53 protein-coding genes and 2 pseudogenes (2 of these 55 cut by a window edge) are annotated in these 57,671 nt (G+C 28.5%); 41 read left to right on the forward strand and 14 right to left on the reverse strand.

Annotated elements, in window-relative coordinates; translation table 11 throughout:
* The 4 genes from secA to BN2087_RS04480 all read left to right on the forward strand — a co-directional run.
* Positions 1 to 1,182, forward strand: the 3' end of a protein-coding gene (gene secA, locus BN2087_RS04465; RefSeq protein WP_049690659.1) for a preprotein translocase subunit SecA. The gene continues 1,533 nt to the left of window position 1, outside the view; only the last 1,182 of its 2,715 coding nucleotides appear in the window; the start codon falls outside the window, past its left edge; the stop codon is at positions 1,180 to 1,182.
* Positions 1,183 to 2,292: a peptide chain release factor 2 gene (gene prfB, locus BN2087_RS04470; RefSeq protein WP_049690660.1), complete on the forward strand. Its 1,110-nt coding sequence runs from the start codon at positions 1,183 to 1,185 to the stop codon at positions 2,290 to 2,292.
* A 33-nt stretch (positions 2,293 to 2,325) separates the two neighbouring features.
* Positions 2,326 to 3,423 (forward strand): tryptophan--tRNA ligase, encoded by a 1,098-nt coding sequence (trpS, locus tag BN2087_RS04475; protein WP_049690661.1) that lies wholly within the window; start codon positions 2,326 to 2,328, stop codon positions 3,421 to 3,423.
* A gap of 136 nt (positions 3,424 to 3,559) precedes the next feature.
* Positions 3,560 to 4,810: a dicarboxylate/amino acid:cation symporter gene (locus tag BN2087_RS04480; protein WP_049690662.1), complete on the forward strand. Its 1,251-nt coding sequence runs from the start codon at positions 3,560 to 3,562 to the stop codon at positions 4,808 to 4,810.
* Positions 4,811 to 4,861: 51 nt separating this feature from the next.
* On the opposite strand, the gene BN2087_RS04485 is transcribed toward BN2087_RS04480, so the two are convergent.
* Complete coding sequence (locus BN2087_RS04485) at positions 4,862 to 5,986, reverse strand: sensor histidine kinase (protein ID WP_049690663.1); 1,125 nt, start codon at positions 5,984 to 5,986, stop codon at positions 4,862 to 4,864.
* Positions 5,983 to 6,657, reverse strand: coding sequence for a response regulator transcription factor (locus BN2087_RS04490; protein ID WP_049690664.1), 675 nt, complete (start codon positions 6,655 to 6,657; stop codon positions 5,983 to 5,985). The genes BN2087_RS04485 and BN2087_RS04490 overlap by 4 nt, the downstream gene beginning before the upstream one ends.
* A 137-nt stretch (positions 6,658 to 6,794) precedes the next feature.
* On the opposite strand from BN2087_RS04490, the gene BN2087_RS09510 reads away from it, so the two are divergent.
* Genes BN2087_RS09510 through BN2087_RS04505 form a run of 3 tightly spaced genes read left to right on the forward strand, consistent with a single transcriptional unit; the run spans position 6,795 to position 8,756 of the window.
* A complete protein-coding gene (locus BN2087_RS09510) occupies positions 6,795 to 6,917 on the forward strand; it encodes a CD1871A family CXXC motif-containing protein (protein ID WP_280641580.1) in 123 nt (40 codons plus the stop codon).
* Complete coding sequence (locus tag BN2087_RS04500) at positions 6,904 to 7,794, forward strand: 4Fe-4S binding protein (protein WP_082144178.1); 891 nt, start codon at positions 6,904 to 6,906, stop codon at positions 7,792 to 7,794. The genes BN2087_RS09510 and BN2087_RS04500 overlap by 14 nt, the downstream gene beginning before the upstream one ends.
* Positions 7,795 to 7,808: 14 nt before the next feature.
* Complete coding sequence (locus BN2087_RS04505) at positions 7,809 to 8,756, forward strand: TlpA family protein disulfide reductase (RefSeq protein ID WP_049690667.1); 948 nt, start codon at positions 7,809 to 7,811, stop codon at positions 8,754 to 8,756.
* A gap of 77 nt (positions 8,757 to 8,833) precedes the next feature.
* On the opposite strand, the gene ppdK is transcribed toward BN2087_RS04505, so the two are convergent.
* Both ppdK and BN2087_RS04515 read right to left on the reverse strand, forming a co-directional pair.
* Complete coding sequence (gene ppdK / locus BN2087_RS04510) at positions 8,834 to 11,464, reverse strand: pyruvate, phosphate dikinase (RefSeq protein ID WP_049690668.1); 2,631 nt, start codon at positions 11,462 to 11,464, stop codon at positions 8,834 to 8,836.
* Entirely contained in the window at positions 11,457 to 12,278 is an 822-nt protein-coding gene (locus BN2087_RS04515) for a pyruvate, water dikinase regulatory protein (protein WP_049690669.1), read from the reverse strand. Before BN2087_RS04515 ends, ppdK begins: the two co-directional genes overlap by 8 nt.
* 440 nt (positions 12,279 to 12,718) lie before the next feature.
* On the opposite strand from BN2087_RS04515, the gene BN2087_RS04520 reads away from it, so the two are divergent.
* The 8 genes from BN2087_RS04520 (at position 12,719) to BN2087_RS04555 (ending at position 22,082) form a co-directional block, all read left to right on the forward strand.
* Positions 12,719 to 15,346, forward strand: coding sequence for a valine--tRNA ligase (locus BN2087_RS04520; protein ID WP_049690670.1), 2,628 nt, complete (start codon positions 12,719 to 12,721; stop codon positions 15,344 to 15,346).
* A complete protein-coding gene (locus BN2087_RS04525) occupies positions 15,346 to 16,074 on the forward strand; it encodes a class I SAM-dependent DNA methyltransferase (protein ID WP_049690671.1) in 729 nt (242 codons plus the stop codon). The genes BN2087_RS04520 and BN2087_RS04525 overlap by 1 nt, the downstream gene beginning before the upstream one ends.
* Before the next feature lie 2 nt (positions 16,075 to 16,076).
* Positions 16,077 to 16,277, forward strand: coding sequence for a cold-shock protein (locus BN2087_RS04530; protein ID WP_049690672.1), 201 nt, complete (start codon positions 16,077 to 16,079; stop codon positions 16,275 to 16,277).
* Position 16,278: 1 nt separating this feature from the next.
* On the forward strand, positions 16,279 to 17,286 hold the full coding sequence (locus BN2087_RS04535) for an alpha/beta fold hydrolase (protein ID WP_049690673.1): 1,008 nt from the start codon (positions 16,279 to 16,281) through the stop codon (positions 17,284 to 17,286).
* A gap of 38 nt (positions 17,287 to 17,324) precedes the next feature.
* The gene (locus BN2087_RS04540) at positions 17,325 to 18,632 is read left to right on the forward strand and encodes an amidohydrolase (RefSeq protein WP_049690674.1); all 1,308 of its coding nucleotides are present in this window, start codon (positions 17,325 to 17,327) and stop codon (positions 18,630 to 18,632) included.
* Entirely contained in the window at positions 18,607 to 19,248 is a 642-nt protein-coding gene (gene pcp, locus BN2087_RS04545) for a pyroglutamyl-peptidase I (protein ID WP_049690675.1), read from the forward strand. The genes BN2087_RS04540 and pcp overlap by 26 nt, the downstream gene beginning before the upstream one ends.
* Before the next feature lie 454 nt (positions 19,249 to 19,702).
* Entirely contained in the window at positions 19,703 to 20,458 is a 756-nt protein-coding gene (locus tag BN2087_RS04550; RefSeq protein ID WP_049690676.1) for an ABC transporter ATP-binding protein, read from the forward strand.
* Positions 20,451 to 22,082 carry a hypothetical protein gene (locus BN2087_RS04555; RefSeq protein WP_049690677.1) on the forward strand — a complete coding sequence of 544 codons (1,632 nt, stop codon included), beginning with the start codon at positions 20,451 to 20,453 and terminating at the stop codon, positions 22,080 to 22,082. Before BN2087_RS04550 ends, BN2087_RS04555 begins: the two co-directional genes overlap by 8 nt.
* Before the next feature lie 22 nt (positions 22,083 to 22,104).
* Here the strand turns inward: BN2087_RS04555 and BN2087_RS04560 are convergent, their stop codons facing one another.
* Complete coding sequence (locus BN2087_RS04560; RefSeq protein WP_049690678.1) at positions 22,105 to 22,377, reverse strand: YkvA family protein; 273 nt, start codon at positions 22,375 to 22,377, stop codon at positions 22,105 to 22,107.
* A gap of 180 nt (positions 22,378 to 22,557) precedes the next feature.
* On the opposite strand from BN2087_RS04560, the gene BN2087_RS04565 reads away from it, so the two are divergent.
* Together BN2087_RS04565 and BN2087_RS09515 are read left to right on the forward strand one after the other, a co-directional pair.
* The gene (locus BN2087_RS04565) at positions 22,558 to 23,049 is read left to right on the forward strand and encodes a macro domain-containing protein (protein WP_049690679.1); all 492 of its coding nucleotides are present in this window, start codon (positions 22,558 to 22,560) and stop codon (positions 23,047 to 23,049) included.
* Between the two features lie 92 nt (positions 23,050 to 23,141).
* Entirely contained in the window at positions 23,142 to 23,270 is a 129-nt protein-coding gene (locus tag BN2087_RS09515; RefSeq protein WP_280641582.1) for an LDCC motif putative metal-binding protein, read from the forward strand.
* 55 nt (positions 23,271 to 23,325) lie between these two features.
* On the opposite strand, the pseudogene BN2087_RS04570 reads toward BN2087_RS09515, so the two are convergent.
* From BN2087_RS04570 to BN2087_RS09545, 3 genes and pseudogenes are all read right to left on the reverse strand, one after another.
* A pseudogene (locus BN2087_RS04570) lies at positions 23,326 to 24,198 on the reverse strand (IS3 family transposase); the annotation flags it as partial.
* Positions 24,183 to 24,722 carry a helix-turn-helix domain-containing protein gene (locus BN2087_RS04575; RefSeq protein ID WP_049690680.1) on the reverse strand — a complete coding sequence of 180 codons (540 nt, stop codon included), beginning with the start codon at positions 24,720 to 24,722 and terminating at the stop codon, positions 24,183 to 24,185. The gene BN2087_RS04575 and the pseudogene BN2087_RS04570, both read right to left, overlap by 16 nt.
* A 68-nt stretch (positions 24,723 to 24,790) precedes the next feature.
* Positions 24,791 to 25,240 (reverse strand): annotated as a pseudogene (locus BN2087_RS09545) (NAD(P)H-dependent oxidoreductase); the annotation flags it as partial.
* 292 nt (positions 25,241 to 25,532) lie between these two features.
* Here BN2087_RS09545 and BN2087_RS04585 point away from each other — a divergent pair.
* Together BN2087_RS04585 and BN2087_RS04590 are read left to right on the forward strand one after the other, a co-directional pair.
* The gene (locus BN2087_RS04585) at positions 25,533 to 26,459 is read left to right on the forward strand and encodes a hypothetical protein (RefSeq protein WP_049690681.1); all 927 of its coding nucleotides are present in this window, start codon (positions 25,533 to 25,535) and stop codon (positions 26,457 to 26,459) included.
* 189 nt (positions 26,460 to 26,648) lie between these two features.
* Positions 26,649 to 27,719, forward strand: coding sequence for a hypothetical protein (locus BN2087_RS04590; RefSeq protein WP_049690682.1), 1,071 nt, complete (start codon positions 26,649 to 26,651; stop codon positions 27,717 to 27,719).
* Between the two features lie 52 nt (positions 27,720 to 27,771).
* Here BN2087_RS04590 and BN2087_RS04595 read toward each other — a convergent pair whose 3' ends face one another.
* From BN2087_RS04595 to BN2087_RS04605, 3 genes are all read right to left on the reverse strand, one after another.
* Entirely contained in the window at positions 27,772 to 29,166 is a 1,395-nt protein-coding gene (locus BN2087_RS04595; protein WP_049690683.1) for a hypothetical protein, read from the reverse strand.
* A gap of 98 nt (positions 29,167 to 29,264) precedes the next feature.
* A complete protein-coding gene (locus tag BN2087_RS04600) occupies positions 29,265 to 30,581 on the reverse strand; it encodes a sensor histidine kinase (protein ID WP_049690684.1) in 1,317 nt (438 codons plus the stop codon).
* A complete protein-coding gene (locus BN2087_RS04605; RefSeq protein ID WP_049690685.1) occupies positions 30,562 to 31,275 on the reverse strand; it encodes a response regulator transcription factor in 714 nt (237 codons plus the stop codon). Before BN2087_RS04605 ends, BN2087_RS04600 begins: the two co-directional genes overlap by 20 nt.
* Before the next feature lie 156 nt (positions 31,276 to 31,431).
* On the opposite strand from BN2087_RS04605, the gene BN2087_RS04610 reads away from it, so the two are divergent.
* From BN2087_RS04610 to BN2087_RS04620, 3 genes are all read left to right on the forward strand, one after another.
* On the forward strand, positions 31,432 to 31,677 hold the full coding sequence (locus BN2087_RS04610; protein WP_049690686.1) for a GlsB/YeaQ/YmgE family stress response membrane protein: 246 nt from the start codon (positions 31,432 to 31,434) through the stop codon (positions 31,675 to 31,677).
* Positions 31,678 to 31,742: 65 nt separating this feature from the next.
* On the forward strand, positions 31,743 to 32,609 hold the full coding sequence (gene thyA, locus BN2087_RS04615) for a thymidylate synthase (protein WP_049690687.1): 867 nt from the start codon (positions 31,743 to 31,745) through the stop codon (positions 32,607 to 32,609).
* A 50-nt stretch (positions 32,610 to 32,659) separates the two neighbouring features.
* Positions 32,660 to 33,166 (forward strand): AAA family ATPase, encoded by a 507-nt coding sequence (locus BN2087_RS04620; RefSeq protein ID WP_049690688.1) that lies wholly within the window; start codon positions 32,660 to 32,662, stop codon positions 33,164 to 33,166.
* Positions 33,167 to 33,204: 38 nt separating this feature from the next.
* Here BN2087_RS04620 and BN2087_RS04625 read toward each other — a convergent pair whose 3' ends face one another.
* On the reverse strand, positions 33,205 to 36,129 hold the full coding sequence (locus tag BN2087_RS04625) for a transglycosylase domain-containing protein (protein ID WP_049690689.1): 2,925 nt from the start codon (positions 36,127 to 36,129) through the stop codon (positions 33,205 to 33,207).
* Positions 36,130 to 36,311: 182 nt separating this feature from the next.
* Here BN2087_RS04625 and hflX point away from each other — a divergent pair, with 182 nt between their 5' ends.
* From hflX to leuS, 16 genes are all read left to right on the forward strand, one after another.
* Positions 36,312 to 37,547 carry a GTPase HflX gene (gene hflX, locus BN2087_RS04630; RefSeq protein WP_049690690.1) on the forward strand — a complete coding sequence of 412 codons (1,236 nt, stop codon included), beginning with the start codon at positions 36,312 to 36,314 and terminating at the stop codon, positions 37,545 to 37,547.
* The gene (locus BN2087_RS04635; RefSeq protein WP_049690691.1) at positions 37,522 to 38,169 is read left to right on the forward strand and encodes a YigZ family protein; all 648 of its coding nucleotides are present in this window, start codon (positions 37,522 to 37,524) and stop codon (positions 38,167 to 38,169) included. The genes hflX and BN2087_RS04635 overlap by 26 nt, the downstream gene beginning before the upstream one ends.
* A gap of 14 nt (positions 38,170 to 38,183) precedes the next feature.
* On the forward strand, positions 38,184 to 38,921 hold the full coding sequence (locus BN2087_RS04640) for a YebC/PmpR family DNA-binding transcriptional regulator (protein WP_049690692.1): 738 nt from the start codon (positions 38,184 to 38,186) through the stop codon (positions 38,919 to 38,921).
* Position 38,922: 1 nt separating this feature from the next.
* Positions 38,923 to 39,684, forward strand: coding sequence for a prolipoprotein diacylglyceryl transferase (lgt, locus tag BN2087_RS04645; RefSeq protein WP_049690693.1), 762 nt, complete (start codon positions 38,923 to 38,925; stop codon positions 39,682 to 39,684).
* A gap of 342 nt (positions 39,685 to 40,026) precedes the next feature.
* Positions 40,027 to 40,440, forward strand: a complete 414-nt coding sequence (gene mraZ / locus BN2087_RS04650) for a division/cell wall cluster transcriptional repressor MraZ (RefSeq protein WP_049690694.1) — start codon at positions 40,027 to 40,029, stop codon at positions 40,438 to 40,440.
* Position 40,441: 1 nt separating this feature from the next.
* Entirely contained in the window at positions 40,442 to 41,362 is a 921-nt protein-coding gene (gene rsmH, locus BN2087_RS04655; RefSeq protein WP_049690695.1) for a 16S rRNA (cytosine(1402)-N(4))-methyltransferase RsmH, read from the forward strand.
* A 1-nt stretch (position 41,363) separates the two neighbouring features.
* The gene (locus BN2087_RS04660; RefSeq protein ID WP_049690696.1) at positions 41,364 to 41,762 is read left to right on the forward strand and encodes a hypothetical protein; all 399 of its coding nucleotides are present in this window, start codon (positions 41,364 to 41,366) and stop codon (positions 41,760 to 41,762) included.
* A gap of 5 nt (positions 41,763 to 41,767) precedes the next feature.
* A complete protein-coding gene (gene mraY, locus BN2087_RS04665; protein ID WP_049690697.1) occupies positions 41,768 to 42,718 on the forward strand; it encodes a phospho-N-acetylmuramoyl-pentapeptide-transferase in 951 nt (316 codons plus the stop codon).
* A complete protein-coding gene (gene murD / locus BN2087_RS04670; protein ID WP_049690698.1) occupies positions 42,715 to 44,028 on the forward strand; it encodes a UDP-N-acetylmuramoyl-L-alanine--D-glutamate ligase in 1,314 nt (437 codons plus the stop codon). The genes mraY and murD overlap by 4 nt, the downstream gene beginning before the upstream one ends.
* Positions 44,025 to 45,119 (forward strand): undecaprenyldiphospho-muramoylpentapeptide beta-N-acetylglucosaminyltransferase, encoded by a 1,095-nt coding sequence (gene murG, locus BN2087_RS04675; protein WP_049690699.1) that lies wholly within the window; start codon positions 44,025 to 44,027, stop codon positions 45,117 to 45,119. Before murD ends, murG begins: the two co-directional genes overlap by 4 nt.
* Positions 45,112 to 45,891: a cell division protein FtsQ/DivIB gene (locus tag BN2087_RS04680; protein ID WP_049690700.1), complete on the forward strand. Its 780-nt coding sequence runs from the start codon at positions 45,112 to 45,114 to the stop codon at positions 45,889 to 45,891. Before murG ends, BN2087_RS04680 begins: the two co-directional genes overlap by 8 nt.
* A 32-nt stretch (positions 45,892 to 45,923) precedes the next feature.
* Positions 45,924 to 47,006, forward strand: coding sequence for a cell division protein FtsZ (gene ftsZ / locus BN2087_RS04685; protein ID WP_049690701.1), 1,083 nt, complete (start codon positions 45,924 to 45,926; stop codon positions 47,004 to 47,006).
* Between the two features lies 1 nt (position 47,007).
* On the forward strand, positions 47,008 to 47,463 hold the full coding sequence (nrdR, locus tag BN2087_RS04690) for a transcriptional regulator NrdR (protein WP_049690702.1): 456 nt from the start codon (positions 47,008 to 47,010) through the stop codon (positions 47,461 to 47,463).
* A gap of 132 nt (positions 47,464 to 47,595) precedes the next feature.
* The gene (locus tag BN2087_RS04695) at positions 47,596 to 48,927 is read left to right on the forward strand and encodes a replication-associated recombination protein A (protein WP_049690703.1); all 1,332 of its coding nucleotides are present in this window, start codon (positions 47,596 to 47,598) and stop codon (positions 48,925 to 48,927) included.
* Entirely contained in the window at positions 48,908 to 50,296 is a 1,389-nt protein-coding gene (asnS, locus tag BN2087_RS04700; RefSeq protein WP_049690704.1) for an asparagine--tRNA ligase, read from the forward strand. Before BN2087_RS04695 ends, asnS begins: the two co-directional genes overlap by 20 nt.
* 9 nt (positions 50,297 to 50,305) lie before the next feature.
* Complete coding sequence (leuS, locus tag BN2087_RS04705) at positions 50,306 to 52,714, forward strand: leucine--tRNA ligase (RefSeq protein WP_049690705.1); 2,409 nt, start codon at positions 50,306 to 50,308, stop codon at positions 52,712 to 52,714.
* Positions 52,715 to 52,747: 33 nt separating this feature from the next.
* Here the strand turns inward: leuS and BN2087_RS04710 are convergent, their stop codons facing one another.
* Complete coding sequence (locus tag BN2087_RS04710; RefSeq protein WP_049690706.1) at positions 52,748 to 53,494, reverse strand: hypothetical protein; 747 nt, start codon at positions 53,492 to 53,494, stop codon at positions 52,748 to 52,750.
* Positions 53,495 to 53,548: 54 nt separating this feature from the next.
* Between BN2087_RS04710 and BN2087_RS04715 the strand changes: the two genes are divergently transcribed.
* Positions 53,549 to 55,723, forward strand: coding sequence for a DNA internalization-related competence protein ComEC/Rec2 (locus BN2087_RS04715; RefSeq protein ID WP_049690707.1), 2,175 nt, complete (start codon positions 53,549 to 53,551; stop codon positions 55,721 to 55,723).
* The gene (gene holA / locus BN2087_RS04720) at positions 55,720 to 56,733 is read left to right on the forward strand and encodes a DNA polymerase III subunit delta (protein ID WP_049690708.1); all 1,014 of its coding nucleotides are present in this window, start codon (positions 55,720 to 55,722) and stop codon (positions 56,731 to 56,733) included. Before BN2087_RS04715 ends, holA begins: the two co-directional genes overlap by 4 nt.
* A gap of 67 nt (positions 56,734 to 56,800) precedes the next feature.
* On the opposite strand, the gene rpsT is transcribed toward holA, so the two are convergent.
* Positions 56,801 to 57,067 carry a 30S ribosomal protein S20 gene (gene rpsT / locus BN2087_RS04725; RefSeq protein WP_004839050.1) on the reverse strand — a complete coding sequence of 89 codons (267 nt, stop codon included), beginning with the start codon at positions 57,065 to 57,067 and terminating at the stop codon, positions 56,801 to 56,803.
* A gap of 140 nt (positions 57,068 to 57,207) precedes the next feature.
* Between rpsT and lepB the strand changes: the two genes are divergently transcribed.
* Positions 57,208 to 57,671, forward strand: the 5' portion of a protein-coding gene (gene lepB / locus BN2087_RS04730) for a signal peptidase I (protein ID WP_049690709.1). It continues 85 nt past the right edge of the window; the window shows 464 of its 549 coding nt (coding positions 1–464); it begins with the start codon at positions 57,208 to 57,210; its stop codon lies off the right edge, out of view.

The following is a 57,671-nucleotide window of genomic DNA, read 5'->3' on the forward strand; positions in this document are numbered from 1 at the left end:
GATATTATGCTTGGTGGAAATGCCGATCACATGGCAAAACAAAGATTAAAAAGAGAAGGAATATCAGAAGAATTACTAGAACAAGTTGACTCCTTCCAAGAAACAGACAACCAAGAAATTTTAGAAGCTAGAAAAAAATATAAACATTATAAATCTCTAGTAAAACCTGGTATTGATGAAGAAGCTGAAAAAGTTAGAGCAGTTGGTGGGCTTTATATAATTGGTTCAGAAAGACACGAATCTCGAAGAATAGATAACCAATTGAGAGGACGTTCAGGAAGACAAGGAGATCCAGGAAAGTCAAGATTTTTCATTTCATTAAAAGATGATTTGATCAGACTTAATGTTGGAGAACAAATTTCAAAATTTGTAGAAAACTACAATTATCCTGAAGATGAACCAATTGTTTCAAGAATGGTTACAAGATCAATTGAAAAGGCTCAAACAAGAGTAGAAGCAAACAACTTTGCAACAAGAAAAAGAGTCCTTCAATACGATGATGTTATGAATAAACAAAGAACAATTATCTACAATGAAAGAAAACAAGTTCTTTATGGAGAAAACATGAGAGATTCAATTCTTGGAATGATCAAAGATTCAATCTCCCAAGCAGTTTATTCATTTACAAATCCACAAGTAAAACCTGAAAATTGGGAAATGGTAGCCCTACTAAATCATTTAAAATCAATTGCAATTCCTGTTGAAGTATTAAGATTTGAAAACATAAATGATTTTACTCAAGAAAAACTCATAGATTATATTTACCAAACAACTCTAAATAAATATGAAGAGAAAGAAAAACAATTTGGTGATGAAAACATGAGAGAAGTTGAAAGAGTTGTTTTATTAAGAGTTATTGATACAAAATGGATGGAGCACATCGATTCAATGGATCAAATGAGAAAAGAAATTGGTGTAAGAGCAATGGGAAATGATGATCCTGTAAGAGCTTATACAAATACTGGATTTGATATGTACGAAGAGATGACAAATGCTATCCAAGAAGAAACTGTTAGACTTATGATGGGTGTTGAAATTAGACAAAATATTGAAAGAAAACAAGTTCTAAAACCAGACGAAGAAGGATTTGAAAATCCAGAAAACCCAGAAGAAGCAAACAACAGAGCTGAAAGAAGAAGATTAAAAAGAGAAGCCAAAAAAGGAAATATCAAGGGTAATTAGATGGCAGAAATTTATGAGTTAAGAGAAATCATTAAAGAACTTGATAAAAATCTAGAGATGATTGGATCCCATCTTGACCCTAAAAAGCTAAATGAAGAAATAAAAAAAATTGAAAAACAAACTTTACAAGAAGATTTTTGGGATGATAGCCAAAAAGCCCAAGAAATAATGGCAGATTTTTCCGATAAAAAAGAAAATTTCAAAACTTTTAAAAAATTTGAAGAGGATTTAAAAGATCAATCGGATCTTTTGGATATAATTGAAGAAAGCAATGAAGATTTGGAAAGCTTGGATGAAATTGAGGAGATTTTAAATTCTTTAAAAAAAGAAATTGGATCTTTTAAAATTAAAACTGAGCTTGATGGAGAATATGATAAAAATAATGCTTATCTTGTAATACACGCAGGAGCGGGCGGTCTTGAGGCGACTGATTGGGCAGAGATGCTCATGAGAATGTACACCAGGTTTTTTGAAAGACGTAATTTTAAATTTGATATTACAGATTTAAATAATGAAGAAGCTGGTGGTATAAAATCTGCAACAATCCATGTAAAAGGATCTTTTGCTTATGGATATTTAAAAGGAGAAAAAGGAGTTCACAGACTTGTTAGAATTTCTCCTTTTGACTCATCAAAAAGACGCCACACTTCTTTTGCTTCAGTTGATATTTTCCCGGAGCTAAATGACGATATGAGTGTAGAAATTGATCCAAAGGATTTAAGAATTGATACTTATAGGGCAAGTGGAGCTGGTGGTCAACACGTAAATAAAACAGATTCTGCTGTAAGAATTACTCATATTCCTACAGGAGTTATAGCTTCAAGTCAGGCTGAAAGAAGTCAAACTCAAAATAAAGAAACTGCGATGAAACTTCTTTTGGCAAAACTTACCCAAATAAAAGAAGAAGAGCACAGGGAAAAAATTGAAGATATTCAAGGAAATTACACCCAAATAGCTTGGGGAAGTCAAATAAGATCTTATGTATTTCACCCATACACTTTGGTCAAAGATCATAGAACAAATTTTGAAGTTGGAAATGTAGAAAGTGTAATGGATGGAGATATTGACGGATTTATAGATGCATATTTAGCTAATAAGGGAAGGAAATAATCTTTCCCTTATTTTTTATTAAAAGGAGAAAAAATGAAAGATATAATATTAACTGGTGACAGACCAACAGGAAAACTTCACTTGGGTCATTATGTTGGATCTTTGAGAAATAGGGTTAAAATTCAAAATGAGGGAAATTATGACAAAATGTATGTAATGATTGCCGATGCCCAAGCCCTTACAGATAATTTTGATAATCCAAAAAAAATTAGAGAAAATATTACGGAAGTTATGCTTGATTATTTGTCAGTTGGTCTTGATCCAAACAAGGTAACATTTTTTGTTCAATCATATGTAAAAGAGCTAACAGAGCTAACTTTTTATTTATTAAATTTAGTTACCTTATCAAGACTTGAGAGAAATCCTACAGTAAAAAGTGAAATAAAATCTAAAAATTTTGAAACAAGCCTTCCAACAGGATTTTTAATTTATCCTGTAAGCCAAACTTCAGATATAATTTTATTTGACTCAAATATCGTGCCAGTTGGGGAAGATCAAGAGCCTATGCTTGAGCAAGCAAGAGAATTAGTCAGGTCTTTTAATAGCACTTACAAAGAAATTTTTAGGGAGCCAAAGGCAATGATTCCAGAAAATAAAGTTTGTAGAAGACTTCCTGGAATTGATGGAAATGCTAAAATGAGTAAATCTTTGAATAATTGTATTTACTTATCAGATTCAAAAAAGGAAGTAAAGAGAAAAGTTATGGCCATGTTTACCGATCCAGGCCATATAAAAGTATCGGATCCTGGAAAAGTTGAGGGAAATTCTGTCTTTACTTACCTTGATGCTTTTTGTGAAGATTACCATTTTGAAAAATTCTTGCCAGAATATAAAAATTTGGATGAATTAAAAGCCCATTACAGAAAAGGTGGCCTTGGTGATGTAAAAATTAAAAAATTCTTGAATAAAGTTTTGGAAGATTTTCTTGAACCAATTAGGGAAAGAAGGAAATATTATGCAAAAGATATTTCTAAACTTTTTGAGATTATGGAAAATGGTTCAAAAGAAGCGAGTGATTATGGAAAAATGAAACTCGAACAGGTGAAAGAAGCTATGGGAATAAATTACTTTGACGATAAAAAATTAATTAATGAACTTCAAAGAAAATATGACCAGGAATGTGAAAATTAAATAGATAATTGTTAAAAAAAGTGCAATTTAATTTGCGCTTTTTTATTTTTTGCCTTATAATGAAAAGGTAGTCATGAAACGAGCTATATATATTGTACATATGAAATATAGCTAAAAAAGGAGTGTTTAAATTTTTATGAGTAAATCTGAAAAGAAAAAACTTGGTTTAATACCAAAATTATTGATAGCGATTGCCTTGGGTACTTTAGCAGGTTTATATTTGCCTGAATGGTTTGTTAGAATTGCAGTTACATTCTCATCCATTTTCGGTGCATTTTTAAACTTTGTTATTCCACTTATGATTATCGCTTTTGTTACTAAAGGAATAGCTGACCTTGGAGAGGGAGCTGGAAGGTTACTTGCAGTAACCGTTCTTATTGCTTATGCATCAACTTTAGTTGGTGGTACTTTATCTTATTTAATGAGTTCTAATATTTTCCCAGCTTTTATAAGCCAAGATCAAGTTTCTAAAATTCAAGCTTCAAGTAAAATTGAAGTAAATCCATTTTTTGAAGTACCTATCACACCATTTTTTGATGTTACATCAGCAATTATTTTTGCTTTTATGATGGGAATTTCAATTTCTTGGTTAAGAAAACACGGCAAGGGTGAATATTCTTATGGTTTAATTGGAGAATTTAATGATATAATTACAAAAGTTTTATCAACTGCAATTGTTCCATTATTACCATTTTTTATTTTTGGTAATTTCTCAAAAATGGCCTTCACGGGATCTGTTTTTGCAGTTTTATCAATATTCTGGAAAATATTCTTATGTGTAATTGCCCTTCACTTATTATATATATCTGCTTTATTTATAATAAATGGCCTTTATACAAAGAAAAATCCTCTTGTTTTAATCAAAAATCAAATCAAAGGATATTTAACAGCAGTTGGAACTCAATCATCTGTTGCTACAATTCCTGTAAACTTAGAATGTGCTAAATCAAACAGTGTTAGCAAGGGAATAAGAGATTTTGTTATTCCTCTTGGAGCTACAGTTCACATGCCAGGTTCTATGATTACAATCACAGCTTGTACATTTACAATTTTAACCATGTATGGAATGGATCATTCTTACTTATTAATGTTAAGATATATGGCAATTTTAGGAATTGCTATGGTTGCAGCACCAGGAGCACCAGGTGGAGCTGTAATGAGCGCCCTACCATTTTTACCAGTTGTAGGAATTCCTTCAGAAGGTGAACTTGCATCATTATTGATTACACTTTATCTAACACAAGATTCATTTGGAACCGCAGCAAATATATCAGGAGATACAGCAATCTCAGTTGGTATAGATAAAATCTTTAATAAACATATAGTTAAAAATGATGACTACAAAGATGGTTTCAATGATGAGATTATAAATGCTGAAGAAATTTAATTTAAAAAACTAGGCCTTGTGCCTAGTTTTTTTATCTTTAAAAACAATTTTTTATAAATTTGAAATTGGCAAGCTTACTTTTATTAGGCTGCCTTTTTCTTTATTTAAAACTTGTATTTCTCCCCCATGGATTTTTATTGTTTCTTTCACAAGAGATAGGCCAAGGCCTGATCCTTTTTCTTCGTTTCCTTCTATCCTATAAAAGGCCTTGAAAATATTATCTTTTTCTTTTGAATCTATACCAATACCGCTGTCTTCTACGAAAATTTCTACAAAATTATTTTTTATTTTTGAGTAAATTTTTATATAACCGTGATTTTTGTTGTATTTTATGGCGTTTTCAATTAGGTTGTAAAAGGCCCTATAAATTAAAATATCACTTCCTTCTATATAGATTTCCTTACAATTATTTTCTATATTTATTTCTTTTTTATCTAAAAGAGGTGCTAGATCTTGAATAGCTTCTTCAATTAAAGAGGAAAGTTCAATTTTTTCATTTCTTGAAACTGACCTTAATTCGCTTAATTCCAAAAGACTTGTTACAAGTTTTGCTAGCCTATCTGATTCGTTTTTTATCATAGTCATAAGGTTATTTACTTCATTTTCATCTATATTTTTTTCTTCAAATAGGTCAATTTGGGAATTTATTATGGTTAGGGGGGTCCTTAGTTCGTGGGCTGCTCTTGCTGTAAATTCTCTTTCGTTTTTATAGGATTCGTTTAATCTTTCAAGCATTTGATTAAAAGAGGTAGTTAGTTTTTGAAATTCTTTTATGGGATTTTCTTTTACTTCATAGTCTGTAATATTTTTAAGCTGGATTTGCTCAATTTGTCTGGAAAATTTATCCAAGGGTTCCAAAAATTTCCCGCTTAAAAAATATGAAATAATTCCTCCAAAAATAGTAACTAAACTTGTAATAAGCCAAGATTTTTTTGAAAAATCATCCTTGGAATTTGTGACCTTATCTGAGAAAGTATTTTGAAAATCATCGATTTTATCTTCATCAATATTTATATATAAATCTTTTTTATTTTCTATATTATCAACATAGCCACCAAGTGAATCTATATAAAAATATGCGGTTTTGTTCATGAAAAAATTCATGGTCAAACTTGTAAGAGCAATCAAAATACTTGTTAAAATGGCAATTCTAAGCCTTAATGACATTTTTTTCATTTTATTTTCCTCAAAAGATAGCCCACACCAATCCTATTTTCAATTGGATCATAGCCAAGCTCATTTTTTAATTTTTTCCTAAGGGCTGAAATGTGAACCCTAATCGAATTACTCAACAAATCTACACTAGAATCCCAAACATGGTCAATCAATTCTTCTTGACTTACAGGGCGTCCTTGGTTTAAGAGTAAATATTCTAAAATTCCAGATTCTTTTCTGGTTAGTTTTAATTCTTTTTCATCGACAAAGGTAAGTCTTTTTTTGCTATCAAATTTTATCCTATCAAAGGTAAGATTTGTTTGATTTTGGATAAAATTTCTACGAGTTAAAGACCTTACTCTTGCCTTTAATTCGTCTAAATGAAAGGGCTTTTGCAAAAAATCATTAGCTCCTGCATCAAGACCTTCAACCTTATCTTTAATTTGACTTCTTGCGGAAAGAATTAAAACTTTTGTTTCTTCATCTTCTTTTCTTAAATTTTTCAAAATTTCCATCCCATCCATGTTTGGAAGATTTAAATCCAAAACAATAAGGTCGTAGGATTCAATTTCTATCATCTCCATTGCTTCAAAGCCGTCAAAAGCTGATTCAACCTCATATCCTGCTTTTTTTAAAGATTTACTTATGGTATCATTTAATATTTTTTCATCTTCTACAATTAAAATTTTCATCTTTTCTCCTTTATATGTATTATATCAAATCAAAATAAAATAGATGTTAAGAAAATCTTAACAGAAAATTTATAGGAGCCATGTTATTATTAATTTGTAAAGAGGTGATTGTTATAGAAATAAGAAAAAAGAAAAATATGCAAATTGGTTTTTTAATTTTGAGTCTAATTTTTATCACTTACGGTGCCTTTCGTGGAGAAGTCGATACGGTTTTAAGTAAGGCAGTAAAACTATGTCTGGAGTGTGTTGGAATTGGATAAAATAAAATTAAATATTTTGGCAAAATATAGGCGGCTTATTCAATTGTTAGCAAGCCTTCTTACCAATATTCACATACCTAATTTTTTAAAAGGGGTAATTTATAGGGGGGATTTTAAAAGAATTTGCGTACCGGGGCTTAATTGTTATTCCTGTCCTGCAGCTTCTGGAGCTTGTCCCATAGGAGCCTATCAGGCGGTAGTAGGCTCATCAAAGTTTAAATTTTCCTATTATGTGAGTGGATTTTTAATTTTTGTTGGAGTAATGTTTGGAAGACTTGTTTGTGGATTTTTGTGTCCTTTTGGATTTTTCCAAGAAATTTTACATAAAATCCCGTCAAAAAAATTTTCAACAAAAAAATTAAAGCCATTACGCTACATAAAATATTTTATACTTGTACTAACGGTTGTAATTTTACCAGTTTTATTAGTAAATGACTTGGGCATGGGCAATCCATATTTTTGTAAGTATATATGTCCTGCTGGAGTTTTGGAAGGAGCAATTCCACTTTCCTTGGTAGATTCATCAATAAGGGCAAGCCTAGGATCATTATTTAACTTAAAACTTACAATTCTAATAATAAGCGTAGTCCTATCAATAATATTTTTTAGACCCTTTTGCAAGTGGATTTGTCCATTGGGAGCATTTTATGCATTATTTAATAAAATTTCCCTATTTAAAATAATTTTCGACAATAATAAGTGCATATCTTGCAAAAAATGTCAAAAGGCTTGTAAAATGGATGTAGATGTTAGAAAAGACCAAAATCACACAGAATGTATAAGGTGTGGAATGTGCATTAAATCATGTCCAACTTGTGCTTTAAAATACCAATTTGGATTTGATAAAAAAGATGAAAAAGAAAAAATAAAAAATTAATTAAGGAGAAAAAAATGAAATTAAAAAAAATAAAAGTATCAGCCCTAGCTTTAGCTTTGGCATTAAGTTTTACAGCTTGTTCAAAAAAAGAAGACAAAAATGAAATGTCAAGCAACAAAAAAAGTGTTGAAAGCAATATGACAGATAAAAAAGAATCAAATAAAAAAGATAGTGAAAATCCATCATCAACAGATGAGTCAGTAGATCAGTTAATGGAAAAACAAAATAAAATCATTGAAAGCCACAATAAACAATGGCAAGTTGCATTTTCAAAAGCTGACAAAAGCAAGGTAGCGGGGGAAGCTAGCGTATCTTATGATATGTACCTTCTAGATTTGGTAGAAAAATCAAAAGATGAACTTTCAAAAGAAGATTACGACCTACTTAAAAAAGATGTAGAAGAAATTGGAAAAATCGAGAAAATTATTAACAAAAAAAAGGGAATAGATAGCCAATTTAATAATGGTTACAACAAAAATGAAAAATCATCAACCAAAGAATTAAAAGCCTTCCCAGAATTTAAATCAAAAGATTTTGATGGAAAAGAGGTGACAAAAGAAATTTTCAAAGACAAAAAACTAACCCTAGTTAATTTCTGGTTTAATGGATGTGCACCATGCGTTGGAGAAATTCCAAAATTACAACAATTAAATGAAGAAGTTGAAAAAATGGGCGGACAAGTTATAGGAATAAACTCAGAAGCCAAAGTAGGGGATGAAGATACAATAAAAGAAGCTAAAAAAATCCTAAAAAAACAAGGAGCAAAATATAGAAATATAAGTATAGACAAAGACAGTGAACTTGAAAAATATACCGAAACAATTATGTCATACCCAACATCAATTCTTGTAGATAGCGAAGGAAATATAGTTGGTGATCCAATTGTAGGAGCTATAGATAAAGAAGATACCTACAAGAAGGTAAAAGATATGATGGAAAAAATAATAAAAGACGAAATATAAGAAATAAATTTAGATTTATTTATCCTTCTTGAAAATAAAAATACCAGAGCTTAAGCTCTGGTATTTTGTGTATAAAATTATTTATTTCTTGGATGTTCAATAGCTTCTTGAGCTGCAGCAAGTTTTGCAATTGGAACTCTAAATGGTGAACAAGATACATAATCAAGTCCTACATTGTACAAATATTTTACAGTTGTAGGTTCTCCACCGTGTTCTCCACAGATTCCTAAGTGTAGGTTTGGATTTGCTTTTTTACCACGTTCTACAGCAGTTTCAACCAAGAAACCAACACCTTTTTGATCTAAAACTTGGAAAGGATCTTTGGCAAAAATATCTTTATCAAGGTAAAGATCTAAGAATTTGCCAGCATCATCTCTTGAAAGACCAAAGGTCATTTGTGTTAAGTCGTTTGTTCCGAATGAGAAGAAGTCAGTGATTTCACCGATTTCATCAGCTGTTATTGCAGCTCTAGGAATTTCAATCATTGTTCCTAATAAGTAATCAATTTTCTTTCCTTTTTCTTCGAAAACTTTTTCGATTTCTTCTCTAACTTGAGTTTTTACATAAGCAAGTTCTTTTACATCAGATGAAAGTGGGATCATTATTTCTGGAACAACATTTATTCCATCTTCGTGACAATGCAAAGCAGCTTGGATTATTGCACGAGCTTGCATTTTTGAAATTTCAGGATATCTAACTCCAAGTCTAAGTCCTCTAAATCCAAGCATTGGGTTTACTTCTTCAAGATCAAGGATTCTTTTTTTAACTTCAGCAATTTCCATATTTAAATCTTCAGCAAGAGTTCTAATTTCTTCTTGTCCTCTTGGTAAAAATTCATGAAGAGGTGGATCAAGAAGTCTTACTGTAACAGGTCTTTCTCCCATTAGAGAATAAATTTGGTAGAAATCATCTTCTTGCATTGGAAGGATCATATCCAAAGCTTCTTTTCTAGTTTCAGCATTGTGAGCCAAAATCATTTTTCTAACTTGGAAAATTCTGTCAGCTTTAAAGAACATGTGTTCAGTTCTACATAAACCAATTCCTTCAGCTCCAAATTGTAGTGCTTGTTCAGCATCGTGAGGAGTATCAGCATTTGTTCTAACTTTCATATCACGATATTTATCAACCCAGCCCATAAATTCGCCGAAGTTTCCTTCAAGTTTTGGACTTTCTGTTTCAAGTGCTCCAGCATAAATATTTCCAGTTGAACCATCTATTGATAGAACATCTTGGTCAGAATATTTCTTTCCATCGATTCTTACAAATCTTTCAACTTCATCAACATAAATATCATGAGCTCCAGATACACAACATTTTCCCATTCCTCTTGCAACAACAGCAGCATGGCTTGTCATACCACCTCTAGCAGTAAGAATACCACTTGCTGAAACCATTCCTTCAAGATCTTCTGGAGAAGTTTCTTCACGAACAAGGATTACATCAACACCTTTTGCTGCTCTTTTTTTGGCTTCTTTTGCAGTAAAGGCAATGTAACCAACAGCAGCTCCTGGACTTGCAGCAAGACCTTTTGCAATAGGATTATTTTCTTTTATAGATTTTTGAGAAAGAGTTGGGTGGAGAAGACCATCAAGATCTTTTGGATCAATTCTTAAAATTGCTTCTTTTTCATCAAGAAGACCTTCATGAACCATATCAACAGCAACTTTTACAGCAGCTTGAGCAGTTCTCTTACCATTTCTTGTTTGAAGTAAGAATAATTTACCTTCTTGAATGGTAAATTCCATATCTTGCATGTCCTTGTAATGTTGTTCAAGTTTTTCTGCAGTATCATGGAATTGATCAAAAACTTCTGGTAAAGAATCTTTTAAAGTTTGAATTTCTTTTGGTGTTCTAACTCCAGCAACAACGTCCTCACCTTGAGCGTTCATTAAATATTCACCAAATAATTTGTTTTCACCAGTAGCAGGGTTTCTTGAAAAAGCAACGCCAGTTCCAGAAGTATCACCCATATTTCCAAATACCATTGTTTGAACATTTACAGCAGTTCCCATAGAATCATCAATATCATTTATTCTTCTATATAAAATTGCACGTTCATTATTCCAAGAAGCAAAAACAGCATTTATAGCTTTGTTTAATTGTTCTCTTGGCTCTTGTGGGAAATCTTCACCCTCTATATCTTTATAAACTTTTTTATATTTTTCTACTACATCTTTTAAATCTTCAGCAGTAAGTTCTGTATCTTCACTAACGCCTTTTTCGTCTTTTTTAGCACTAAGAACCTTTTCAAAATTATTTTTATTAATTCCCATTGCTACGTCAGCAAACATTTGAATAAATCTTCTGTATGAATCGTAGGCAAATCTTTCATTATTTGTTTTTTTACTAAGACCAATAACAGCGTCATCATTCAAGCCAAGATTAAGGATAGTATCCATCATTCCAGGCATAGAAATTGGAGCACCACTTCTTACTGATACAAGGAGTGGATCTTCAGTTGATCCAAAAGTTTTTTCGTTGTGACTTTCAAGATCTTTTATGTGATTTGAAATTTCATCATTAAGATCTTCCCAGATTTTTTGATCTTCTTTATAAAATCTTGCACAAGCTTCAGTTGTAACTGTAAAACCATATGGAACATTTATTCCCATGTTTGTCATTTCTGCTAAATTTGCGCCTTTACCACCAAGCAAAGAGCGCATGTCCTTGTCTCCTTCGTTAAAATTGTATACATATTTTTCAGTCATTTTTTTCCCCTTTCCTACTGTTAATATGATTGATTATAATATCAGCCGTTTCTTCTATGGACCTATTCGTAACATCAATTATTACACAATCCAAATCATCCATTATCTCTTTTGCATGGTCTAATTCTTTTTGGATATTTCTCAAATCTGAATATTGACTTTTACCAAACAAATTTAGACTTTTAAGTCTTTCTTCCCTGAAAGATTTCAAAATATTTTTATCAATAGTAAGACCGAATAATTTATTTTTATCGATTTCAAAAAGTTCATCGGGAAGTTTGGTATTCAAAAGTATAGGAATATTGCAAACTTTATAACCCTTGCTTGCCATATAAATTGATAAGGGAGTTTTAGAAGAACGAGATACACCAATAATTGCTATATCACAGGCTTTTAGCGATCTAAAATCTTTGCCATCATCATATTTAATGGCAAAATCTAAAGAATTTAATGCTTTAAATCGGTCAGTTTCATAAAGGGACTCATCAGAAAAAGAATATTTTGGTTCTAAATCAAGTTTTTTAGAAATGGTCCTTATGGAATAGCCGGTTATATCAACATAAGTAATATCATTTAGTTCACAAAAGTCATTGATATAAACGTTCATCCTTGAATCTTGGAATGAGTGATAGATTATAAAATTTTCGCCAGTTTCAATTATAAAATTTAAAATATCCTTTAGAGATTGTATATCTCTTACATCTGGATAAATATTTGTAATTGTTTCAACATCAAATTGACTAAGGGATACATTTACAATTTTTTCTATAGCATAGCCACTTGTGTCAGAGATAATGTTTACATTAAGCTTCATCCTATCACCTCTTTAATATAAGATTCTACTAATATTATAGCATTTTTAAATAAAAATCCAAGACTTGAAAACATTTTTCAATCATAAAAACTAATAATTATTAGTTTTTAAACAAATAGATAATTTTTTTATTTCTTAAATTTTTACAAAATTGACAAAAAGAATATTTAAAATATAATAAGAGAAGAAATGAATAAAAAACTTTGACAAAAAGGAGTAGTAGGGGAAATTTTTTTAGAGAGAAGACGGATGGTGAAAGTCTTTAAATTAATCCTATGAAGGTTGTTTTGAAATAGTTTAATGTAGCATGCATGTATGCAAATAAGAGCCTTTTTTAAAAAAAGGAAGATAGGTGGTAACGCGATAATCTCGTCCTTGAGAGTTGTGTTACTTTTTTTATTATTTATTTTTAATTTTTATTTTGAAATTAAGGAGAATTTATGCAAACAAAATACGAGCCACAAAAATTTGAAAAAGAAATTTATAAAAAATGGGAAGATGGTGGATATTTTAAAGCAAGGGTAGATGAAAATAAAAAACCATTTACTATTGTAATGCCACCACCAAATATTACAGGAAAACTACACTTGGGTCATGCTTTAAATAATACAATTCAAGATATTATTATTAGATATAAAAGAATGCAAGGATTTGAAGCTTGTTGGATTCCAGGAACTGACCACGCATCAATTTCAACTGAAGCAAAAGTTGTAGAAAAAATAAAAAATGAAGGCAAATCCAAAGATGATTTGGGTCGTGATAAATTTTTGGAAGAATGTTGGGACTGGACCAAAGAGTACGGTGGAACAATAAAAAGACAATTAAGAACTGTAGGAGTTTCTTGTGATTGGGACCGTGATTCTTTTACTATGGATAAAAATCTTACAAGGGCTGTAAGAAAAGTTTTCAAAAAAATGTATGATGAAGGCCTAATTTATAGGGGAAATAGGATTGTAAATTGGGATCCTGAGGCAAAAACCGCTCTTTCTGATGCAGAAGTTTACCACAAAGACCAAGAAGGACATTTATGGTATATAAAATATTTCTTTGAAGATAGTGATGATTTTATTACAATTGCCACAACAAGACCTGAGACCATGCTTGGAGACTTGGCTGTTGCAGTAAACCCAGAAGATGCGAGATTTAAAGATAAAATTGGAAAAAATTTAATTTTACCACTTGTAGGAAGAAAAATTCCTTTGATTGAAGATTCTTATGTAGATATGGAATTTGGTACAGGTTGTGTAAAAATAACTCCTTCCCATGACCCTAACGATTTTGAAGTTGGAAAAAGACATGGTCTTGGCCAATGCATAGTTATTGATGAAGGTGCAAATATTAAAGAAGGATACGGAAAATATTCTGGTCTTGATAGGTATGATGCTCGTAAATTAATGATTGAAGATTTGGAAAAAGAAAATCTTTTGGTAAAAACTGAAACAATTGAGCATGCAGTTGGATACAGTGAAAGAACAAATGTTGTAATTGAACCATTAATTTCAAAACAATGGTTTGTTAAAATGGAAGATTTGGCAAAAGATGCAATCGAAGTTTATAAAAATGGAGATTTGAATTTAATTCCAGATTCTTTAGGAAAAACCTACATGAATTGGCTAGAAAATATTAGAGATTGGTGTATTTCTAGACAATTGTGGTGGGGACACAGACTTCCAGTTTTCTATACTGAAGATGGAGAAATTATTGTTTCAGAAGATGATCCAGATGAAAATGGATATTTGAATGGGAAAAAAGTCACTCAAGAAGAAGATACTCTTGATACTTGGTTTTCATCAGCTCTTTGGCCTTTTGCAACCTTGGGATGGCCAGAAGAAACTGAAGATTATAAATATTTCTTCCCAACAGATATTCTTGTAACAGGTTATGATATTATATTTTTCTGGGTTATAAGAATGGTATTTTCATCTCTTTACAATACTAAGGAAACTCCTTTTGACCATGTACTTTTCACAGGTCTAATTAGAGATTCTCAAGGAAGAAAAATGAGTAAATCTCTTGGAAATGGAGTTGATCCAATTGACGTTGTAAATAAATATGGAGCAGATGCCCTTAGATTTACAATAATAACAGGAAATTCTCCTGGAAATGATATGCGCTATGATGAAAAAAGAATTGTAGCAAGCAGAAATTTTGCCAACAAATTATGGAATGCAACAAGATTTGTTTTGATGAATATTGATGAAGATGATGATATTGAATTTAAAAATTTAGATTTAAGTCTTGAAGATAAGTGGATTTTAAAAAGATTGAATAATGTTATAGAAGAAGTTTCTAAAAATCTGGATAATTATGAAATTGGTCTTGCTGCAAGTAGGATTGAAGATTTTATTTGGGAAGAATTTTGCGATTGGTATATTGAATTTGCTAAAGAAAGATTAAATTCTGATGATGAAAATAAAAAATCAACTGTTAAAAAAGTTCTACTTTATGTTTTAAAAGACATGATTTCACTTCTTCATCCATTTATGCCATTTATTACTGAGGAAATTTATAAGCAATTGCCAAATAAAAAAGATATGCTTATAGTTGAATCTTGGCCTAAGGTTAGGGATGATTTTAATTTTGACAGCGAGGCAAGAGTTGTTGATGGAGCAATTGAGGCTATAAAATCTATAAGAAATCAAAGACAAACTCTAAATCTTGGTTCAAAAACAAGACAAGATTTAATAATTTACTCATCTGATGAAAATACTAGAAATTTCCTAGAAATTTTGAAGGGTCAATTTGTGAATCTTTCAAAATCTGGAGAAATTACAATAATAGATAAGGACAAAGAAGTTGAAGATGCAGTATCTTTGATTTTCAATGATTTTAAAATTTATATTCCTTTAAAAAATCTAATTGATTATGACAAGGAAAGAAATAGATTAAAAGATGAAATTAAAAAACTTGAATCTGAAATTAAAAGAGCTGAGGGTAAATTAAATAACCAAGGTTTTATTTCAAAAGCACCTGAAGCTGTTGTAAATGAAGAACGTGAAAAATTAGAAAAATATAAGGACTTACTTGTAAAAACTCAAGAATCTTACAAGGAAATAGAAGATAAATAATGTATAAAGATTTTGCTTATATTTATGACAAATTATCTTTTGACCTAGATTATGAGAAATATGCAGAAAATATAAAATCTTTGGTCAAGAAAAATAAGATTAAAAAAGAAAAAATGTTGGAGTTAGCGTGCGGAACTGGCATGCTAACCAATCATTTTTTTGATTTTTTTGAAAAAATTGATGCCTTGGACTTATCAAAATCTATGCTCGAAGTTTTTTCGAAAAAATATCAAGAAGAAAATGTATCTTTGTATAATTATGATATGGTTGATTTTCAAAATGAAAATTCCTATGATTTAATTGTGATTTTGCTTGATTCTATAAATTATATTTTGGATGAAATTGATTTAAAAAAATTGATGGAAAATTCTTATAAAAATTTGAAAGAGGGTGGACTTTTAATTTTTGATATAAATTCAGAATATAAAATGAAAGAAGTTTTCGGTTTGAAATCTTATATTTATGAGTATGAGGATATTTTTTATACCTGGGATAATATTAAAACTGATGATATTATTGATATGGAGCTAAATTTTTTTGTTGAAAACGAGGATGGGACTTACCAAAGAATAATTGAAAATCAGGTTGAAAGAATATATACTGTAGATTTTATGGAAAAAATTTTGAAAGAAAATAATTTTTCTGATATTGAAATTTTTGATGAAGATGATATGGGAAAGATTAAGGATAATACTTTGAGGATTTTATTTAAGGCTAAAAAGGAGTAAAAATGGAAGGAAAAGTTAAATTTTTTGATGAAAAAAAGGGATATGGTTTTATAGAATCAGAAAGTGGCGACTATTTTTTTCATTATTCTGAAATAATTTCTGATAAGGATTATAAAACTATTGAAAATGGAGCAAGTGTTGAATTTGATGTGAAAGATTTGGGCAGGGGAGATACTGCCTTTAATGTGAAAAAAAGGGGCTAAGATGAAATATTTTATTTTGATTTTGTTTTTGATTTTTCTTCCTCAAATTTATTATTTGTACAAGAAAAAAACTTATCTTGATTTAAAAAATGGGTCAAAATTTTTTATTAAAGAAGAAAGTTTAATTAAGAATAATAGGTGCAAGGTTATTCTTACAAATTCAGATGGTTTTGATATTTATGCTAACCGTTTTGATGTTGAAAATCCAAAAGCTGTTGTTCAAATTGTCCATGGTATGCTTGAGCATTCACTTAATTATTTGCATTTTGTTAAATTTTTAAATGAAAGAGGCTATGCTGTTGTAATTTCAGATAATAGGGGACATGGAAAATCTATTTCTGAAAATCACCCTTCTGGATTTATTAAAGAAAAAGATGAGCTTGTTGATGACCAATTTGTTATAAATAAATATATTAGAATGTATTACAAGGACAAAAAAGTTTATATGTTGGGTCATTCTATGGGGTCTTTGATTTGTAGAAATTATTTGCAAAAATATGATTATACTATTGATAAATTAGTTTTGACAGGAACTGTAGCTTATATTCCAATTGCAAAACTTGGAATTTTTATTGGAAATATTGTCACATTTTATTTGGGTGAGAAAAGAAAATCACATTTGCTTGATGCACTTTCTGGTATTTCTTCTAAGGATTCTTCTTGGATTTCTTATAATGAGGAAAATGTTAGAATGAAAGATAATGATCCAATGCGTTTAAGTGGATTTTTGGCAAGAAGTAATGTTTGCTTGTTTACTCTTGTAAATGATTTAAATAAAAACAATAAATACAAAGTTAAAAATAAAGATTTACAAATAGCTTCCTTAAATGGAGTTGATGATGATGTTACTGGTGGAGATAAGGGGTTAATGAATACAAAGAATATTTTATCATCCATTGGATACAAAAATCTATATTTTAAAACTTATGATCATATGAAACATGAAGTTTTAAATGAAGACAACAGGATGGAAGTTTTTGAAGATATTGATATGTTTTTTAAAAAATGAGTTTAGGCTCATTTTTTTAATGAAAAAAAGGATTTATAATGATTGAAGAAGATCTTATTAGATTAAGAAGACATTTTCACAAATATGCAGAGCCTGCATGGATGGAATTTTTGACAACTGCAAAAATAATTGAAGAATTAAAGCCTTATGACCTAAAACTTTTTTATGGAAAAGAAATTTATTTTAACAAAAGAATGGGACTGCCAGAAAAAGATGAAATTAATTCTTATAGAAACTCTATTGAAATTTCTGATATAGAAAAAAAGGATGAAATTTTAGATTCATATACTGGTCTAATTGCAGTTTTGGATACAAAAAAACCTGGGCCAAATATTGGATTTAGATTTGATATCGATGCAAATGAACTAGAGGAAACAGATTCAGCTGGCCATCTACCAAATATTTTAAATTTTTCGTCAAAAAATTCCTTTGCCATGCACGCTTGCGGTCACGATGCCCACATGTCAATTGGAATTGAGCTTGCAAAAATTCTTTCATCAAATAAGGATAAGTTAAAAGGGAAAATAATTTTTATTTTTCAACCTGCAGAAGAGGGAGTAAGGGGAGCCTATTCTTTGATGAATAATCCCATAATTGATAATTTTGATTATATGGCAGGAATGCATATTGGAATGGATGTAAAAAGTGGTCAAATTGGAGTCGGAAGTCATGGATTTCTTGCTACAAAAAAAATAGATATTATTTTTAAGGGCAAGGCTTCACATGCTGGAGCAAGTCCTGAAAAAGGACACAATGCTCTCCTTGCTGCATCTAGTGCAGTTTTAAATTTTAATAGCCTTGCCCAACATTCTATGGGAGAAGCTAGAATTAATGTAGGAAAATTAAATGCAGGAAGCGGAAGAAATATCATTGCAAACAAGGCGAAAATCGAAATGGAAATTAGGGGAGAAAATGATCAAATAATTTCTTATTTGTATAATGGTGTAAATAGAATTATAAAGGGATCTGCAATTTCCTATGACTGCTCCTATGAAATTGAAATAAAGGGCCAAGCTCCATCTCTTATGCCTTATGATGAAAATTTTATAAAAAAATTAAGAGAGTATTATAAGGAAAAATCCTATAAACTGGTTGATGCCGAATTAAAGGGATCTGAAGATATTGCATATTTTTTAAATGAAGTAAGAAGAAGCGGTGGAAAAACTGTGCATTTTATTTTAGGATCAAATTTAAAAGACAGCCACCACAGCGAAAATTTTGATATAAATGAAAAAGATATGCTAAGAGGGGTAAATCTCTTGGTTGATTTTGTAAAATATATTGAAAAAATTGATGGAATTGAATATGAAAGGATGGAAAATGAAAATTTTACTTACAGGATTTGATCCTTTTGATAAAGAAAAAATAAATCCATCTATTGAACTTGTGAAAAAAGTTGATGGGAAAATTGGAAGTGCCCAAATATTTAAATTAGAAATTCCTACAGTTTTTAAAAAATCTGGTCAAATTTTGGAAGAAAATATAAAAAAAATAAGGCCAGATGTAATTTTGTGTATTGGTCAAGCTGGTGGAAGAAGTTCTATTACTGTTGAAAGAATTGCTATTAATATTGATGATGCAAGAATTTTTGACAATGATGGTAAAAAGCCGATTGATGAAAAAATAAGAGATGATGGAGAAAATGCTTATTTTTCAAATTTATCAATTAAAAAAATAGTTGAAGAGATAAAAAAAGAAAATATTCCAGCAGAAATTTCAAATTCAGCAGGAACTTTTGTTTGTAATCATTTGATGTATGAGGCCTTGTATTTGGCAAAAAAATATAAAAACATAAGGGCAGGATTTATTCACATTCCATATTTGCCAGAACAAGTTATAAATAAGACAAATATTTCTTCAATGGATTTGGAAAATTCATTAAAAGCAATAAATATTGCCATAAAAACTATAATAAATCATAATGGAGAAGATGTAAAAATTTCTGGTGGAAAAATTTCATAAATTTTAAAAGCAAGTTTTGAGCTTGCTCAGAGCTTATACAAACCCTCAAGCACGAATATCTGACTTCAAAAATTGTTGATTTCTAAATTTCAAAATTCTAAAATCGCAAACTCGCTAAGGCGATGACAGATAAATAGCTTAAAATTGTGCCAGTGGCACGATTTTAATATTTATCCCTCGGAGTAAACCGAAGAATTTAAATTTAATTGAATTTAATTTATTTAACAAATAAGTCATAGCTTTAAAATTTAGAGTGCGATTTTTGACGAATTTTCAAATTTGAAATCAAATTAATTTTTTACGTATGATATTCTTAGCGTGAGGATTTGTATACTTTGTCAAAAGTTTAAGCAAGTTTTGTACTTGCTTATTTTTTTGTTATAATGAAAAAAGATTATTGATGAAGCAATATTATTTTTAATAAATTAAATATAAATAAATTAAAGGAGTTTTTATGAAACTTGAGATAAAAAATCTTTCCAAGACTTTTGGTAAAAAAGAAGTTTTGAAAAATATAGATTACACTTTTGAACAGGGAGTTGTTTATGCTCTTTTGGGAAGAAATGGGGCAGGAAAAACTACGCTTTTTTCTTTGATTAGTGAACAAATTAAAAAAGATTCTGGAAATATTTATCTTCTTGATGAAAATGGAAAGAAAGAACTTGATTTTAGGGACGTATTTTTCATGGTTGCAGAGCCAGACCTTCCAAAATTTCTTACTGGACGAGAATTTATAAAATTTTTTGTAGAGGCTAATAAGGAAAATATTAAAAATGAAAAATCAATAGAAGAATATTTTTCTCTTGTGGATTTTGATATTGAAGATACCGATAGGCTTATCCAAGATTATTCAACAGGGATGAAAAATAAACTTCAAATGCTTATGTTTTTGATTTTAAGACCAAAGGTTATTTTGATGGATGAGCCTCTTACAAGCCTTGATGTAGTTGTTCAACTTGAAATGAAAAAAATAATTAGAGATATTCACAAGGACCATATAATTATTTTTTCAACTCATATTTTACAACTTGCAAAAGATATTTGTGATGATATTGTCCTTCTCCATGATAAGAATTTACAAAAAGTTGATAAGATGGTTTCAGAAGATAAGGATTTTGAAGATAAAATAATAAAGCTTTTGACAAGTAAAAATGTCGAAAATATTGATATAAATTTAGATGATGAAAATTTGGGTGATAAAGATGAGTAGGTATTTTTCCAAATTTCTATTAATTGAAAGAATAAAGATCACCAAAGTTTTTAATGGGATGGTTTACGGGATAAGAAAAGTTCCTTTAATTGGAAAACACTTGGGCGACAAGTATTATTTTTATGATTTAAAAGAAATCATAAATACATTTGTTCCGATTTTTTCAATAATATGGCAATTTATCAAATCAATATTAACCTTTGGCTTTGCAGTTTTTATTTCAAGGACTTTATTAAAGTTTTTATTTGAAATTTCTGATAAATCTCCCTTATTTTTTAGGAGTGATTTTGATTTAAGTCTTGGATCAGTTATACTTACTTGCTTTCCTTTTAGTTTTTATATTACAAATATGATAACATCATCATTATTAACAGATAATGGGAATGCCTTTTCTGATTTAAGTAAAAATTTCAATTTTTTTCCAAATGATTTGGCGCGCATATTTTTGTATTTAGAGCCATTTTTGATTTTTATTGGAAGGACTTTGGGATTTGTGATTTTTGGTAAAATTTTTGCAAATATAAATCCTATTTACACATTTTTATTTAGTCTTGGTATTTATTTTTATAATATAAATATTACGGGATTTTGGACAAAAATATATGAAAGAAGAAAAAAATCATTTTTTGAAGATAGATCATTTTTACAAATCATTTTGATTTTAATTTTGGATTTGGCAATAAGTTTGTTAGTTTTAATAATAAAACTTGATTTTAAAGTTTTAAGTCTTGGATTTTTCTTTATAAATTTAATTTTATTTCCCTTTGTTGTGAAATATTTTAAAAATTTCAAGGGCTATGACAAAATAATCGAAAAAACAATAAATGTATATAAACTAGCAGTAGAAAATTCAAAAGATATGCAAAATAATGTTGTAAAAATTGAAAATAAAGATGTAAATAACAAAGAAAAGATTAAAGGTGAAGGATTTGTATATCTAAATAATTTGTTTTTTAAAAGGCACAAAAGACATCTTTTAAAACCAACTTTAATAAAAAGTGGTATTTTTCTTATTTTAGGAATTGGTGGATTTTTATTTGCATCAAGCCTTACAATAAAGGTGAAAGAAGTTTATAAAATTTTAATATTTATAATTCCAATAATTTCATATATTTTATTTAAACAAGATTTAATACTAATGGCATTTTATAAAAACTGTGACTCGTCACTTTTGTATTACAATTTTTATAGGGAAGATAAGAATTTATTGAAAATGTTTTGGTTAAGATTTAATTCAGTTTTTAAACTTATGTCAATTCCTATGGGAGCTATGTTTATAATTTATATTTGTTTTGCAATAAAATTTTTGACAAAAACTGATTTAAATTTATCATTACCAATTTTTTATATAGTATTAAATGCAATATTTTTTACAGTTTTGCCCTTGTTTCAGTATTATATAATTCAACCTTTTGATAAAGAAGGAAAACAGAAATCTGTAGTTTTAGTTTTAATGAATATGTTTTTGTATTATATATTTATATTTGGACTTCCGGCTTTGGCAACAAAAATTGGAGAGATTAAATTTATGTTAATAATTTCAATTTTTATAATAGGATTTGTAGGACTTGCAAGTTTTTTAATATATAAATTTGCACAAAAAACTTTTAAAATAAAACAATAAAAAAAGACCCCGAGTGGGTCTTTTATTTATTTTCTTCTACATATTCGATTTTTTCCTTTTCCATTACAGAATCAGGAATCATTTTGCTTGTTATATAAATTAAAAATGGAAGGACGATTGCATCATCCAAAATTCCCAAAAATGGGATCATATCATTTATCAAATCAGCTGGCATTACTGCATATAAAATTGCTCCAAGTCCCAAAAGTTTTGCAAGTTTTGGAGTATTTTTATCTTTCATAGCCCTAAAATATACTGGTATAAAATTTATGATTTTAGAAAATTTATTTTTCATTATCTATCCCTTACTTTCTTTTTTAAAATAATATTAAGTATTTTTATTTTCATTTTAATTATACTGTAATAAATGCAATTGTAAATTAATTTTATTAAACTTCATTTTAAATTAATCCTACAAGATTAGTATATTATGATTTTTTTAATTTTCAAGTTATAATATTAAAAAGGAGTTATTATGACATTACAAGTAGTTGATATTGATATTTTAAAATTAAAAGTTGATGCAGTTGTAAATGCAGCAAATGTTGATTTGATAGAAGGTGGGGAAATTTGTGGACAAATTTTTGAAAAAGCTGGAAGAGAAAAGCTAAAAGAATCTTGCCAAAAATTATCCCCAATTAAACCAGGAGAGGCTGTAATTACAGAGGGATTTGATCTTTATCAAAAACATATAATCCATGCGGTAGGCCCAATTTATAATAAAATATACAAGGAAGCTTGCGAAAAAATTTTATCAGATGCTTATAAAAATTCTTTAAATCTTGCCAAGGAAAATAAAATAAAATCTATAGCCTTTCCTTTAATTTCTGCAGGAATTTATGGTTATCCAGAAAAAGATGCTTTTTTTATAGCAAAAAGAACAATCGATGAATTTTTAAAAGATAATGAAATGGAAGTATATCTTTCTACCTTTGGAAAAGATATCTTGTCTTTAATTATGGGATGAGTAAAATATTATTAAAATTTGAAAGAAATAATTTTTTCCGGTATAAATATTATTGTAGAAAATTTACAAGTTATTACCTAAGGAGGTAAAATATGAAAATTTTTGAAACAATAAAAAATAGATGGGAAAAATTCTTAAAAAATCTAGCAAAAGAAAATAAAAAATCTTTTGGAAATGAAAAATTAGATTGTTGTACAATGAACAAAAGAGAATATAAATAAAGAAAATGACCTTGGCTGACCTGAACCCGTAAACGCGGAATAATTTAATAATATTTTAAGCGGAATGTAATCTGTACATGACAGGGGACATTCCGTTTAATTTTGTTTTAATTCTATCCTCATTGTACCATTTAATATATTTTTCTATCTCAATAACTAATTCATTATAGTTTTTAAATTCCGCCCCATAATACATTTCTTGTTTCAAGATTCCAAAGAAGTTTTCCATAGGAGAATTGTCTAAGCAATTTCCTTTTCTTGACATACTTTGCCTAATATTCATTTTTTCTAGTTTTTTAGTCCATGAACTGTGTTGATAATGGAATCCTTGGTCTGAGTGTATAGTTAAATCTTTAATGTCTTTATTTTCTTCTAGTGCTTTTTCTAGCATAGTATTAGTTAAGTTTATTGTTGGGTGATTACTTAGTGTATAGCTGATTATTTCACTGTTGTATATGTCTAATATTGGTGATAGATAAAGTTTTTCTTCCTTACCCTTTATTCTGAATTCTGTTACATCTGTTAGCCATATTTGATTTGGTTTACTTGCCTTAAATTGTCTATTTACTATATTGTCTGCTACTTTACCTATTTGTCCCTTGTATGACGAGTATTTTCTTGATCTAGTTTTAAATTTAGAGCAAAGCAAGGATTCTTCTCTCATTATTCTTAAAACTCTTTTATGGTTAATTTTAAATCCTTTATTTTTTAATACTAGAGTAACTCTTCTATATCCGTATCTACCTTTTGAAGATTCTACTATAGTTTTTATTTCCTCTTTAATTTGTTTGTCTTTATCTATTGGTTGTTCTAATTTTATTTTCCACTCATAGTATGATGATTTTGGTAACTTAGCTATATCCAACCATTCGCTTATTTTACTTTCAGGATATTCTTTTTGTAAGTTGAGGATTATCTTTGTCTTTTCCTTGCTTCGGCTTCCTCTTCTAGTAGCAAGGCTTGTAGCTTTTTTTCGTAGACTATTTTCATCTTAAGAAGCCTATTTTCTTCTCTTAATCTTATTAATTCTTCTCTTTCACTTTCGTTTATTGGAGTATTTAGTTTAGACTTTTTGTTTGCTTTGCTCATATCTTTTCTAGGCCTTCCTCTGTTATCTTCTAGCCCAGATAGACCACGTTCTTGATAATCTTTTTCCCATCTGTATACCATGGAACCATTAACAAGATTAAAGTGCTCTGCAGTCTCTCTAAGCGAAGTATTATTGATTTGCCTATATTGTATTACAGATAGTTTAAATTCACTAGTGTATTTTTCGTTTTTTAACTTTTTAGATAAGTTCTCAAAGCCACCTGACTGATATTTGCGTATCCAATTTTCTAGAGTGCTTTCAGGTATATTGTATCTATGTGCTAATGCAGGTTGTCCACCTGATTTACCTGATAAATATTCTTTTACTAATTTTATCTTGAATTCTTTTGTGTATTTTGGCATACAAAAACCCCTCCATCCGTATTCCGGATTTTGGGGTTCAGGTCATGGCGGGTCATTTTTTTATGCTTTTAATCTACAAGTTTTTTTGTGATCTCTACTACTCTTTTTGCTTGTGCTTTTACTGCATTTTCGATTTCGTTTGAAAATCCATCGTTTCTTGCAGTGCCACTTGCACCATAAGGGTTTCCGCCTTGTGCATAAACTGAATCATCAGTGTATCCTACTGGAACAATTATTCCTCCCCAGTGAGCTGCACTTGTATAAATTGCTGTTATTGTTCCTTCTTGACCACCATTATTATTTTGAGCAGAAGTCATTGCTGAAATTACTTTATTTGTTAATAAACCTTTGGCCCAAACTCCTCCTTGGGCATTTAAAAATGCTTTTAATTGGAAGGAAATATTTCCAAATCTTGTTGGTGATGAAAAAATTATTGCATCAGCCCAAATTAAATCATCTGATGTAGCTTCTTTTATTTCCTTAGAATCTTCTAAATATTTTTTCCATCCTGGATTTTCTTCAGCCCCTTTTTCATCTAGGTATTCTTTAACTTTTAAAAGCCTAACTTCAGCTCCGTTTTTTCAGCTTCTTCTTTTACCCATTTTGCCATTTGAAAATTGTGGCCTGTTTGTGAATAATATATAATTGCAAGTTTCATTTTTTACTCCTTTTAAATTTTATTTTCATTACGTCATTATAACTATAACCATAAATAAAAAAATAAACAATTATTTTTAATTTTATTTAATTTGATGAATTGTTTTTTATTTTCTGGGTAAATTTATAAAGAGAAAAATAAAGGAAGTAAAAATGGAATTAACAGAAAAATTTGAAAAAGATAAGTGTAAAAATCCAAAAGAATATTCGATTATTCACAAAGAAGTTCCCATAAAAATGTCAGCAGATATGTGGGAGGCAATAGCCTACTTGTTGTGGTATGTGCCGGGTATTTCCTCAATTCAATCAAAATCAAATGAATTGATTTCAAATATGGAATATGATTATTATACCTTTGTTGAAATTATGACTTATATGGATTTAAGAGATGAGGATTGTCTTTTTACAGAAGAAGTTGATGAAAAATTGGCGAGTGAATATAAAAAAAGAATTTGTACTAATTCTCAAAAATTAATTTTAACCCAATCTGATGGGGAAACAAAAACTGAATCTCTTTTAAGACATATTAGAAATGCTATAGCTCATGGATGTTTTAATATTGTTGATGATTTGATGGTTGGTTTTGATGAAAAAATTATTGGAAAAGATCAAACTAAAACAACTGCAATTTTTAAAATAAAACCAAAAAATCTTTTAAAAGCTTTAAGAATGCTAAATGAAGATTTGACCAATCAAAAATTAATTTCAAAAGCCTTAAGAAATACTAAATATTGGGTTGAGCCCTACCAAGAAGGTTTTGAAAGAAGCAATAAATTTGACCTATATGCAAAGAAAAATGATAGGCGCTATGCAATTGAAATTAGAGATTATAGATCACAAAGGGATATTGATAAAGGCTTTGCAAGAAAGCTTGCTCATAATTTTAAAAATTTGCAAGATGAAAGGGTAAGACCTGTTCTTGTAATTAACACTTCATTTTTGAAAGAAGAGTCAAAAAATGAACTTATAGCAGCTGATGTTTTGATTTTGGATGTGAAAAATATTAAAAAAATGTTAAAGGGCAGGGATATGATTAGGGAAATTGAGAATGCTCAAAGTCTATACAAATACAAAAAATAATATTTTAAATAAATTAAAACCAAAAGATTAATTTTAGAAAAAAATCTTTTTAAAAATTAAATTTGTTTATTTAAATTTTTTAAAAAATAAAATTTTCAAAAAATGAAATTGATAATTAAAACATTTCCAGTATAATGGGAAAGTATTGATTTATAATTTTATATTATAAAAAACAAAAAAGGAGGAATTATGACTGAAAATTTAAAAGAAAATAGAAAAGCCAGATCATCTGAGCTTAGAGAGAAAAGAAAGACTAGGTACAAGGATGATTATTCTAAAGATAATAGTATTTCTTGGGGAGCAATAATTGCGGGAGCAATTTCATTTGCATCTGTATTTACTGTATTAAGTTTACTTGTGGGAGCTTTGGGTCTTGGAATTTTTTCACCAAATAATCAAAATCCTTTCCAATCCATGGGAATAGGAATGGGAATTGCTACAATAATTATTTTAATAATTGCATTTGCAATTTCTGGATTTATTTCTGGAGCATTCTCAAAAGGCCAATCTTTACTTCATGGATTTATGAGCTGGGCTTTATCAATAATGTTATTATTTGCTTTGGTAATTAATATGATTTCATCTGCACTTGGTCTTGCAGGATCTGCTGCAAAAACTGTGGCAAGTACTACAGGAGATATAGCAGGAAGTGTTGCAAGCACTGCTGCTGATGGGGCAGGAAATCTTCTATCAAGTGTTGGAGATTCCATTTCAGGAGTTGATACAAAAGACTTAGAAAAAAATATTGAAGGTGCTTTAAAAGAAACTGATGTTAAAGAACTTCAACCAGGATATTTAAAATCTCAACTTGATGAATCAAAAGATGAAATTGCAAAAGCTGGAAAAGAACTTTTAACAAATCCAGAAAATTCTGATAAGATTCTTGATGATTTATCAAATTCTCTAGAAAAGAAAGCAAAGAAAATCACTGATTCAGTTGATAAAGAAACAATCCAAGATGAAGTTTACAAAAACTCTAGCCTTTCTGCAAAAGAAAGTGAAGAAGCTGTAAATAATATCTATGATGGAATGGACAAGGCTTCAAAAGAAGCAAGCAAGCAAATTGAAAGTGCAAAAAATGGCCTTCAAGATGCTAAAAAAGATTTAGAGAAAAATGTTCAAAAGGCAAAAGATGGAGCAGAATCTGCATCAAATAAAGCTTCTGTAGGAGCTGTTTTAGTATTTCTATTTTTAATTGTTGGACTTGGAATTGAAGTTTATACAGCAAAAATGGGTGAAAATTACGTAAATAATATTTAAGCCAAAGAAAAAAAACTAGGGGAAATTTCCTCTAGGTTTTTTTTGAAAATTTTTATTTAATTAATGATAAAACTTTTTTGTAAGGATCTTTTGCATTTATAATTTGATCATATTTTAAATATTTATCATCTTCATTCAAGGATTTTGAAGAATTTATTGAAAGCAAAAGTCCAGAATGGTCAAGTTTAACAATATCAGCTCTTAAATAATAAATTATATCATTTTTTGTATTATCGCCTTCAAAACCATTTTTTATGATAGTTGCATCGGATGTATTTTTCAAAATATTTGCAAATCTTATAGGATCATTTTTTGTATTATCATTTGTGAGAATATATATTTTTTTATTTGGCATATTTTGATCTTTTTTTATTTCAGTTTTTATTTGATCGTAATACATATAATTTTCTTTATTAATTTCTTTTGTTTCTTCAGGAAATTTTATAGCTTGATTTTCTATAAATGAAGAAGTGGTAGGGACCTTGTCCTTGTTATTTTTCATATAGGAAAGACTTTGTTTTAAGAGATTTCCCCTATAAAAAACAACTTTTTCAAAATTATAGTCCTTATGAATTAATAAAGGAAGAATTTCATTTGCATACTTATCATCAATAGATTCATTTTGACTTAAATTTATAAAAATATATGAAATATTTTGATTGTTTTTTAAGACTTGCCTGATTTTTTCCTTATCTTCTTTTAGATTATTAGAATTAAAAACTGGCATATTTAATTCCAAAATTTTATTATTTTCTTTAAGATCAAGGCCTAATAGATTATCTTTTCTTTCCAACAATCTTTTATACCTATTTACAACTTGAGCATCTCCCAAAATCTTTCCCCTTGGAGAATTTTTGTTTTCCTTATAATAAGGGAAGATTTTGTTATAAGTTTTTACATCGAGAAGATTTGTCCTGTTATCATCCAAGATGGAAATATAGGCTGAAACTATATCAAAAAATTCTTGATCTGACTTAGATTTTTTAACCTTTTTTTTGAAAGTTTCAGTTTGATCAATAAGTTCTTTATAATTTTTTTCATTTTCTTTATCAATGGCATAATTTCTTTCAAGATAGTAAGAAAGTTTATTAAAATCAGAAATTTTTTCTGCACTTGTAAGTGACCTATCGTTGGTATTTCCAACAAAAATTTCCTCAGTAATAGAATCCATTACTTCTTGTCTAAATTTTGGATAAGTGTAATTATTATAGCCATTAATTTTTCCTAAAAGAGCCTTTGTAGATAAGAAAATTATAAAAATAAGTGCTAATACAAGGCCTGCTCTTCTTCTCATGTATTTTCTTTTTAGGGCCTTAATCCTTTTTTTTGATCTTTTTCTAATAGTTGGACTTTGGGACCTTATTTTTATATCTTTTTTTCTAACTTTTTCTCTTTTATTTCTTGATGCGGATTGATTTTTTTTATTTTTGTCTCTTTTACTTTTCATAATTCACCTTAATATAATATATCAAAAATTTATGTAAATATACAAATAATTATTTAAATTCAAAATATTTGTGTATTTAGAAATTTTTAAGTGGATAATCATTTAGGAAAAATCACAGAAAAGGTTGAGCCCTTGCCAGGTTTTGATTTTAACTTTATTCTTCCACCAAGACTTTCTACAAAATTTTTACTTATGGAAAGTCCCAAGCCATGACCATTTATTTTTGTATTTCTAGCATCATCAATCCTATAAAATCTTTCAAAAATAATCTCTTTTTTCTCATCAGTAATTCCAACGCCATTATCTTTTACATCAATATAAACATTATTTTTATCTTCGTGCAAGCTTACTCTTATTAAGCCATCATCCTTAATTGCTTTTATTGCGTTTGAAATTAAATTTTGAACAACTTGGCTAATTTTATCCCTATCAGAATTAATCATTATCCCATCATTGATTTCTTCAATCAAAGAGATATCTAGCTTATTAAGTCTAGGTTTTATGGTTTCAAGAATTAATTTTATATGTTTTGATAGGTCAAATTCATTTTTATTAATTTTTAAATATTCAGAATTATCATTAAAAGACTTATTTAAATTTACAACAAGACCTTCTAGCCTGTGAATTTCTTCAAGAAGGGAAGATAGGGTTTGATCATCAACATCAATTACACCATCTTTAATTGCTTCAATGTAAAGTTGAAGATTTGTAATTGGAGTCCTTAGCTCATGAGAAATATCTTGAGCATATTGTTTTCTCACATATTTTTGATTTTTTAAATTTCTTGAAAGATATCTTATATTATTTTGCAAATTTTGAAGCTCTATAATCTTACTTTCTTCTAAATTAATGTCATATTCGCCATCTTTTATTTTCAAAGTAGCATCAGAAATTTGTTTTATAGGATTTGTAATATTTGTTGAAAGAATTAAAGCAATAATAATTCCTATAGATAAAGACATGACAATAGCTATAATTATAGAATTTTTAAAATTATTTAAAAGTTCATTTGCAGCCATTTCTCCAGTATCATAGGTAATTATTAACTGCCCCCTATATTCATTTAAGTTAGGATTAATAATATCGTAACTTTTTGTCGTAGTAAGGGCAGTTTCGTCATCATCTCTGCCTTTAAAACTTATAACAGGCTCCTTATCCTTATTTAAAATTTCTATATCGATATTTAAAGACTTAGAAAATTTTCCAAGTCTTTCTTTCATTGTATACAAATCTTTGTCAGCAAGAAGATTTTCAAATTGCTTTTTTATTTGCAAGGGCATATTATCTTCAGTTGTTGCAATAAAATTTCTTGTATAAACACTTAATAAGTAAGAAATCGCAATTGAAAAAACCAAAATGCAGGCAAAAATTCCAGCGACAAAATTTCTGACAATTTTATTTCGTAGAGACGTCATCGACACCACCAGATTTATATCCCATACCATAAATTGTTTTAATATAAGATGGTTTTTTTGGATTGTCTTCTATTTTTTGTCTAATATTTTTAATATGAGTGTCAATTGCCCTGTCGTAAGCATCATAATCAAAGCCAAAAGTGATTTCTATAATCTCTTCTCTGGTAAAAATTTTATTTGGATTTGAAAATAAAGTTTTTACAATTTGAAATTCATTTTTTGTAAGAAAAATTTCTTTTCCATCTTTAAAAAATCTATTGTATTCAAGATCCATTTCAAGTCTGCCGTCAGTTGTTTTTATAATATCTGCTCTAGGAATATTATATTTTTCAATTCTTCTCAAAACAGTTTTTATTCTTTGAACTAATTCTTTTGGAGAAAATGGCTTTGTCATATAATCATCAGCTCCAAGTTTTAAACCGTTAATTATATCTTCTTCATTAACCTTTGCAGTAACCATAATTACAGGAACATTAGATTTATTTCTAATTTCTTTAATAAGATCTTCACCAGAAATTTCTGGAATCATAAGATCAAGTAAGATTAAATCAATTTCTTCATTTTCAAAATAACTTAAGCCTTCTTTTCCATCAAAAGCTTGAAAAACATTATAACCTTCTTTTTCAAGATAGGATTTTATAATTTTTGAAATACCTTTTTCATCTTCTACAATCAGTATGTTTATATCATTCATTTATTTCACCTCAAATTTATTATACCTTAATAAGTATTTAAGCTTAATATATCTTATTATTTAGTTTTTTTTATGTGAAAAATGATAGATTTTCAAATGAATGGGTAAAATAATAAAGTAAATCAAAATGCAATTTTTAAATTAAAGGAGAGTAATATGATTAGTTCAATTATAATAGGTGCACTTTGCGGCTGGATCGCAAGTATGATTATGAAAACAGATGCTCAAATGGGAGCTATAGCAAATATAGTTGTAGGAATTTTAGGAGGAGCCATAGGTTCTTGGATACTTGGAATTGTAAATATAAATGTAACAGGTTTTGTTGGAAGTTTAATTTCAGGAATTTTGGGCTCAGTAATTTTAATTTACGTTTATAATTTAATTACAAATAAAACTAAATAGGTAAAAATTTTAGGCTGGCTTGTCCAGCCTTTTTCTTTATAAATTTTTCATGATATAATAAATCCATGAATAATGTAGATAAAAAATATATAGAAATTGCAAAAGAAATTTTGGAAAAGGGATATGATGAAGAAAAATTAAATAAAGAGGTAAGACCTGTTTGGGAAGATGGAGAAAGTGCTTATACAAAATTTTTGCCCCAACAAGTTGTAAACTATAAGAAAGGAGAAGTGCCTCTAATTAGTTTAAGAAAAATTGCTTGGAAATCTGCAATAAAAGAAATTTTGTGGATTTATCAAGATAGGTCAAATGATGTAAATTTATTGAAAGAAAAATACAAGGTTAAGTATTGGGATTCGTGGAAAAATGAAAAGGGAAATTTGGGAACTGCTTATGGCTATCAAATAAATAAAAAATTTAAGTCACCAGAAACTGGAAAAATGACAAATCAAATCGATAGACTTATCGACCAAATAAAAAATAATCCTTTAAACAGAAGATTAATAATGAATCTTATTGATGTAGATGATATGGCAGAAATGACTTTAATTCCTTGCGCATTTTTAACTATGTGGACTGTAAGTGGAGATTATTTAAATTTGACTTTGATTCAAAGAAGTGGAGATTTTTTGGCGGCTGCAGCTCCTGGTGGAATAAATGCTTTTCAATATTACGTCTTACTTAGAATGATTGCTCAAGTCACAGGATACAAGGCAGGGGACTTTGTCCATTTTATACAAAATTATCACATCTATAAAAAACATATACCAAGTGTTGAAAAAATAATCGAAACAAAGCTAGATGAAAAGAGCAAACCAAGACTTGAAATTAATCCAGAAATTAAAAATTTTGAAGATTTTACAATTGAAGATTTTAAATTATTAGATTATTATCCAGACCAAACAAAGTATGATATTGACATAGCACTTTAGGTGTTGAAATGTAATAAATTTTAAGTATAGTCAATCGGTATGGAGGAATTATGGAAAAAATAACTATAATTGGATCCGGAGGTTCCGGAAAATCAACTCTTGCCAAAGAACTTGGAGACAAGCTTGACATAGAAGTTTTTTACTTAAATAAAATTTGGTGGATAAATGATAATGAGCATATTAGCGATGAGGAATTTTTATCTATTCAAAAAAAGATAATAGAAGAAAATGATTCATTTATTTTTGACGGCTACTATCCAGATACTTTGGATTTAAGATTAGAAGCTAGCGATACAATTATTTTTTTGGATTTTCCACCAGTAACAAATTTAAAAAGGTCAGTAAAAAGATCACTAACTGAAAAAAACAATGAAGATGATCCTAGTCTTGATAGAACAGAAAAGTTAAACAAAGATTATATTACTTGGCTATTAAATTTTAATAAAAAAGAAAGAAATAAAATTTTAGATAAATTAAATAAATTGAAACTTGAAAAAAAGATAGTAATAATAGATAACGATAATAAAAAAGATTTATTTTTACAATCTATAGCATAAAAAAAGAGCCGCTCGGCTCTTTTTTTACTTAATTTAATTTATCTATTATTTTGATATCCTTGGTTATTTTGATTACCTTGGTTATTTTGATTACCTTGGTTATTTTGATTATTGGTATTGTTTTTATCCTTATTATCATTCTTATTTTTTTCATCTTCCTCTTTATCTTTTCCAGATTTTTTATCAGATTTTGGTTTTTCTTCACCTAAATTTGAGTATCTATAAGGAATATTATATTTCCAATCTTCAGGAACAATTCCATCCCACTTGTTTGGATCATAAGAATTTTTTCTATCAATAAAAGCTCTGTTAACTTGAAAATGCTTTGGAGTTTTATTTGATGCAAGAAGGTTATTTCTAGAATCTACAGTAATCCAAACGTGAATGTCGTCTTCTTTTTTTGGAAGATTATCTTTTGTAAATATTTCATCTTTTACAGTATTTCTTGGATCTGAATAAGAAGCTTGAGTTGGAAGTTTTCCACTAATTGTGTCAACTTTTGCATGAATTATTCCATCAGGCTCTTCAAATTTAGCTTGCTCATATCCATCTAAAATTTTATTATTTATATTTCTCCAAATAACTTCAGCTCTTGTTGTTGAATAATCATTTTGATAAATATTTTGATCATCAGGCCCCATCCAAACACCAACAGTATAGTAAGGACTATAGCCTATAGACCAAAAGTCAATATTATTTTCGCTTGAACCAGTTTTTGTTCCATAATCAATTCCAATAGGACTAATTGTTTGATAATGTTCGGCTGTTGATTTTAATGCTGATGTAATTTGATAAGCAGTTTGAGGGCTAGTTACTTTATTTTTCTTTTTATCTTTTTCATCAAAAATAACTTTTCCCTTATTATCTTCAATTTTTGAAAAAGATAAAGGCTCAATATATTCTCCGCCATTTGCTAGGGCTGCATAAGCTGCAGTCATATCAACTAAAGTCATTCCATTTGTCATAGCTCCAAGACCCATGGCCGCAAGATTTTCATCGTTATTTTTTGGATTTTCTTCTTTTGTAACAAAATAATCATTGCCATCATCTTTTATCAATCCAAATTTTTTCAAATATTTTTTTGAATTATCAATTCCTACATCTTTTAAAGTACGAACAGCATTAGTATTTACTGAATATACAATTGAATCTCTTAATGAAACTATTCCTTTATAAGATCTATAAACATTTTCTGGCCAAATTTCTCCATTTTCTTTTCTCATAAAAGGAACATCGTCAATTCCAGTTGCCAAACTATATCCCTTATCAATTGCAGGAGTGTAAGTTGCAAGTGGCTTCATTGTTGATGCAGGTTGCCTTGGTTGATCAATCGCTCTGTTTAAAATTTTTAAACCTTGTTGGTTACGTCCGCCGACAACGGCTTTTATTTCACCATTTTTATGATCCATTACAACAGTTGCAGATTGAGGTTGAATTACTCCTTCAAGATCAATATCATAGTAAGATTTATTTAATGAGTATGATCCAGATTCATTTGCAATTACAAAGTCCTTATGTTTTTTTAGATAAGATTCAGTAATGATTATTGAACCATCATTTGCTTTTTTTACATTGTCATTTGAGCTAAGTTGTATAAAACCAGTTTTATGAGTTCTAAGATTTGAATTTTGATCGTCCAAAGTATAGAAGTTTTTCAAAATAATATTTGTTTGATCAAGACTTAATTTACTTGAATTTATAATAAAATTATTATTTTCATCAAAATATGCTTCATCATTTCTTAAGGTCAAATCATTGTCATAATTTAATAAATTTGATTTTGAAAAATATAAGATTTTTCCTTCTTCATTAATAATATTTGAATAATTATCATATCTTAGATCAAGAAGTGGGGCAGTGTACCAACCTTGAGTATTTCCCATAATATATTCTGAAAAATTATCATAAATTTCCTCAACTTGGTCTTGGATTTTTGTATCGATTGTTGATGTTATTTTTAAACCACCATAATAAAGCTTATTATAAGCTTGTTTTTCGCTAATATCATAAATATCTTCAAGCTTTTCTACAACTTGTTTTTCTAAAAGTGTATTAAAATATGATGCCATTAATGGTTTTTTATCTTTTGGTGGCTTAATATGTTTTGCTACATTTTCACTTAAAGCTTCTTTATATTCTTTATCAGAGATGTAATTTTCTTCTTTCATTTTTAAAAGGACATCTTTTTGCCTTTCAAATGGTTTTTCATTATAAACTGCTGAGTATTTTTGACCATCAATAGAAAACTCGCCAAAAACTTTTTGGTTAGTTACCTCTGAAGTTGGTACGGTTTTAAATAGGGCAAATTCTGTAGGAGATTGTACAATTCCTGCTATGGCTGCACATTCTGCAAGAGTTAATTTACTTACATCTTTTGAAAAATATGTATGGGCTGCAGCTTGAACACCATAGACATTTTGACCTAGAAAAACCCTGTTCATATAAGCTTCAAGTATTTCATCCTTGCTTAAAGATTTTTCGATTTCTAGGGAAATATAGATTTCTTTTATTTTTCTTTCATAAGTTTGATCGTTTGAAAGATAAGTATTTCTTGCAAGCTGTTGAGTTAGGGTAGATCCTCCTCTAACAATCGACCCACTTTTTAAATTTTCAAAAGCAGATCCAAGTATTGATATTGGATCAATACCGCCGTGCTTATAAAACCTTCTGTCTTCAACTGCTACAAATGCATTTTTTAAATTATCAGGAACCTTGTCGATTTCAACTATATCCCTATTCTCATTTGTTTTTATTGAATCAATTTCATTTCCATCTTTATCAACTATAGTAGAATTTTCACTCATTTCGTATTTTATATTTTCTGGACTAACTTTTGGAGATTTTTTCATAACCTCGAAAATTCCTCCGCCAACTAATCCTGCAAATATAGTTGCCAAAATGCCAAAGGCAAATAAGGCTATAAGTAAAACTTTTAAAACTATAGAGGAAATTTTTTTATTCATTTTGACCTCCTTGCTTAAAGTCTTTATTTTTTCATTTAAAATTAATCATAAATCAAATCTTATTATTATTTTATCATTTTTTCTAAATTTAATCTATTAATTAGGATTAAATATTGCTTATTATTTTACAAATCTTTTATTTAAATCAAATAATTGTATAATCTATTTTAGAAAGGAAGTTTATGCAAGAAGTTATACAAGTAAATGTTTTTGAAAAAAATGAGAATCCAAATAAAGAATTTGAACTTGAATCATTAATTAATACAGCAGGTGGAAAATCTGTTGCAAAAATTAGTCAAGTTATTTCAAAAGTAAATCCAGCCTATTATATTGGCTCGGGGAAAGTTTCTGAAATTGAAGATATAGCAAAAAAATTAGATGTTAAAACTGTAGTTTTTGACGTTGAACTTTCTGCATCTCAACTTAGAAATCTTGAAGAGAGAATGAAGCTTCATGTAGTTGATTGGACTACTTTAATTTTGGATATTTTTGCCCAAAGAGCAAATACAAAAGAAGCAAAATTGAAAATAAAACTTGCTCAATTAAAATATCAATTACCAAGAATAAACAAATGGTTTGCTTATCTTTCTCGTCAATCCGGTGGAATTGGTACAAGAGGACCAGGTGAGACCATGCTTGAAACTGATAAAAGAGCAATAGTTCGTGATATAAGAAGTCTTGAAGATAAATTAAAAGATTTAGAAAAAACGAAAAGTGTTAATAGAAAAGCAAGAGAGAAAATTTTAAATATTTCACTTTTGGGATATACAAATGCAGGAAAATCTACTATTTTAAATAATATGCTAAAAATATTTGGCAAAGAAAAATTTGTTTATTCTGATGATTTATTATTTGCAACTTTGGACACGTCGACAAGAAGACTAGATTTTTCAAATACCAAGGTGACCTTGACTGATACAGTCGGATTTATTGATAATTTATCGAAAGAATTAAATGATTCTTTTCTAACAACTCTTGAAGAAATAAAATTTTCAGACATGCTCTTAGTAGTTATTGATTCATCATATGATATTGAAACCCAATTAAATACAATTGATAAGGCACTTGAAGATATTGATATTGGAGATAAAAAAATTCTTTATGTTTTTAATAAAATAGATAAAATAGAAAATGAGACCTTACTTTTGGGCTATAAAAAAAGGGAAGAAAAAATTTATATATCAGCAAAAAACGAAGAGGATATAGAAAAACTAAAGGAAAAAATTGTTGAAGTCATAAAAGATGATTATATAAAAGTTTCAATGAAAATCCCCTACCATGATGGTAAAATTTTAGATTATATAATGACAAATTACGATATTGACAAAAAAGATTTTGATGAAAATTCTTCGATTTTAGAATTTGACATTTCAAAGAAAGATTACAATAAATATGAGAGATATATCGAGAAAAATTAGCCAAAATTATAAAACCATAGAAGGTGAAATTAAAGATGAATTTGAAATAGAAAAATCAGTCTTTATCACAAATATAAAATATGTTGAATCAGAAGAAGAGGCTCTTTCATTTATTGCAAAAATCAAAGAAAAATATAAGGATGCAAATCACAATTGTCATGCTTATATAATAAATCAAAAGCCAGAAATAAAAAGATATTCAGATGACGGAGAGCCTCAAGGATCAGCAGGCCTTCCCATGCTTTCAGTTTTAGAAAAAGAAAAACTTTTTAATCTTGTTGCAGTGGTTACAAGATATTTTGGAGGGAAAAAATTGGGTAAAGGGGGGCTAGTAAGAGCCTACACCAAGGGAGTTTCTGATTGCCTAGATGGAAAAATTACTTATAGAAAAATTTTTATAGAAAGTAAAATAACTTTTGATTATAATTTACTTGGAATAATAGAAAACTTTCTAAATGAGAAGAATTATATTATTATAGAAAAGAACTTTCTTGAAAATGTTAGAATAAATTTATATATTAGAAAAGATGAATTTGAAAATTTTAAGAAAAAACTTATTGATATGACTTCATCAAATATAAAAATAGAAAAACTTGATGAAATAATGTTATATGAAGAATAAAAATAGGAGGAAATATGTCAGGACATAATAAGTGGAGCAAAATTAAAAATAAAAAAGGTAGTGAAGATGCAAGACGTGGAAAAATCTTTACAAAATTAGGTAGAAATATTTCAGTTGCAGTAAGAGAAGGTGGAGATAATCCAGAATACAATCCAGCCTTAAAAGTTGCAATTGATAAGGCAAAAGCAGAAAATATGCCAAATGATAATATAGAAAGAGCAATAAAAAAAGCAAGCGGCGATACAAATGGAGCAAATTTCGAAAGAATAATTTACGAAGGATATGCAAAAGATGGAGTAGCTGTAATTGTAGATTGTCTTACAGATAATAAAAATAGGACAGCTCCAGATATTAGGCACATTTTTGACAAAAACGGTGGAAATCTTGGAACAGACGGTTCAGTAATGTTTATGTTTAACAGAAAAGGATTAATCGAAATTGAAAAAGATGGAATTGATTTTGATGAATTAATGTTAAATGTAATAGATCTTGGAGCAGAAGATGTTTCAGATGAAGATGATGTTTACCAAATAATTACAAGTGTAGAAGATTTCCAAACAGTTCTTGATGGAGTAAAAGAAGCAAATTATAAACTTTCTAAGGCAGATATTTCATATTTAGCTGATAATTTAATTGATGCACAAGAATCAAATAACAAACAAATAATGAAATTAATCGATTCGCTTGAAGATAACGATGACGTTCAAGAAGTTTATACAAATTGGAATGTGCCAGATAATATAGAAGAATAATATGTTAAATTTTAATATAGACAGGGTAGCTTTTTCAATTTTTGGAATTGATATCTACTGGTATGCAATATTAATAATTACGGGAGTATTGATTGGAGCAAAATTCGCTCAGAAAGAATTTGTAAAAAGAGGATTTGAAGAAGATTTTATTTACGATATGCTTTTTGTAATTTTGCCACTTGCAATAATAGGAGCAAGAGCTTGGTATGTCATTTTTGAATGGGATATGTACAAAAATGATCCAATTCAAATTTTAAATTTCAGAGCAGGAGGGCTTGCTATCCATGGTGGAATTTTATTTGCAATAATCGGCATTTATTTTTATGCCAAGAAAAAAGAAATTCCACTAATAGATTTGTTAGATATTTTGGCACCATCATTAGCTTTTGGTCAAGCTATTGGAAGGTGGGGGAATTTTGTAAATGGAGAAGCTCACGGAAGAGCTACAAATTTACCTTGGGCAATAATAGTTGATGGAGTAAAAGTCCACCCTACATTTTTATATGAATCAATTGGAGATTTTTTAATATTTTTATTTTTAATAAATTATAGGAAAAAAAATCCGAAAAAAGGAATTCAAACATCAATTTATTTTATGGCCTATGGGATATTGAGATTTTTTGTAGAAGGACTAAGAACAGATTCATTAATGATAGGACAATTTAGAATGGCTCAGCTTACAAGTGTGATTTATTTACTTGTAGGAATTTATTTATTTGTAAAATATAAAAATATAAATTTAAAACCATATAGAAAAAAATAAACAGTTTAGGCTGTTTTAGAACGTAGAAAAATCCTCAAGCACGAATATCTGAATCCGAAAATTGGTGATTTCTAAATTTTAAAATTTGAAATCAAATCAATTTTTTTCGTATGATATTCTTAGCATGAGGATTTGTAAACTTTGCAAACATTTGAAACAGCTTAGGCTGTTTTTTTATTGAAAATTTTTATTTTGGGAATTAATACCACTTTTTTGAAAATTCTTCAAAAAAATAGAAAATTTTAAGAAAAATTAGAAAAAAATAATTTTATAATCCTTTACAATTTAAAGATTTTAGTATAAAATATAGGTGAAGTGGAAATAAGTGGTAGAAGGTGGGTCATGTTTCTAGGAGAATTCATTCATAAATTAGATTCTAAAAATAGAATAATGATGCCAAGTGAATTTAGAGATGATCTTGGAAATGAATTTTATGTAACCAAGGGCCCAGAACGCTCATTAGTTTTATATACTATTGAAGAGTTTGAAAAACGTGCAAAAAAGTACGAAGAATTATCCTACCAAAATAAAAACAATAGGGCGATAAAAAGATTGTTTTTTTCTTCCACTATCAAGGCTTATTTGGATAAACAAGGGCGAGTTTTATTAAATAAGCAATTACGCGACTATGCTAATTTAAACAAAGAGGCTATTATAATCGGAAATAATTCAAACATTGAAATTTGGGATTTGGATAATTGGAATGATTATATTGGTGATGTTGAAGTGAACTTATCAGAAATTATGGATCAGTAATATGGAATTTTCTCACAAATCAGTTTTATTAAATGAAACAATAGAAAACTTAAATATAAAAGAAGATGGAATATATGCTGACCTAACTTTGGGTAAGGGAGGCCATTCTAAAGAAATTTTAAAAAAATTATCACCAAAGGGTCTTTTAATTGGCTTAGATCAAGATAAGGATGCTATCAAAGCAGCTAGAGAAAATTTGAAAGATTTTTCTAATGTCTTATATTTTAATGAGAATTTTGAAAATATTGAAAATGTCCTTGATGAAGCTGGTTTTAATAGGATAGATGGCGCTTTGATGGATATTGGCGTAAGTTCTTACCAAATTGACAATGGAGATAGAGGTTTTTCTTACATGAAAGACGGTCCTTTGGATATGAGGATGAACGAAGATAATGAGTTAACAGCAAAACAAATTGTCAATGATTACTCTTTGGATGAGCTTTGGGAAATTTTCTCCAAATATGGCGAGGAAAGATATTCGAAAACAATTGCTAAGGCAATAGTAGATTACAGAAAAATGCACGAAATTAATACAACTTTACAACTCCGAAATATTGTTATGAAATCTGTAAATACTAACGAAGCTCATCCTGAAAAAAGAGTATTCCAAGCTTTAAGAATTGAAGTTAATAGAGAACTTGAAGTTTTGGAAAATACTTTAGAAAAAATTGTAGATCATCTTAACAAAAATGGAAGATTATGTGTAATAACTTTTCATTCTTTGGAAGACAGGATCGTTAAAAATAAATTTAAAGAGATGAGTAAAAAATGTATTTGTCCACCTGATTTTCCTGTATGCGTTTGCAATCACGAAAAAAAGGTTAAAATAATTAGCAAAAAACCTATTTTACCAAAAAAAGAAGAACTTAAAGTAAATAGTAGGTCACATAGTGCTAAGCTTAGAGTTTGTGAGAGGGTTTGATATGGCAAGCGCTTTGAAAAAAAGAAAAGTTAATAAAAATTTAAATAAAAGAGTAAAGCTAAGTTTGCATAATCAAGCTTCTTATGATATAAAGTTTAGATGTAATAAACTTCAAAAAAAAGATAGGAAGTTTAAAGTTAGAGTCTTAGCTTTATTATTTTTATCTTTTATTTTTATGGCTTTTGTTACTATACATAATTATATAAAATTGAATAATAGAAGAAACGAGTATAATAAATTACAAAGTCAATATACATCTTATCAATTAACTAGAGATAGGTTAAATAAAGACCTTGAAGATTCTGTTAATTTGAAAGAAATTCAAAGATATGCAATGGAAAATCTAGGCATGATTTACGAAAATAAAGATAATGTTGTATATCTTAATATTGATAGGTAGGAGAAATGGAAAATACAATTTTAATTATTTTAATAAGTTTGGTATTAACTTTGATTTTGGGAAAACTTATTATTCCTATTTTAAGATCAAGTCATATCGGACAAAATATTAGACAAGAAGGACCAAAAAGTCATTACGGAAAAGCAGGTACACCAACCATGGGCGGTATTATATTTTTAATATCAGCACTTGTTTTGACATTGATATTTGTTCCTTTTTCTATGAAAACTTTTATATTACTATTATCAACATTTGGCTTTGGAGCAATTGGTTTTATAGATGATTTTAGAAAATTAGTTTTGAAAAGATCATTAGGCCTTACTGCAAAACAAAAAATAATACTTCAAGTTCTTATATCTTTTATAATTGCAGTTTTATGTTTTATTTACCAAAATGACACGATAACAAAATTATGGATTCCTTTTACAGATATAAGATTAAATGTTTCGATTTTAGGAATTCCAATAATGATGTTTATTATGATTGGAACATCAAATGCGGTAAATTTGACTGATGGACTTGATGGACTTTCTAGTCAAGTATCCGTACCAGTATTTTTGACTTTAATTATTTTAAGCCAAAATATTGAAGATAAACTATTCGCAAGTATTATGCTTGGAGGAGTTTTAGGATTTTTATTTTACAATTCAAACCCTGCAAGTGTATTTATGGGAGATACAGGTTCAATGGCAATTGGTGGAGCTGTAGTTGGACTTGCAATAAACATGGGAATGCCTATATTTTTAATTATTCTTGGAGGAGTTTATGTTGCTGAATCATTAAGTGTAATAATTCAAGTGGCATCATATAAATTTAGAAATAAAAAGAGAATATTTTTAATGACACCAATCCACCATCATTATGAATTGAAAGGATACAAAGAACCAAAAATAGTTACTGGTTTCACAATAGTATCAGTGATTTTATCTTTGATTACTTTACTCGCAGTATTATGAAAAAAGTTTTAGTTTACGGATTAGGAATTACAGGAATATCAACAGTAAAGACCTTGGACAAATTAGGTTTTAAAGTCTATACTTATGATAAAAATAAAATTAATGACGATAGATTAGAGGGCTATAATTATAGCCCTATTTCTGATGTAAAAATTGAAGACAAATATGATTTTGTAGTAAAATCACCTGGCATAAGACCAGATGATGAAATTATTAAAATTTTAGAAAAAAACAATGAGATAATTACAGATATTGAATTATCACAAAGACTTTTTTCTGATAAAAAAACTATAGCAATTACAGGTACAAATGGAAAAACTACAACTACTTCTCTTATAACTTATGTTTTAAATGAAAGTGGTAAAAATGCAATAAGTGTTGGAAATATTGGAGAAGGTATTCTTTGGCAAATGCAAAATAAAAAAGGAGTATTTGTTGAAGAAATTTCATCATTTCAACTTCATAACACCAAATATTTTAAGCCACACATAGGAGGAATTTTAAATATTACACCAGATCACATTGATTGGCATGGTTCATTTGAAAACTATATTGAAGATAAATTAAAGCTTGTCATAAATCAAGATGAAAATGACTATTTGATCCTTAATCATGATGATGAAATTTTAAGAAAAAATAAGGATAAGTTTAAAGGTAAAATTTATGAATTTTCTATAAAGGAAGAAGTTCAAAGAGGAATTTATTTAAAAAATGATAGTCTTTATTTAAAAGATGAAAAAGAAATATTTTTATTAAATAGAGAAGACTTAAATATTGTAGGAGATCACAATTTATTAAACGCATCTTGTGCAATTCTTTGCCTATATTTGTTTGGCCTTGATTTAGATGAAATTATCAAACACACAAAAACTTTTAAGGCAATTAGTCATAGGCTTGAATTTGTTAAAAAAATAAAAAATGTTTCGTTTTTTAATGATTCAAAGGCTACAAATGTAGATAGTGCCATAAAAGCTATAAATAGTTTTGATAAAAATATTATTTTAATAGCTGGTGGCTATGATAAAAAAATTGATTATTCTCCCTTATTTGAAAATTCTAAAGGAAAGATCAAAGCCATGATTTTATTGGGTCAAACTAAGGGGATTCTAGAAGATCTTTGTAAAAAATATAAAATAAATTATTATATAGTTAATAATATGAAAGAAGCAGTAGATAAATCTTTTGAAATTATGAAAGATTTTGATACGGTTTTATTATCACCAGCAAGTGCAAGCTGGGGCATGTATGATAATTATATGCAAAGAGGAGATGACTTTAAAAATAGAGTTTTAGAAAAGGAAAATATATGAAAGTTATAGTATCTGGTGGAGGAACTGGTGGACACATATATCCAGCCATAGCCATGTGCCAAAAATTAGAAGAAGAAATAGAAAATTTGGAAATTTTATATGTTGGCCTAAATGATGGTCCAGAAAAGAGAATAGTAAAAAAATATGGTTATAAATTTAAAGCCATAGATGCTATGGGCCTTCCAAGAAGAATTTCAAAGAGACTTTTCAAATCACTTTTTACTAATTTTAAAGGATTTAATGAAGCAAAAAAAATAATAAAAGAATTTAAACCAGATTTGGTAATAGGTACTGGAGGATATGTTTGTGCCCCAATTCTTTACCAAGCAAGTAAAAAACATATTAAAACTTTGATTCACGAATCAAATTCTTTTCCTGGTGTTACAACAAGGTTTTTATCAAACAAAGTTGATTTAGTTTGCATTTCATTTGAAGAGGCAAAAAAACATTTGAAAAACCAAAATAACGTATATGTAACAGGAAATCCAGTAAGAACAAGTTTTAATACTTCTTATAGTCAAAAAGATTTAGAAAATCTTGGCATAAAAAAAGATAGACCAGTTGTATTTTCTTTTGGTGGATCAAATGGATCAAAATTTTTGAATGAAGCAGTTAGTCAAATGAGTGAGCTTTTGGATGGAAAATTTTACCTACTTCATCAAACAGGACCCAAAAATTACGATGATTTTATAAAAAATACCAAAGAAAATAAATATATAAAGGCATTTTCTTATATTGATAATATAGATTTGTTTTATGCAGTAAGTGATCTTGTAATAGCATCATCAGGGGCGATGAGTTTAAGTGAAATTTCAAATCTAAAAAAAGCTTCAATTTTAATTCCAAAAGCCTACACAACTGAAAATCATCAAGAATACAATGCAAGATCATATCTTGAAAAAGGTGCGTGTTCTATGATTTTGGAAAAAGAATTAAATGGAAAAATCCTTTATGATAATATCCTAAGTATAGTAGAAGATAAAGAAAAATTAAAGGATATGGGAGAAAAAGCATCTCTTTTACAAAATCCAAATGCAAGTGATGATATTTTTAATCTTATAAAAAAACTAATGGGAATAGATAATGAGTAATAAAAATAGGAAAAGAAAAAAATTAAAAAGAAAAAATAAAGTTTTTACACCATTTTATATAATTTTTTTATTATTTATTGTCGCATCAATTTTAGTATTTAATTTATTTAACCACGATTATTATAAAATTTCTCAAGTTTACATAAAGGGAAATAAGATTTTAACAAAAGATAGAATTTTAAATAAGTTAAATAATCCTATGGGAACAAATATAATTTTATATGACAAAGAAGAAGGCATAGAAAATCTTAAAAAAGAAGATCTTATTAAAAGCGTTTCAATAGAAAAAGAATGGCCTGATAAAATAACTGTTAAAGTAAAAGAAGAATATCCATATATGATTGCTCGCTACAAAAAAGACAATTATCTACTTGCAAATACGGGAAAAGTATTGGATAAAACTTCAAAAGTTGAAAATGATTCTTTACTAAAAATAAAGGGTTTAAAAAGTAAACCACAAATAGGAAAAAAATTTAGCACTAATAAAAATATAATTAAATTTGTTGAATCAATACAAAAGCTAAAATATGCTAATGACATAAAAGAAATTGACTTGGAAAACTATCATGAAATTGGTATAATAATAAATGATATTCAGATTAATTTCGGAGATTTAAAAAATTATAATTATAAACTAAAGCTGCTTGATTCGATTTTGAAAGATTTAGAAAATAAGAAATTAAATGCTTATTCTATTAGTTTTGATAAAGGAAAGAATCCGGTAGTTGAAGTTGAAGAAAAAAGTCTTGACGAAAAAGATGAAAATAATTAAAAAATATTATTCTTAATGAAACGGGGGAGAAGATGGCAAATATTAATATGGAAGTAGAAAATAACGCCTTAGCCAAAATAAAAGTAATTGGAGTTGGTGGAGGTGGAAATAATGCTATAAGCAGAATGAGAGAGGGTGGCCTTTCTGGAGTAGAATTTATAGCACTAAACACAGACCTTCAAACTTTAAATGAAGCAAATGCTGACGTAAAATTACAAATTGGTGCAAAGCTTACAAGAGGACTTGGAGCTGGAGCTAATCCTGAAATTGGTGAAAAAGCTGCTGAAGAAAGTGAATCAGAAATTGATCAGTCACTTAAGGGAGCAGATATGGTATTTATCACTGCCGGAATGGGTGGTGGAACTGGTACTGGAGCAGCCCCTGTTGTAGCAAAAAAAGCAAAAGAACAAGGTATACTTACAGTAGGTGTTGTAACTCGTCCTTTTACATTTGAAGGAAGAAAAAGACAAACATCTGCAGAAGGTGGAATAGAAGCTTTAAAAGAAAGCGTTGATACATTAATTACAATTCCAAACGATAGACTTTTACAAATCGTAGAAAAAAGAACTTCAATGGTTGATGCTTTTAAAATGGCTGACCAAGTACTTATGGATGCTGTAAGTGGTATTTCTGAACTTATAGCTGTGCCAAATGTTATTAACCTTGACTTTGCCGATGTTAAATCAATTATGTCTGACCAAGGAATAGCTCACATGGGAATTGGCAGAGCAAGCGGTGAAAATAGAGCGGTAGATGCTGCAAAAGCTGCAGTAAATTCTCCACTTCTTGAAACATCAATCGAAGGAGCTAATGCTGTATTATTAAACGTAACAGCAGCAGAAGTTGGTCTAATGGAAGCTAACGAAGCAGCAGAATTAATAAGAGATCACATTGATTCAGATGCTAACATCATATTTGGTGTAGGTAGCGATGAATCCTTGGGAGAGGATATTAAAATTACAGTAATAGCTACTGGATTTGACCAAGATAATCAAAGAAGAGAAGTAATAGAAACTAGAAGACCTTCACAAAGTGCAAGTCAAAGACCAGCACAAAGAAGTCAAAAATCTTCAAATCCATTTGATGATATAGATCTTCCAGACTTCTTAAAATAAAATGAAGTGTCCATATTGCGACTCAAATGATACAAAAGTTATAGATTCTAGAGCAACTGAAGATAATCACGCCATTAGAAGAAGAAGGCTTTGCCAAACTTGTAATAAAAGATTTTCAACATACGAAAGATATGAAGATCAAATTTTGATGGTTGTAAAAAAAGACAACACCAGAGAATCTTTTGATAGGTCAAAACTTATTAGTGGTATTGTAAAATCCTGCGAGAAAAGGCCGGTAAGTATGGAAGAAATTGAAAAAATTGCTGATCAAGTTGAAGTTTCTATAAATCATATAGGTAAAAAGGAAGTATCGTCCACTACCATTGGAAAATTTGTCATGGAACATCTAAAAAAAATAGATCCTGTAGCCTATGTAAGATTTGCATCAGTTTATAGGGAATTTAAAGATGTTGAAAGTTTCTATAAAGAAATTAAAAATTTAAAAGATAAAAATTAGGAATTTAGGGCTTTTGCGTAAAATTGATAAAATCAAAATTTGAAAATTAAAACTTTAATATTATATTAAATCTTTAAATTTTCTTTTGATTTTATCATTAGCATTAGTCCTTTTTTTGAAAGATTGGATATAATGGATTTATTTGAATTAAATAAACAAATACAATTAGAAAAATCTGCTCCCTTGGCAGACAGGATGCGACCTGAAAAAATTGAAGATTTTTTGGGTCAAGACCATTTGTTGGGAGAAGGTAAAATTATAAGAAGAATGATAAAATCTGATAGGATTTATTCTTCTATTTTTTATGGACCTCCAGGGGTAGGGAAAACTACTCTTGCGAAAATTATTTCAAATTCTACCAATATGGCCTTTGAAAAAGTTTCAGCAGTTGCAAGTGGTATTAATGATTTAAAGAAAAAAATAGAAATTGCTAAAGATAATTTAAAATTTGAAAATAAAAAAACAATTTTATTTATAGACGAGATTCATAGGTTTAACAAATCTCAACAAGATTATCTTCTTCCTTTTGTAGAAGATTCTACAATTATTTTAATTGGAGCAACAACCGAAAATCCATATTTTGAAGTAAATAAGGCTCTTATATCAAGAATGTATGTTTTTGAATTAAAATCTCATGCTGATAAAGATTTGTATAAGTTAATTGATATGGCTCTTACTAAAGATAGGGTTTTGCAAAATAAAAATATAAAAATTGATAAGGATGCAAAAGATACTCTTGTTAAATATTCAAATGGAGATTGTAGGGCCTTATTAAATGCAATGGAAATTGCTATATTTTCACAAGATGATAAAGAAGGTATAATAGAAGTTGATCGTCAAAGTATCTTAAATTCTATTCAAAAAAAGATTTCAATTTATGATAGAAATGGAGACAGACACTATGACACTATATCTGCCTTTATAAAATCTATGAGAGGTTCAGATCCTGATGCAGCAGTTTATTATTTGGCAAAAATGTTAAATAGCGGCGAAGATATTAAATTTATTGCAAGAAGGATGATTATTTTTGCATCAGAAGATATTTCTCTTGCTGATCCCTATGCATTAAGCCTTGCTACAAATACTTTTACCGCAATAAATACTGTTGGCATGCCAGAAGCTAGAATTATTTTGGCTGAGACTTGTATTTATTTGTCTTTGGCAAAGAAAAATAATTCCACTTATATGGCCATAAATAAGGCCATGGATTTTGTAAAAAATGAAAAAGATCTTGAAGTGCCAAATAAACTTAAAGATACTCACTACAAGGCAAGTGAAAATCTTGTAAAGAATACTTATTTGTATCCACATGATTATAAGGGTTATGTTAAACAAGATTATCTTCCAGATGGATTTTTAAATGAAAAATTTTACAAGTCAAAAGATATAGGTTATGAAAAAATACTTAATGAAAATTTAGAAAAAATTAAGAGAGGAAATAAGGATGAAATTATCAGAGATTAAAAAAGATGTTGAAAAATACATCGACCAAGAAATTACAGTCGAAGGCTGGATTAGACAAGCAAGATTTACAAAAAATGTAGGTTTTATTGAACTAAACGATGGAACAATTTTTAAAAATTTACAAGTTGTTGTTGGAAAAGAATTAGAAAATTTTGAAGATTTGCAAAAAGAACATCTTTCAGCATCATTAAAAATAAATGGAATTCTTGTAAAAACCAATAATGCAAAACAAGCTTATGAACTTCAAGCAAAATCTGTAGAAGTGTTAGGTCACAGCGATGAGAAATTCCCTATTCAAAAACAAAAACAATCTCTTGAGTATATGAGAACTATTCCTCATCTTAGAGTTAGAACTAATACTTACAGGGCAGTTTTTAGATTAAGATCAAAACTTGCTTTTGCTCTTCATAAATTTTTCCAAGAAAAAGGCTTTATTTATTTAAATGCTCCACTAATTACTGCATCTGATACAGAAGGTGCTGGAGAAATGTTCCAAGTAACAACACAAAATTTGGATAAGCCAGATCTTGATGAAAATGGAAAAGTTGATTATTCTAAAGATTTCTTTGGCAAAAAATCTTATTTAACTGTTTCAGGCCAACTTGAAGCTGAAGATTATGCTCTTGCTCTATCAAATATTTATACTTTTGGTCCAACTTTTAGGGCAGAAGAATCAAATACACCAAGACACGCTGCAGAATTTTGGATGCTTGAACCTGAAATTGCTTTCGCAGATTATAATGTTTGTATGGATGTAGCAGAAGAGATGATGAGATACATGATAGACTATGTACTTGAAAATTGTAAGGATGAAATGGAATTTTTCAATGAAAGAATTGATGATACTTTAATTGAAAGACTTACAAAAATTAAGGATGCAAAATTTGCAAGAATTACTTATACAGAAGCTATAGAAAAATTACTTAAAGCTGATGTTGATTTTGAATACCCTGTAAAATGGGGAATGGATCTTCAAACTGAACATGAAAGATATTTGTCAGAAAAAATCGTTGATGGTCCAGTTTTTGTAACAGATTATCCAAAAGATATTAAGGCATTTTATATGAGAAGAAATGAAGATGGAAAAACTGTAGCAGCTTTTGATATGTTGGTTCCTGCTGTTGGTGAATTAATTGGTGGAAGCCAAAGGGAAGAAAGATACGACGAACTTGTAAAATCTATGGAAGATAATGGTCTAAAGATTGAAGATTATCATAATTATTTAGATTTAAGAAGATACGGAACAGTTGTTCACTCAGGCTATGGTCTTGGATTTGAAAGAGCAGTAATGTATTTAACTGGAATGAAAAATATCCGTGACGTAATCCCTTATCCAAGGACAGTAAAATCTTTCGCATCAAAAAACTAAGGAGAATTTATGAGAGAATATAATCCAAATGCCATTGAAAAAAAATGGCAAGAAAAATGGGATGAAAATGAAACATTTAAATCAGTGCTTGATAAAAATAAGAAAAAATTCTACCCACTTGTAGAATTTCCTTATCCATCAGGTCAAGGACTTCACGTTGGTCACCCTAGACCATATACAGCTTTAGATATTGTTGCGAGAAAAAGAAGGCTTGAAGGTGAAAATGTAATTTATCCAATGGGCTGGGATGCTTTTGGACTTCCTACAGAAAATTATGCTATAAAAAATCACATACATCCTGCAATTGTAACTAGGGATAATATTAAAAATTTCAAGGCTCAAATGAAATCAATAGGATTTTCATTTGATTGGTCAAAAGAAGTAAATACAACTGATCCAAATTATTACAAGTGGACTCAATGGATTTTCATCCAACTATATAAAAATGGACTTGCTTATAAAAAAGAAATGCCAGTAAACTGGTGCCCATCTTGTAAGGTTGGTCTTGCAAATGAAGAAGTTGTTGATGGAAAATGTGAAAGATGTGGATCTGAAGTTACTCACAAAGTTAAAAATCAATGGATGCTAAAAATCACAGAATATGCTGATAGACTTATTGATGATTTGGATGAAGTTGATTATGAAGAAAAAATAAAAACTCAACAAAAAAATTGGATTGGTAGAAGTCACGGTGCAGAAATAAACTTTTCATTAAAAGACAAAGATTATAAATTAAATGTCTACACAACAAGACCTGACACAATTTTTGGGGCAACTTATATGGTAATTGCACCAGAACATCCAATGCTTGAAGAATTTAAAGATGAAATTAAAAATTTGGATGATGTAAAAGAGTATCAAGATTTTGCAAAGAAAAAATCTGATTTTGAAAGAAGTGAGCTTACTAAAGAAAAAACTGGTGTAATGCTTGATGGAATTTCTGCAATAAATCCTGTAAATGGAAAAGAAATTCCGATTTGGATTTCAGATTATGTTTTAATTTCCTATGGAACTGGGGCTATAATGGCAGTTCCTGCCCATGATGAAAGAGATTTTGAATTTGCACAAAAATTTGAGATGCCAATTATTCCTGTAATTGATACAGGTGATGAAGACTTGCCAACAACTTCAATTGACAAGGGACTTTTAATAAATTCAGATTTTCTAAATGGGCTTACTGTTGAAGATGCTAAAAAGAAAATGATTGAATTTGTTGAAGAAAAAAATTTAGGATCTGCTAAGGTAAATTATAAATTAAGAGATTGGGTATTTTCTAGACAAAGATATTGGGGAGAGCCAATCCCTATGATTTATTGCAAGGAACATGGATGGGTTGCTGAAAAAGAAGAAAATCTTCCAATAAAATTACCAGATGTAAAGTCTTATGAAGTAACAGATGATGGTGAAAGTCCACTTTCAAAAATTGATGAATTTGTAAATACTACTTGTCCAATTTGTGGAAAGCCTGCAAAAAGAGAAACTGACACCATGCCACAATGGGCTGGATCTTCTTGGTATTATTTAAGATATACAGATCCAAATAATAATGAAGATCTTGCAATCAAGGAAAATTTAGATTATTACACACCAGTTGATTGGTACAATGGTGGAATGGAACATACAACTCTTCACTTGTTGTATTCAAGATTTTGGCACAAATTTTTATATGATATAGGAAAAGTTCCAACAAAAGAACCATATCAAAAAAGAACTTCTCACGGAATGATTTTGGGAGAAGACCATCAAAAAATGTCAAAATCAAGAGGAAATGTTGTAAACCCTGACGATATTGTAAGAGATTATGGGGCAGATACTCTAAGATGCTATGAAATGTTTATTGGAGATTTCAGATCAACAGCTCCATGGTCAGACGAAGGTGTTAAAGGTTGTAGAAAATATTTGGAAAGAGTATTTAATCTTTATGATTTGGTTGAAGATGGAGATTCTTATACAAAAAAAATCGAAATTTTAATAAACCAAACAATTAAAAAAGTAAGTGATGATTATGAATCTTTAAAATATAATACAGCTATAGCAGCTTTAATGACTTTATTAAATGAGATGAGAAATATTGGAAAAATCACCAAAAAAGATTTCAAAACTTATTTGATTTTATTAAATCCTGTTGCACCTCACTTAACTGAAGAATTGTGGGAAGAAATTGGTTTTGAAGGCGAATTAAATGGGACAAGCTGGCCAAAATATGATGAAAGTAAACTTGAATATGATTCAATCGAACTTCCTGTTCAAGTAAACGGAAAAGTTAGGGCTACAATAAAAATTTCAAAAGATGCTAATCAAGAAGATGCAGTAACAAATGCAGAAAATGATCAAAATATACAAAAATATATAGATGGTAAAAATGTATTTAAGGTAATATATGTACCAGGAAAAATATTGAATTTACTTGTAAAATAAAAAGAAGGCTCTTGCAAATTGTTGCAAGGGCCTTTAAATGTTCTTAGATTTTTGAATTACGGAAATTATTTTTCTAATTTTTTCTGAAGAAGATATTTCTTCAAAACAAATTTCTTTAATATTTTCAATAATTTCTATATTATTTTTTGTGAAATTTTTATAGTCATTACCTGTAATGAAATCAATAAAGAGATTTTTTTCGATTTTTTCAATGGATAAGATAAAAATTCCTTCTAGATCTTTTGTATTATTCAAATAAACTCCGGAATTTTGAAATTTATCGAAACCATTTATCCAAACAAAATCCATATCCTTATTTATTTTTAAACCCAAATCAATAATTTTATTAAAAAGTTTTAAAAAATCATCAGATTTAAAATCTTCATAAAAATATGCAACTTTTATCTGGCCATGAGTTTTTTTGATTTTTAAACTTACTTGGTCTGTATTATAAAATCTTTTAAAAAGTGACTTAAAAATATAAAAAGCTGTGTTATAGCTTAGATTTTTTTCTCTTTTTTCCTTATCTATGTAAAGCTTTACTGAAGATTTTTGGGGTTTATTTTTTATTGTGTGAACCAAATTTCCGTTTATAAATTCAAGATCCAAAAGTTCATTTTCAGAAATTTTTGGTTTTTCATCCAATAAATAGGAAGATTTTGGCATAAAAATACTCCTATCCAAAATAATTTTTGTATTATCATCTTCATACTTTCTTTTTACAATCTTGGCACTTATTTGATTTATTTGTGGATGACTAATATATAACAAATCCTTCATAAAATTACCTCTAAATCATTATATCATATGTTATAATCATATTGGGAGTATCTTATGAGAAAAAATCTATTTTTTTTACTTATTTCATTAATTTCAGGAATTGGAATTTTTACTTATTTTGAGGCTTATAATTTTTTGTTTGTGATTATAGGCTTATTTGTATGTGGAATTTTTTCTTTTTATAAAAAATCTTCCCTTTCTTTTATATTTTTTGGTTTCTCCTTAGGTATTTTTTTGGCCTCTTTTTCTTTTTCTTCTTATAAATTAGATAAATATGAAAATTTGGATTTAAATTTACTTGTTGTTGATAAAATAAAAAATCAAGATTCTTATACATATTATGTTTTGGTTAAAAATGAAAATATAAGTGAAAAGTCCTCTTTTGTTTCTGATAAAAATTTTCAAATTGGGGATAGGATAAGGGCAAATTGTGATATTTCTTGGCCTAATTCTAACACAAATCCCTATTTATTTTCTTATAGAAAATACTTACTTTCTAGAAAAATTAAAACTAAACTTGATATAAAATCATATGAAAAACTGGGTCAATCTTCATCCTTTTTCTTAAAAATTAAAAGAAATTTTAGGGCCTATATTGATAAAGTTTTTGGGAAAAATTTGTCAAAAGAATCTTTCTTGTTTGTAAAGTCTGTAATTCTTTCGGAAAAATATGATAAAAAAGAGGATTTATCAAAATTGGGTATTGCTCATATTTTGGCGATTTCTGGTCTTCACATAGATCTTCTTATGAGCTTTATTTTATTTTTGTTAATTAAATCTAATTTTTCATATAAAATTGCCTATCCTATATCTCTTGGACTTTGCCTTTTTTATGGGTATTTAATATCTTTTCCCTTCTCGGTTTTAAGGGTTTTAATAATTTATAGCCTTTCTTTTTTGGCGTTTTTATTTAAAAAAGGAAAAGACATGGAGAAAAATTTGATTTTAGCTATGCTAATTATTTTATTTATAAATCCCTTTGCAATTTTTAATAGCGGATTTTTCTTATCTTTTTTGGCAGGATTTGCAATTTATGTAATTTATCCAAAACTTATTAGAGGAAAAAAGTATTCTTATCTGAAAAAATATATGATTTTCCTTGGAACTTTACAAGTAGTTCTGGCCTTTCATATAATTTATTATTATGGCTATATAAATTTGCTAAGCTTTTTTGCAAATTTTATCATAGTTCCAGTTTTTACTCTAAGTCTTTACATAATTTTTGGCCTTATTTTTTTATATCCAATTTTAGGAGGATTTTTGTCCATATTTTTTATGGTTTTGGACTTTTTAATAAAGTCAATTTTGGATGTAGGAATATTTTTGAATGCTTTTAAAATTTTTTTAATTGATTTTCCAAAAGAGTCAATTTTAATAAGTTTTTATTATTTAATTCTTATATTTCTTATAGTAAAATTTAAAAACAAAAAGTTAAGGGCGAAAAATTTCTTGACCTTATCAATTTTTATTGTGACTTTTTCAATAATTAGGGATGGTAATAAGCCGACTTCGTTTCAAATGCTTGATATTGGTCAGGGAGATTTTTTTGTTTTGGAAGATGGGGGAGATTTTTATTTATTTGATTGTGGGGAGGTTTCTTACAAAAATTATTCATCAACTGAAAAAATAGCTCTACCTTTTTTAAAATCAAAGGGAGTTAAAAAAATAAAGGCGGTTTTTATTTCTCATGAAGACCGCGACCATATGGGAGCTTTGGATAAATTAAGTAGGGAATTTGACCTTGGAGTAATAATTTCAAATAAGTATAATAAAAACTTAGGAAAAAATTATAAATTTTTGGAAATGAAAGAGGGAAATCTTTATAGGGGTAAAAATTTTACAGCCCAATGTTTGGAAAATTTCTCAGGTGATGAAAATTCAAATTCTATGCCTCTTTTAATTAAAATAAATGGATTTAAAATTTTAACTATGGGGGATTTGCCAAAGGAAATGGAAGAAAAAATTGCAAGAGATATCGATATATTAAAAGTTTCCCACCATGGATCTAAAAATTCAACTTCAAAAAAATTTGTAGAGCTTACAAGTCCAAAAATTGCCCTAATTTCTGCAGGAAGGAAAAATACTTATGGCCATCCTTCAAAAGAAGTTTTAAAAAATTTGAAAAATATAAAGATTTACAACACTCAGACTGATGGATTTTGCCAAATTGATTTTTACAAAAATTCATTCAAAATAAAAAAATATGTGAAAGGAGGATTTTTCAGATGAATTACAAGGAATTTATGACTGAGCTTTTTAATAAAAAAAGTAAGGGAATTTATCTGATTGATTCCAAAGAAGAATATTTAAAAGAAACAATAATAGACCAAGCCAAGGATTTGATATCCTTTCCCGACTTTAATTATATTGAAATTAAGGGAAAAAAGAGCCTTGAGGACATAAAAACTGCCATGGATACCTATCCTATAATGGAGGAAAAAAAAGTTCTTATTTGGAGAAATATTGACCTTTCAAAAAATAATATCAAAGATTATGAAGATCTTTGTAATCTTATTATAAAAGATATGGAAAATATAGGAGATTTTTTAATTTTTATAATAATTCCTGAAGAAAGTGTATTTAAGGGAAAATTTTATAAGGCCATTAAAAAATATGGTGAGATTGTTGAAATTGATAGGTTAAATAATAATGAATTAGTTTCTTTTATTGGAAAAAGATTTGTAAAAAGTGGGAAAAAAATAAAAAAATCTTATATAAATGAAATAATTGATAGGTTTTCATATTTAAATAAAAATTCTCAAATTGATCTTTATGAGGTAATTAACACTGTTGATAAAATTATTGCAAATTCTGATAAAAGTGAGGTTTTACTTGTTGATGTTCACGACCAATTAGACCAGGTTTTGGATTTAAATATTTTTAATCTAACAGATTCATTATCAAAAAGGGATACCAAATCTGCTATGAATACATATTTATTTATGGCAAGGGATATGGATGAAATATTTAAAATTTTTTATATGCTAGTTAGGCATATTAGAAATTTAATTGGAATAAAAATTTTATTGAAAGATTCTTACAATGATTCGTTCATACAAAAATCTCTAGGTATTTCAAGTTTTGAGCTTAGGAAAGACAAGGGTTTTATTGGGAATTTTTCTTTGGAAGAATTATTTGACCTCCAAGATTTTCTTTATTCTTGTGATTTGAAACAAAAAAGTGAAGATTTTGACATGAATTTACATATGCTTATCTTTATTGAAAAATTTTCTAAATAAAAAAAATCGACTCATTCTAATCTTGGCGACTTTTCTAAGTCGCAAGTTTGAATGAACCGATTAAAAATTAAGCGTTTAATGAATTTAATTTTTTAGCTAATCTTGAAGTTGTTCTACTAGCTTGATTTTTGTGAATGATGTTTTTAGCTGCTGCTTGTTTTACTTTTTTATCAACAGTTTTGAAAAGTTCATTAGCTTTTTCGCTATCATTATTTGCAATAGCTTCTTCAAATTTTTTAACGTATGTTTTTATTTCTGATTTTGCTGACTTATTTCTAGCAGTTTGTTTTCTTGTTACATCAATTCTTTTTATAGCTGATTTAATGTTTGCCATTTTCTCACCCCCAATTTATATCGACTGATTTATTTTACCATAAAACTATATTTATTACAAATCTTTATAATCATTAAATCTTAAAATATTTGGAACTTTTGTAAGATTCGTTTATAATTATAGAATGAGAGAGGTGTGATATGACAGAAAAAACTAAAGATTTGGAATTTCTTGATTGGATAAAAACTATACTATTTGCATTAATCATTGCATTTTTCATAAAAATTTTTATAATGGATGCTACAAAAGTTGAAGGAAATTCTATGTTAAATACTTTACATAGCGGCGATATGCTATTTGTTGACAAAGTTTCAAAACATTTTAAGGGATATAATAGGGGCGATATTGTAATAATTGAAGCTCCTGACCAAAAAGATACTTTATATATAAAAAGAATTGTAGGCATGTCTGGAGATAATATTGAAGTAAAAAATGGCAGCGTATATGTTAACGGTGAAGTTTATGAGGAAAATTATATAAATAGCGAAGAAACTCTAACGACAAATGAAAATTCTTCATGGGAAGTTAAAGATGGGGAATATTTTGTAATGGGAGATAATAGGCTTCCAAACGCAAGTAATGATTCTAGAAATTTTGGACCGAT

The sequence above is a fragment of the Anaerococcus jeddahensis genome (assembly GCF_001182725.1).
In the GTDB taxonomy this organism is placed as follows: Bacteria; Bacillota; Clostridia; order Tissierellales; family Peptoniphilaceae; genus Anaerococcus; species Anaerococcus jeddahensis.

Excerpts from the sequence above, each read along its gene's own strand:
- BN2087_RS04595 (WP_049690683.1), bottom strand. The coding sequence starts at position 29,166 with ATGAAAAGTAAAAGAGACAAAAATAAAAAAAATCAATCCGCATCAAGA.
- rpsT (WP_004839050.1), bottom strand. The coding sequence starts at position 57,067 with ATGGCAAACATTAAATCAGCTATAAAAAGAATTGATGTAACAAGAAAA.
- BN2087_RS04540 (WP_049690674.1), top strand. The coding sequence starts at position 17,325 with ATGATTGAAGAAGATCTTATTAGATTAAGAAGACATTTTCACAAATAT.
- leuS (WP_049690705.1), top strand. The coding sequence starts at position 50,306 with ATGAGAGAATATAATCCAAATGCCATTGAAAAAAAATGGCAAGAAAAA.
- BN2087_RS04485 (WP_049690663.1), bottom strand. The coding sequence starts at position 5,986 with ATGAAAAAAATGTCATTAAGGCTTAGAATTGCCATTTTAACAAGTATT.
- BN2087_RS04605 (WP_049690685.1), bottom strand. The coding sequence starts at position 31,275 with ATGAATGATATAAACATACTGATTGTAGAAGATGAAAAAGGTATTTCA.
- BN2087_RS04695 (WP_049690703.1), top strand. The coding sequence starts at position 47,596 with ATGGATTTATTTGAATTAAATAAACAAATACAATTAGAAAAATCTGCT.
- BN2087_RS04565 (WP_049690679.1), top strand. The coding sequence starts at position 22,558 with ATGACATTACAAGTAGTTGATATTGATATTTTAAAATTAAAAGTTGAT.
- BN2087_RS04660 (WP_049690696.1), top strand. The coding sequence starts at position 41,364 with ATGGCAAGCGCTTTGAAAAAAAGAAAAGTTAATAAAAATTTAAATAAA.
- BN2087_RS04520 (WP_049690670.1), top strand. The coding sequence starts at position 12,719 with ATGCAAACAAAATACGAGCCACAAAAATTTGAAAAAGAAATTTATAAA.
- BN2087_RS04550 (WP_049690676.1), top strand. The coding sequence starts at position 19,703 with ATGAAACTTGAGATAAAAAATCTTTCCAAGACTTTTGGTAAAAAAGAA.
- BN2087_RS04590 (WP_049690682.1), top strand. The coding sequence starts at position 26,649 with ATGACTGAAAATTTAAAAGAAAATAGAAAAGCCAGATCATCTGAGCTT.
- BN2087_RS04480 (WP_049690662.1), top strand. The coding sequence starts at position 3,560 with ATGAGTAAATCTGAAAAGAAAAAACTTGGTTTAATACCAAAATTATTG.
- mraZ (WP_049690694.1), top strand. The coding sequence starts at position 40,027 with ATGTTTCTAGGAGAATTCATTCATAAATTAGATTCTAAAAATAGAATA.
- BN2087_RS04600 (WP_049690684.1), bottom strand. The coding sequence starts at position 30,581 with ATGACGTCTCTACGAAATAAAATTGTCAGAAATTTTGTCGCTGGAATT.
- BN2087_RS04515 (WP_049690669.1), bottom strand. The coding sequence starts at position 12,278 with ATGAAGCTTAATGTAAACATTATCTCTGACACAAGTGGCTATGCTATA.
- BN2087_RS04635 (WP_049690691.1), top strand. The coding sequence starts at position 37,522 with ATGAGAGATATATCGAGAAAAATTAGCCAAAATTATAAAACCATAGAA.
- nrdR (WP_049690702.1), top strand. The coding sequence starts at position 47,008 with ATGAAGTGTCCATATTGCGACTCAAATGATACAAAAGTTATAGATTCT.
- trpS (WP_049690661.1), top strand. The coding sequence starts at position 2,326 with ATGAAAGATATAATATTAACTGGTGACAGACCAACAGGAAAACTTCAC.
- BN2087_RS04555 (WP_049690677.1), top strand. The coding sequence starts at position 20,451 with ATGAGTAGGTATTTTTCCAAATTTCTATTAATTGAAAGAATAAAGATC.
- BN2087_RS04625 (WP_049690689.1), bottom strand. The coding sequence starts at position 36,129 with ATGAATAAAAAAATTTCCTCTATAGTTTTAAAAGTTTTACTTATAGCC.
- asnS (WP_049690704.1), top strand. The coding sequence starts at position 48,908 with ATGAAATTATCAGAGATTAAAAAAGATGTTGAAAAATACATCGACCAA.
- lgt (WP_049690693.1), top strand. The coding sequence starts at position 38,923 with ATGTTAAATTTTAATATAGACAGGGTAGCTTTTTCAATTTTTGGAATT.
- BN2087_RS04560 (WP_049690678.1), bottom strand. The coding sequence starts at position 22,377 with ATGAAAAATAAATTTTCTAAAATCATAAATTTTATACCAGTATATTTT.
- BN2087_RS04715 (WP_049690707.1), top strand. The coding sequence starts at position 53,549 with ATGAGAAAAAATCTATTTTTTTTACTTATTTCATTAATTTCAGGAATT.
- murG (WP_049690699.1), top strand. The coding sequence starts at position 44,025 with ATGAAAGTTATAGTATCTGGTGGAGGAACTGGTGGACACATATATCCA.
- BN2087_RS04640 (WP_049690692.1), top strand. The coding sequence starts at position 38,184 with ATGTCAGGACATAATAAGTGGAGCAAAATTAAAAATAAAAAAGGTAGT.
- ppdK (WP_049690668.1), bottom strand. The coding sequence starts at position 11,464 with ATGACTGAAAAATATGTATACAATTTTAACGAAGGAGACAAGGACATG.
- holA (WP_049690708.1), top strand. The coding sequence starts at position 55,720 with ATGAATTACAAGGAATTTATGACTGAGCTTTTTAATAAAAAAAGTAAG.
- BN2087_RS04585 (WP_049690681.1), top strand. The coding sequence starts at position 25,533 with ATGGAATTAACAGAAAAATTTGAAAAAGATAAGTGTAAAAATCCAAAA.
- BN2087_RS04490 (WP_049690664.1), bottom strand. The coding sequence starts at position 6,657 with ATGAAAATTTTAATTGTAGAAGATGAAAAAATATTAAATGATACCATA.
- thyA (WP_049690687.1), top strand. The coding sequence starts at position 31,743 with ATGAATAATGTAGATAAAAAATATATAGAAATTGCAAAAGAAATTTTG.
- mraY (WP_049690697.1), top strand. The coding sequence starts at position 41,768 with ATGGAAAATACAATTTTAATTATTTTAATAAGTTTGGTATTAACTTTG.
- BN2087_RS04505 (WP_049690667.1), top strand. The coding sequence starts at position 7,809 with ATGAAATTAAAAAAAATAAAAGTATCAGCCCTAGCTTTAGCTTTGGCA.
- BN2087_RS04525 (WP_049690671.1), top strand. The coding sequence starts at position 15,346 with ATGTATAAAGATTTTGCTTATATTTATGACAAATTATCTTTTGACCTA.
- BN2087_RS09510 (WP_280641580.1), top strand. The coding sequence starts at position 6,795 with ATGCAAATTGGTTTTTTAATTTTGAGTCTAATTTTTATCACTTACGGT.
- BN2087_RS04680 (WP_049690700.1), top strand. The coding sequence starts at position 45,112 with ATGAGTAATAAAAATAGGAAAAGAAAAAAATTAAAAAGAAAAAATAAA.
- murD (WP_049690698.1), top strand. The coding sequence starts at position 42,715 with ATGAAAAAAGTTTTAGTTTACGGATTAGGAATTACAGGAATATCAACA.
- ftsZ (WP_049690701.1), top strand. The coding sequence starts at position 45,924 with ATGGCAAATATTAATATGGAAGTAGAAAATAACGCCTTAGCCAAAATA.
- BN2087_RS04535 (WP_049690673.1), top strand. The coding sequence starts at position 16,279 with ATGAAATATTTTATTTTGATTTTGTTTTTGATTTTTCTTCCTCAAATT.
- BN2087_RS09515 (WP_280641582.1), top strand. The coding sequence starts at position 23,142 with ATGAAAATTTTTGAAACAATAAAAAATAGATGGGAAAAATTCTTAAAA.
- pcp (WP_049690675.1), top strand. The coding sequence starts at position 18,607 with ATGAAAATTTTACTTACAGGATTTGATCCTTTTGATAAAGAAAAAATA.
- BN2087_RS04530 (WP_049690672.1), top strand. The coding sequence starts at position 16,077 with ATGGAAGGAAAAGTTAAATTTTTTGATGAAAAAAAGGGATATGGTTTT.
- BN2087_RS04575 (WP_049690680.1), bottom strand. The coding sequence starts at position 24,722 with ATGCCAAAATACACAAAAGAATTCAAGATAAAATTAGTAAAAGAATAT.
- hflX (WP_049690690.1), top strand. The coding sequence starts at position 36,312 with ATGCAAGAAGTTATACAAGTAAATGTTTTTGAAAAAAATGAGAATCCA.
- BN2087_RS04620 (WP_049690688.1), top strand. The coding sequence starts at position 32,660 with ATGGAAAAAATAACTATAATTGGATCCGGAGGTTCCGGAAAATCAACT.
- BN2087_RS04710 (WP_049690706.1), bottom strand. The coding sequence starts at position 53,494 with ATGAAGGATTTGTTATATATTAGTCATCCACAAATAAATCAAATAAGT.
- prfB (WP_049690660.1), top strand. The coding sequence starts at position 1,183 with ATGGCAGAAATTTATGAGTTAAGAGAAATCATTAAAGAACTTGATAAA.
- rsmH (WP_049690695.1), top strand. The coding sequence starts at position 40,442 with ATGGAATTTTCTCACAAATCAGTTTTATTAAATGAAACAATAGAAAAC.
- BN2087_RS04610 (WP_049690686.1), top strand. The coding sequence starts at position 31,432 with ATGATTAGTTCAATTATAATAGGTGCACTTTGCGGCTGGATCGCAAGT.